This window comes from Gilliamella sp. CG25 (genome assembly GCF_046635705.1).
Classification (GTDB): domain Bacteria; phylum Pseudomonadota; class Gammaproteobacteria; order Enterobacterales; family Orbaceae; genus Gilliamella; species Gilliamella apicola_I.
Window position 1 is genome coordinate 57,809 of sequence record NZ_JBIDFJ010000009.1, and the last position, 57,671, is coordinate 115,479.

At 34.9% G+C, this 57,671-nt stretch carries 49 protein-coding genes and 1 riboswitch (2 of these 50 running past the window's edge); of the genes, 29 read left to right on the plus strand and 20 right to left on the minus strand.

Features of this window, described 5'->3' with window-relative positions:
• Window positions 1–2,286, minus strand: partial view of an autotransporter outer membrane beta-barrel domain-containing protein gene (locus ACGH6P_RS08220; protein ID WP_411597233.1) — the 5' portion only. Its footprint begins 1,173 nt before the window's first position; 2,286 of the gene's 3,459 nt are visible here — the first part of the coding sequence; the start codon lies at window positions 2,284–2,286; its stop codon lies off the left edge, out of view.
• Window positions 2,287–2,808: 522 nt separating this feature from the next.
• Window positions 2,809–4,230, minus strand: coding sequence for a sodium:proton antiporter (locus ACGH6P_RS08225; protein WP_411597234.1), 1,422 nt, complete (start codon window positions 4,228–4,230; stop codon window positions 2,809–2,811).
• 230 nt (window positions 4,231–4,460) lie between these two features.
• On the opposite strand from ACGH6P_RS08225, the gene rlmF reads away from it, so the two are divergent.
• Together rlmF and dld are read left to right on the plus strand one after the other, a co-directional pair.
• Window positions 4,461–5,420: a 23S rRNA (adenine(1618)-N(6))-methyltransferase RlmF gene (rlmF, locus tag ACGH6P_RS08230; protein WP_411597235.1), complete on the plus strand. Its 960-nt coding sequence runs from the start codon at window positions 4,461–4,463 to the stop codon at window positions 5,418–5,420.
• Between the two features lie 362 nt (window positions 5,421–5,782).
• Window positions 5,783–7,480 (plus strand): D-lactate dehydrogenase, encoded by a 1,698-nt coding sequence (gene dld, locus ACGH6P_RS08235; protein WP_267351367.1) that lies wholly within the window; start codon window positions 5,783–5,785, stop codon window positions 7,478–7,480.
• Window positions 7,481–7,598: 118 nt separating this feature from the next.
• Here dld and mutS read toward each other — a convergent pair whose 3' ends face one another.
• From mutS to ACGH6P_RS08255, 4 genes are all read right to left on the minus strand, one after another.
• Window positions 7,599–10,157 (minus strand): DNA mismatch repair protein MutS, encoded by a 2,559-nt coding sequence (gene mutS, locus ACGH6P_RS08240; protein ID WP_411597236.1) that lies wholly within the window; start codon window positions 10,155–10,157, stop codon window positions 7,599–7,601.
• A 501-nt stretch (window positions 10,158–10,658) separates the two neighbouring features.
• Window positions 10,659–12,644 carry a DUF3732 domain-containing protein gene (locus ACGH6P_RS08245; RefSeq protein ID WP_267378200.1) on the minus strand — a complete coding sequence of 662 codons (1,986 nt, stop codon included), beginning with the start codon at window positions 12,642–12,644 and terminating at the stop codon, window positions 10,659–10,661.
• Between the two features lie 2 nt (window positions 12,645–12,646).
• The gene (locus tag ACGH6P_RS08250; protein WP_267378203.1) at window positions 12,647–13,156 is read right to left on the minus strand and encodes a three component ABC system middle component; all 510 of its coding nucleotides are present in this window, start codon (window positions 13,154–13,156) and stop codon (window positions 12,647–12,649) included.
• On the minus strand, window positions 13,143–14,306 hold the full coding sequence (locus ACGH6P_RS08255; protein WP_411597237.1) for an ABC-three component system protein: 1,164 nt from the start codon (window positions 14,304–14,306) through the stop codon (window positions 13,143–13,145). The genes ACGH6P_RS08250 and ACGH6P_RS08255 overlap by 14 nt, the downstream gene beginning before the upstream one ends.
• A 635-nt stretch (window positions 14,307–14,941) precedes the next feature.
• On the opposite strand from ACGH6P_RS08255, the gene ACGH6P_RS08260 reads away from it, so the two are divergent.
• A complete protein-coding gene (locus tag ACGH6P_RS08260; RefSeq protein WP_411597238.1) occupies window positions 14,942–16,327 on the plus strand; it encodes a hypothetical protein in 1,386 nt (461 codons plus the stop codon).
• Window positions 16,328–16,721: 394 nt separating this feature from the next.
• Window positions 16,722–17,720 (plus strand): glyceraldehyde-3-phosphate dehydrogenase, encoded by a 999-nt coding sequence (gapA, locus tag ACGH6P_RS08265; RefSeq protein ID WP_065559241.1) that lies wholly within the window; start codon window positions 16,722–16,724, stop codon window positions 17,718–17,720.
• A 134-nt stretch (window positions 17,721–17,854) separates the two neighbouring features.
• Here the strand turns inward: gapA and ACGH6P_RS08270 are convergent, their stop codons facing one another.
• The 3 genes from ACGH6P_RS08270 to yjgA all read right to left on the minus strand — a co-directional run bounded on the left by ACGH6P_RS08270 (window position 17,855) and on the right by yjgA (window position 19,931).
• Window positions 17,855–18,064 (minus strand): cold shock domain-containing protein, encoded by a 210-nt coding sequence (locus ACGH6P_RS08270; protein WP_065559242.1) that lies wholly within the window; start codon window positions 18,062–18,064, stop codon window positions 17,855–17,857.
• A 733-nt stretch (window positions 18,065–18,797) separates the two neighbouring features.
• Window positions 18,798–19,325 (minus strand): inorganic diphosphatase, encoded by a 528-nt coding sequence (gene ppa, locus ACGH6P_RS08275; RefSeq protein ID WP_065559243.1) that lies wholly within the window; start codon window positions 19,323–19,325, stop codon window positions 18,798–18,800.
• A gap of 72 nt (window positions 19,326–19,397) precedes the next feature.
• The gene (yjgA, locus tag ACGH6P_RS08280; protein WP_411597239.1) at window positions 19,398–19,931 is read right to left on the minus strand and encodes a ribosome biogenesis factor YjgA; all 534 of its coding nucleotides are present in this window, start codon (window positions 19,929–19,931) and stop codon (window positions 19,398–19,400) included.
• A gap of 84 nt (window positions 19,932–20,015) precedes the next feature.
• Between yjgA and pmbA the strand changes: the two genes are divergently transcribed.
• The 6 genes from pmbA (at window position 20,016) to recG (ending at window position 29,057) form a co-directional block, all read left to right on the plus strand.
• Window positions 20,016–21,368, plus strand: coding sequence for a metalloprotease PmbA (gene pmbA, locus ACGH6P_RS08285; protein WP_411597240.1), 1,353 nt, complete (start codon window positions 20,016–20,018; stop codon window positions 21,366–21,368).
• An 8-nt stretch (window positions 21,369–21,376) separates the two neighbouring features.
• Window positions 21,377–23,113, plus strand: a complete 1,737-nt coding sequence (locus ACGH6P_RS08290) for a SulP family inorganic anion transporter (RefSeq protein ID WP_411597241.1) — start codon at window positions 21,377–21,379, stop codon at window positions 23,111–23,113.
• A 49-nt stretch (window positions 23,114–23,162) separates the two neighbouring features.
• The gene (locus ACGH6P_RS08295) at window positions 23,163–24,386 is read left to right on the plus strand and encodes a CinA family nicotinamide mononucleotide deamidase-related protein (RefSeq protein WP_411597242.1); all 1,224 of its coding nucleotides are present in this window, start codon (window positions 23,163–23,165) and stop codon (window positions 24,384–24,386) included.
• A 154-nt stretch (window positions 24,387–24,540) separates the two neighbouring features.
• Window positions 24,541–24,831, plus strand: a complete 291-nt coding sequence (gene rpoZ / locus ACGH6P_RS08300) for a DNA-directed RNA polymerase subunit omega (RefSeq protein WP_220216796.1) — start codon at window positions 24,541–24,543, stop codon at window positions 24,829–24,831.
• A gap of 18 nt (window positions 24,832–24,849) precedes the next feature.
• Window positions 24,850–26,964 (plus strand): bifunctional GTP diphosphokinase/guanosine-3',5'-bis pyrophosphate 3'-pyrophosphohydrolase, encoded by a 2,115-nt coding sequence (gene spoT, locus ACGH6P_RS08305; RefSeq protein WP_267351382.1) that lies wholly within the window; start codon window positions 24,850–24,852, stop codon window positions 26,962–26,964.
• Window positions 26,964–29,057: an ATP-dependent DNA helicase RecG gene (recG, locus tag ACGH6P_RS08310; RefSeq protein WP_411597243.1), complete on the plus strand. Its 2,094-nt coding sequence runs from the start codon at window positions 26,964–26,966 to the stop codon at window positions 29,055–29,057. Before spoT ends, recG begins: the two co-directional genes overlap by 1 nt.
• 152 nt (window positions 29,058–29,209) lie before the next feature.
• Here recG and ulaG read toward each other — a convergent pair whose 3' ends face one another.
• On the minus strand, window positions 29,210–30,277 hold the full coding sequence (gene ulaG, locus ACGH6P_RS08315) for an L-ascorbate 6-phosphate lactonase (protein ID WP_267351386.1): 1,068 nt from the start codon (window positions 30,275–30,277) through the stop codon (window positions 29,210–29,212).
• 26 nt (window positions 30,278–30,303) lie between these two features.
• Complete coding sequence (gene ulaR / locus ACGH6P_RS08320; RefSeq protein ID WP_267378223.1) at window positions 30,304–31,065, minus strand: HTH-type transcriptional regulator UlaR; 762 nt, start codon at window positions 31,063–31,065, stop codon at window positions 30,304–30,306.
• A gap of 426 nt (window positions 31,066–31,491) precedes the next feature.
• Between ulaR and ACGH6P_RS08325 the strand changes: the two genes are divergently transcribed.
• From ACGH6P_RS08325 to ACGH6P_RS08345, 5 genes are all read left to right on the plus strand, one after another.
• Window positions 31,492–33,261, plus strand: a complete 1,770-nt coding sequence (locus ACGH6P_RS08325) for a PTS ascorbate-specific subunit IIBC (protein ID WP_267378225.1) — start codon at window positions 31,492–31,494, stop codon at window positions 33,259–33,261.
• A 25-nt stretch (window positions 33,262–33,286) separates the two neighbouring features.
• Window positions 33,287–33,760 (plus strand): PTS sugar transporter subunit IIA, encoded by a 474-nt coding sequence (locus tag ACGH6P_RS08330; protein WP_411597244.1) that lies wholly within the window; start codon window positions 33,287–33,289, stop codon window positions 33,758–33,760.
• 3 nt (window positions 33,761–33,763) lie between these two features.
• Window positions 33,764–34,456, plus strand: a complete 693-nt coding sequence (locus tag ACGH6P_RS08335; RefSeq protein ID WP_065559253.1) for an L-ribulose-5-phosphate 4-epimerase — start codon at window positions 33,764–33,766, stop codon at window positions 34,454–34,456.
• A gap of 19 nt (window positions 34,457–34,475) precedes the next feature.
• Window positions 34,476–35,120, plus strand: coding sequence for a 3-keto-L-gulonate-6-phosphate decarboxylase UlaD (locus ACGH6P_RS08340; protein ID WP_267361259.1), 645 nt, complete (start codon window positions 34,476–34,478; stop codon window positions 35,118–35,120).
• A gap of 67 nt (window positions 35,121–35,187) precedes the next feature.
• Complete coding sequence (locus ACGH6P_RS08345) at window positions 35,188–36,084, plus strand: L-ribulose-5-phosphate 3-epimerase (RefSeq protein ID WP_411597245.1); 897 nt, start codon at window positions 35,188–35,190, stop codon at window positions 36,082–36,084.
• A gap of 66 nt (window positions 36,085–36,150) precedes the next feature.
• Here the strand turns inward: ACGH6P_RS08345 and ACGH6P_RS08350 are convergent, their stop codons facing one another.
• Window positions 36,151–36,486, minus strand: coding sequence for a zinc ribbon domain-containing protein YjdM (locus tag ACGH6P_RS08350; RefSeq protein ID WP_220216805.1), 336 nt, complete (start codon window positions 36,484–36,486; stop codon window positions 36,151–36,153).
• Between the two features lie 170 nt (window positions 36,487–36,656).
• On the opposite strand from ACGH6P_RS08350, the gene lptM reads away from it, so the two are divergent.
• The 7 genes from lptM (at window position 36,657) to uvrD (ending at window position 43,978) form a co-directional block, all read left to right on the plus strand.
• Window positions 36,657–36,824 (plus strand): LPS translocon maturation chaperone LptM, encoded by a 168-nt coding sequence (gene lptM, locus ACGH6P_RS08355; RefSeq protein ID WP_411597246.1) that lies wholly within the window; start codon window positions 36,657–36,659, stop codon window positions 36,822–36,824.
• A gap of 15 nt (window positions 36,825–36,839) precedes the next feature.
• A complete protein-coding gene (gene lysA / locus ACGH6P_RS08360) occupies window positions 36,840–38,093 on the plus strand; it encodes a diaminopimelate decarboxylase (protein WP_411597247.1) in 1,254 nt (417 codons plus the stop codon).
• Between the two features lie 142 nt (window positions 38,094–38,235).
• The gene (gene dapF, locus ACGH6P_RS08365; protein ID WP_411597249.1) at window positions 38,236–39,060 is read left to right on the plus strand and encodes a diaminopimelate epimerase; all 825 of its coding nucleotides are present in this window, start codon (window positions 38,236–38,238) and stop codon (window positions 39,058–39,060) included.
• A 118-nt stretch (window positions 39,061–39,178) separates the two neighbouring features.
• The gene (locus ACGH6P_RS08370; protein WP_411597250.1) at window positions 39,179–39,913 is read left to right on the plus strand and encodes a DUF484 domain-containing protein; all 735 of its coding nucleotides are present in this window, start codon (window positions 39,179–39,181) and stop codon (window positions 39,911–39,913) included.
• A 9-nt stretch (window positions 39,914–39,922) separates the two neighbouring features.
• A complete protein-coding gene (xerC, locus tag ACGH6P_RS08375) occupies window positions 39,923–40,846 on the plus strand; it encodes a tyrosine recombinase XerC (RefSeq protein WP_065559259.1) in 924 nt (307 codons plus the stop codon).
• Window positions 40,846–41,559 (plus strand): 5-amino-6-(5-phospho-D-ribitylamino)uracil phosphatase YigB, encoded by a 714-nt coding sequence (gene yigB, locus ACGH6P_RS08380; protein ID WP_411597251.1) that lies wholly within the window; start codon window positions 40,846–40,848, stop codon window positions 41,557–41,559. The genes xerC and yigB overlap by 1 nt, the downstream gene beginning before the upstream one ends.
• 190 nt (window positions 41,560–41,749) lie before the next feature.
• The gene (gene uvrD / locus ACGH6P_RS08385) at window positions 41,750–43,978 is read left to right on the plus strand and encodes a DNA helicase II (protein WP_267351407.1); all 2,229 of its coding nucleotides are present in this window, start codon (window positions 41,750–41,752) and stop codon (window positions 43,976–43,978) included.
• Window positions 43,979–44,067: 89 nt separating this feature from the next.
• Here uvrD and cyaY read toward each other — a convergent pair whose 3' ends face one another.
• The 6 genes from cyaY to ACGH6P_RS08415 all read right to left on the minus strand — a co-directional run bounded on the left by cyaY (window position 44,068) and on the right by ACGH6P_RS08415 (window position 47,362).
• Entirely contained in the window at window positions 44,068–44,376 is a 309-nt protein-coding gene (gene cyaY, locus ACGH6P_RS08390; protein ID WP_267378247.1) for an iron donor protein CyaY, read from the minus strand.
• 98 nt (window positions 44,377–44,474) lie between these two features.
• Window positions 44,475–44,990, minus strand: a complete 516-nt coding sequence (locus ACGH6P_RS08395) for a surface-adhesin E family protein (RefSeq protein ID WP_267351411.1) — start codon at window positions 44,988–44,990, stop codon at window positions 44,475–44,477.
• A gap of 19 nt (window positions 44,991–45,009) precedes the next feature.
• A complete protein-coding gene (locus tag ACGH6P_RS08400; protein ID WP_411597252.1) occupies window positions 45,010–45,780 on the minus strand; it encodes a hypothetical protein in 771 nt (256 codons plus the stop codon).
• Between the two features lie 71 nt (window positions 45,781–45,851).
• Window positions 45,852–46,487: a thiamine diphosphokinase gene (locus tag ACGH6P_RS08405; protein ID WP_267378255.1), complete on the minus strand. Its 636-nt coding sequence runs from the start codon at window positions 46,485–46,487 to the stop codon at window positions 45,852–45,854.
• A gap of 25 nt (window positions 46,488–46,512) precedes the next feature.
• The gene (gene rimI / locus ACGH6P_RS08410; protein WP_411597253.1) at window positions 46,513–46,977 is read right to left on the minus strand and encodes a ribosomal protein S18-alanine N-acetyltransferase; all 465 of its coding nucleotides are present in this window, start codon (window positions 46,975–46,977) and stop codon (window positions 46,513–46,515) included.
• On the minus strand, window positions 46,946–47,362 hold the full coding sequence (locus ACGH6P_RS08415; protein WP_267361275.1) for a DNA polymerase III subunit psi: 417 nt from the start codon (window positions 47,360–47,362) through the stop codon (window positions 46,946–46,948). The genes rimI and ACGH6P_RS08415 overlap by 32 nt, the downstream gene beginning before the upstream one ends.
• A 78-nt stretch (window positions 47,363–47,440) precedes the next feature.
• Between ACGH6P_RS08415 and rsmC the strand changes: the two genes are divergently transcribed.
• Window positions 47,441–48,481 (plus strand): 16S rRNA (guanine(1207)-N(2))-methyltransferase RsmC, encoded by a 1,041-nt coding sequence (gene rsmC / locus ACGH6P_RS08420; RefSeq protein ID WP_411597254.1) that lies wholly within the window; start codon window positions 47,441–47,443, stop codon window positions 48,479–48,481.
• 88 nt (window positions 48,482–48,569) lie between these two features.
• On the opposite strand, the gene hemN is transcribed toward rsmC, so the two are convergent.
• The gene (hemN, locus tag ACGH6P_RS08425) at window positions 48,570–49,973 is read right to left on the minus strand and encodes an oxygen-independent coproporphyrinogen III oxidase (RefSeq protein WP_411597255.1); all 1,404 of its coding nucleotides are present in this window, start codon (window positions 49,971–49,973) and stop codon (window positions 48,570–48,572) included.
• Between the two features lie 280 nt (window positions 49,974–50,253).
• Window positions 50,254–50,742, minus strand: a complete 489-nt coding sequence (yihI, locus tag ACGH6P_RS08430; protein ID WP_267378267.1) for a Der GTPase-activating protein YihI — start codon at window positions 50,740–50,742, stop codon at window positions 50,254–50,256.
• A gap of 167 nt (window positions 50,743–50,909) precedes the next feature.
• On the opposite strand from yihI, the gene coaA reads away from it, so the two are divergent.
• The 6 genes from coaA to ACGH6P_RS08460 all read left to right on the plus strand — a co-directional run.
• On the plus strand, window positions 50,910–51,848 hold the full coding sequence (gene coaA / locus ACGH6P_RS08435; RefSeq protein WP_411597256.1) for a type I pantothenate kinase: 939 nt from the start codon (window positions 50,910–50,912) through the stop codon (window positions 51,846–51,848).
• Between the two features lie 17 nt (window positions 51,849–51,865).
• Entirely contained in the window at window positions 51,866–52,303 is a 438-nt protein-coding gene (locus ACGH6P_RS08440) for a DUF1090 domain-containing protein (protein ID WP_411597257.1), read from the plus strand.
• Between the two features lie 241 nt (window positions 52,304–52,544).
• Window positions 52,545–52,589: riboswitch (PreQ1 riboswitch) on the plus strand.
• A gap of 2 nt (window positions 52,590–52,591) precedes the next feature.
• Window positions 52,592–53,065 (plus strand): preQ(1) synthase, encoded by a 474-nt coding sequence (gene queF, locus ACGH6P_RS08445; protein ID WP_220216824.1) that lies wholly within the window; start codon window positions 52,592–52,594, stop codon window positions 53,063–53,065.
• Window positions 53,066–53,092: 27 nt separating this feature from the next.
• Window positions 53,093–53,752, plus strand: a complete 660-nt coding sequence (gene queC / locus ACGH6P_RS08450) for a 7-cyano-7-deazaguanine synthase QueC (RefSeq protein WP_267351430.1) — start codon at window positions 53,093–53,095, stop codon at window positions 53,750–53,752.
• A gap of 196 nt (window positions 53,753–53,948) precedes the next feature.
• On the plus strand, window positions 53,949–54,632 hold the full coding sequence (locus ACGH6P_RS08455) for a 7-cyano-7-deazaguanine/7-aminomethyl-7-deazaguanine transporter (protein WP_411597258.1): 684 nt from the start codon (window positions 53,949–53,951) through the stop codon (window positions 54,630–54,632).
• A gap of 269 nt (window positions 54,633–54,901) precedes the next feature.
• Window positions 54,902–57,671, plus strand: partial view of an MG2 domain-containing protein gene (locus ACGH6P_RS08460; protein WP_411597259.1) — the 5' portion only. 2,330 nt of this gene lie beyond the right edge of the window; the window shows 2,770 of its 5,100 coding nt (coding positions 1–2,770); its start codon is at window positions 54,902–54,904; the stop codon falls past the right edge of the window.

A 57,671-nucleotide genomic window follows, 5' to 3' on the forward strand; every position in this document is an offset into this window, starting at 1 on the left:
ATTACCATCAATAATGCGTTCTGTACCATCAGCAGATAATGGAACGATGGTCGTTGTGCCTTTAGCTGTTCCACTTATATTTAAAACATCTGACTTGATGCTACTATTATTTGGGTCGTCTGAAGCATTCCATATAGTATGCATTTTCACTGTACCTTGATCACCCACATAATCACCGGCAATATCAATTGAATAGAATTCGCTTGCACTACGGTTAAGCGATGTTGGGTGTTTAAAGTGAATAGTTCCGGCATTTTTGACATTGGTGAGAGTAGAATGTTCAGTGATTTCCCAAAGGCCAGAGTTATTTAAATTAATGCTACCATTTCCAGTTTCAATCTTGCCATACAAATTACCAGCATTATTAACGACGATAGTTCCTGTAGATGTGTTGGTAAAAAGATTACCATTGTTAGCATTCAATACACCCGTTTTCGCATTGTTAATTTCTAACGTACCTGTTTTATCATGACTAACAATAGATTGAATATTATTAATTTTACTGGTATCTAATGTTCCAGCATTATTAAATACCGCTTTTTTGCCAGATTCGACAGTACTATGTATCGCTGCCGTATCCGTCACGGATTCAATAGTCAATTTACCTAAATTAGATAGTGAACCACCGTCAAGAATAATGGCTTTATAACCTTGCGGAGATTTAATATTTGTATTTTTTAATATTAAATTTCCACCTGTTTGATAAATAGCGCTTGATTCTGTCGTGGTTATGTCTAACTGTGAATCATCTGCGGCAATGATGTTTCCTCCGCTAAGATGAATACCGTTGCCTAATTGGGTATTGATAGTGGTTTGTTGATTCAAATTAACTGTACCATTTTCAACATGAATACCGTGAGTAGCATGTTTAGCATTAAGCGTGGTATTTTTGGCTAAGTTGACAGTACCGTTTGTAACTTTAATTAAATTACCATTATTCGCATTTGAACTGATATTTAATTGGTCGGCTTTATCACTATTGATTGTGCCACCATTAATGTTGAGACCATCACCCATTTCGGTAAAAATAGTCGTTTCTCGGTTAAGGTTTAATTTACTATTACCACCCATAGTTATACCATTACCGGCGCCTTTTGCAGTAAGGGATGTTTTGCTCGCTAAATTAATTTCTCCCAGATCTTGCAGTTTTATGACATCACCGTTACCGGTATCCGTATTATTGGAATTGACGCTATTGGTGGTTGCGTTAAGTTCGGAACCAAAAGACGCTTTCCCTTGTCCTGAGACATATAATGAAGTGCCTGATGCATAATGTTGATTCCCTGCACCATATGATTCAATTGTGGTTATACCATCAATATTCATTTCACCACCATAAATATCGATGGCGTTATGGCTAGCACCGCTTAATTTATTTGATTCTACACCCAGATTACCTTTCACATGAATCGAACCAGAAGTTTGAACAATTCCTTTTCCTTCTTTCATATTAATATTTAGATCATTATGAAATGTAGTGTCACCTGCGCTGTTTTTTAAACCAACATAATTTGCTTCAATATTGACGTTTTTCTCAAAATTTAAGATTCCCCCTAATTGGGTATCATTTAATTCCGAACCATTACGAATACCGTCACCATTCGATTTTATATTGGTTTCTCCTTTTACCGTGATGCGTGCTGAGTTTGCCTTCGTCAAAGACACATCGATCGGGGCACCCGTTTCAAATTCGGTTTGTGACTGATCATTTTTATCGGGCCAGAAATCGGTGTGATTGATGTTTAAATTACCATTAACCACTAATTCACTATTGTCCCCTAATAAAATACTACTTGGTCGGTATTGTTTTTTTGTAGCATCTGGTGGTAAAGTTTGAGCGTTAAGATTAATCGTTAAATCGCCGTCAACGGTCACCGTTCCGCCTAAATTTGGACGATTATTTACTGGGTCTTGCTTAGGATAAGGTTCTGTCGTCCCAACGACCAAAGCATGATTTTGGTTTTTGCTGGTAATGGTCACTTTACCGTTAGTTGGATTAAAAGTCAGTTTACCGCCGTTATCAACAGTAATGACTTTATTATCTTGCCCTTTAGTTTCAATGCCCGTATAGCTGTCATCAGTAAGTTCACAGTTACTACCATTGACATTTATTTGGTTTTGAACATTGATTGAGCAAGGACCAGCTAATGCATTAGCGGAAAGCGAAGCCAATGCTGTTACTGCTAACAATTTTGAACTTTTCGTTTTCCCTTTTTTTGCCAGCTCTGAAACAACAACCCATTGTCGTTTAGAGGTGTGCCAGACTATTTTGTAAACTTTATTCATATTTTCATCCTTTTAAGGTATTTCTTAGTCAACTTTGTTAGAAATCAAGCCAACAAAGTTTTTTTTATAATTAGATCTTATTACTTGTCTTTAACGGGTTGCGTAAAAATTATCCTAACAATATTTACATTTAAATAATAATTTGATGTGAATTATGTATCTAAATTGAATTTATTGTCAGGAACTCATCAAAGGCGATTAATTCTATTCTTATTCGATTAATAAGTATATATAAAAATCATCTTTTTATGATCATAATTTGATCAGTGAAATTAGTGGTTAAAATCAAAAATTAAATTTTTGTTAAAATGTGTAAGTGTGCATTTCGACCCGTGATTAGGGATTAATATTATTTCGATAGGCATCGGGTTAACATTAAAAAATAATGCTAATCCCGATGAAATAAAATTAAGTGAAGTGTCTTCAACTAGTAAAAAAGAAATATTTAAAGTTCTTTTAGGATTTATTAACAGGCAATATTCATCTCATGTCACTGACTGACCCCATTCTATTTTTACGTTGTCAAATAAAAAATAATAAATTATTAACAATAAAAACAGGGATTAATATGCCAATTGACCATTTCATATACCCAAAAAAACTAGGCATCTCGATTTGATTTTGGGTCGCAATACTTTTAACCATAAAGTTAGGTGCATTACCAATATAGCTTAAAGCCCCCATAAAAACAGACCCCATAGATACGGCTAACAAGGTCTTTTCAAGCGAAGTCATTAATATTGTTGCATCACCCGATGCTAAATTAAAAAAGACAAGGTAAGTTGGTGCATTGTCTAAAAAGCCTGATAGGAGCCCGGAAAGCCAAAAATACATACTATTAATGGGGTGCGCTTGTTGATTATTGACTAACGAAACTAGTGGCGATAACGCTCCGTCACTGCCTGCTTTTAAAATGGCCAGAACTGGTACGATTGTAATAAATATACCAATGAATAGTTTAGCTACTTCAATAATAGGTTCCCAATTAAACTCATTAGCTGCGCGAATGTTTTTCGGAGTTAAGCAAATAGAAATTAGGGTGATAATGATAAAAACGCCATCTCGGACAAGGTTAGGTAAACTTAGATGCGTCCCGAATAGCGTTATCTCTATAGCGGAATGCCACATTCCTGATAATAAAACCATTGCAATAATCAGGATTAACAGCAACATATTATTTAATCCATAAAACTTTATGGAACTGTTATTTTTGGGCATTGTGGCTAAATGTAGCTTTCCGTATTGTAATTGAAAATAGTGGCGATCAATGAAATAAAAAATCGTAAGTAATAATGTTGAAGTTAACAATACTGGTAATAACATATGGCTCATTGTCCAGAAAAAATCGACACCTTTTAAAAAACCGATAAATAGTGGCGGATCACCAAGTGGTGTCAATCCTCCTCCTATATTAGCCACTAAAAAAATGAAGAAGATAATAATGTGAACGGCTTGTTTTCGATTGCGATTGGCTCTGATAAGGGGGCGTATCATTAGCATGGCAGCTCCAGTTGTTCCCATGATTGAAGCTAATAAAGTGCCCACTGCTAATAAGCATACATTTAATTTTGGGGTACTGACTATTTCACTTTTAATTAAAATACCACCTGATACGGTAAACAGCGCCAGCAATAACAGAATAAAAGGAAGATATTCAGCGAATATTGCATGAGTAGTTAGCTCAAGAGTTGATTGCCACCCAAAAAAATAACATGCTGATCCCATCAAGAGCAACGTCCAAAAAATGGTGATCTTGCCATAATGATGATGCCAAATTCGGGGGATCAATAATGGTAACAATGCTATCGACAACAAAATACCAACAAATGGGATACCCCAACAGAGTGATAGATGTTGACCACTAAAATCATCAGCATACAAGTCGAAAGGGATGAAGGTTAATATAATCAGTGGTGCGAGTGATATTTTAATTAATTGTTTCATTAGATCTATTTTATTATTTATTTATCACCTATTATAACAAATATTTTAAAGGTAATAATGATTGCTGATTGTTGTATCCGTTATTGTGCTGAAAAGTTTGAATATTTGCTATGTTAATAGTTGCAATTTGCTAGTAACCTATGTGAATGATGCCTAATTCATCATGTTTGTATTTTTCTCAATGCAAAACGCCATTATAATAAATAATAGTACATATTTCTGGAATAAACATGCCAAACCGATCACCAACTATCAACACATCGCCTTTACATATTCGCAATAAACATCGCCATGGATATGACTTTGCACAATTAATTAAAGCTGTGCCAGAATTTTCAGCTTTTGTTAAACGGAATCAATACGGAAATTTATCGATTGATTTTGCTGATCCTAACGCTGTCAGAATGTTAAATAAAGCACTACTATTGACCTATTACCAACTTTCTTATTGGGATATTCCTAACGATTATTTGTGTCCACCAATACCCGGACGAGCCGATTATATGCATTATTTGGCTGACTTACTGGCAGAAGATAATCAACATATCATACTCATGGGTAAAAAAGTTCAGGTGTTGGATATCGGTATGGGAGCCAATATGATCTATCCTATCATTGGTCGAGCTGAGTATGGTTGGTCATTTGTGGGCAGTGATATCAATCCAACAGCCATCAAAGTTGCATCATTAATCACAAAGGCTAATTTGTTACTCAAGGGATCTGTTCAATGTCGATTGCAAAAAAATTGTTTGGCGATTTTTGATGGGATTATTCAGCCTAAAGAGTTTTATATGCTTACCCTTTGTAATCCTCCTTTTCATGCGTCAGCGCAAGCTGCCTTGGTCAGTACCCAGAAGAAACTTAAAAATCTAGGAAAATTGGGTGATTCAAAACAAAAAACAGTACTGAATTTTGGTGGGCAACATATGGAATTATGGTGTCAAGGTGGCGAAAGTACATTTATCAGTAATATGATAAAAGAGAGTGCCAATTATAAAACACAGTGTTTATGGTTTACGACATTGGTTTCAAAAAAAGAATCATTACCGGTAATTAGAAAACACTTAAAAGCCGTTAAAGCTATTGAGACAAAAATTGTGCCTATGGCACAAGGACAAAAAATTAGCCGTTTTGTCGCATGGACTTACTTTAATAAAGCGGAACGTCAACAGCTTCTAGCAAATTATTAATGTTTAGTAAAATATCTCAAACAGACAGGTATTTAAGTACTACAAAGGCGAGTGATTAATCCCCCAATGTGTCCTGCAAATAGTATTCAATAATTTTTGTGTTGTTAGTTGACCTTTTCTTGTTTTATCTAATCAGATGTTTAATCAACATGCTATTTTTAACATAAATAAAAAAATGATATGTAATCAATGTTTAATATTAAAAATGGGTATTCATTAATTATATAATTCTTTGTTATAACTAAAAATTATTATTTTTCTTATAAAAAATTAACGATAATTAAAATGCTTTGCAATGAACAGTAATGGTTATAATATAATCAATACTGAAGCGATATCCATTTAGGTATAAGGAAGATAATATGAGTAAGAATACGACGGCAGAACTGATTGAAAAGTTAGAAACTATTGTGGGCAAAAAGCACACATTAACTGATCCTTCCCGTACTTTACTTTATCGTAAAGGTATTCGTTTTGGGGAAGGCGATGCTATTGCAGTGGTTTTACCCGGTACGTTAGTTGAACAGTGGCTAGTTTTAAAAGCGTGTGTTGAAGCCGATGTCATTGTGATTACTCAATCGGCAAATACAGGATTAACCGGTGGTTCTACACCTGACGGTAATGATTATGATAGGCCTGTGGTAATTGTCAGTACTCGTCGACTTGAAGGTATTCAAGTGATTGAAAATGGTGAGCAAGTGGTTTGTTTGCCAGGCAGTACACTATTTAAACTTGAAAAAGAGTTAAAAAAATATAATCGTGGGCCGCATTCGGTAATAGGTTCATCTTGTATTGGCGCATCCGTTATGGGTGGGGTGTGTAATAATTCTGGTGGTGCTTTAATCCAGCATGGGCCTGCCTATACACAAATGGCCGTATTTGCTCAATTAGATGATCAAGGACAATTGCATCTAGTTAACCATTTAGGGATTGAATTAGGTGATGATCCAGAGACGATCTTACAAAATCTTCAAAATCATACTTATACTGAAAAAGACATAAATCATGATGCAGGTTTAGGACACGATCATCATTATTGCGATCATGTTCGTGAGATTGATGCCGATACGCCAGCGCGTTTTAATGCCGATCCAACTAGACATTACGAAGCTTCGGGTAGTGCAGGTCGGTTAATGGTATTTGCTGTACGATTAGATACGTTTCCACTCGAAAAAAATAGTGCAGTATTTTATATCGGTACTAATAATACTGATGATCTTGATGAAATCCGACGTCATATTTTAGCTCACTTTAAAAATTTGCCGGTATCGGGCGAATATATTCATCGTGATGCATTTGATATCGCTGCTGTATATGGTAAACATATCTATTTAGCCATACAAAAATTAGGGACAAATGTGATTCCTCGCTTATATGCATTTAAAAATTTTGTTGATCGTGTCAGTACAAAAATTCCATTCTTCCCCAATAATTTTTCAGATCGATTTGCGGTGTCTGTGAGTAAATTACTTCCTAACCACTTACCTAAATCTATTCGTGATTATCGTGATCGTTTTGAACATCATCTTATTTTAAAAATGGCCGATGATGGCATAGCGGAAGCTCAGGCATTTTTGCAAACATTTTTTCAAAACAAACAAAGCGACTATTTTCATTGTAATGAGAAAGAAGCTGAAGCGGCGATGTTGCATCGTTTTGCGACAGCTGGTGCTGCAACTGTTTATCGTAGTGTCCATTCGGATACGGTTGAAGATTTGGTGGCACTGGATATTGCTTTACGACGTAATGATAAAGATTGGTTTGAAACATTACCGGAAAATATAAGTCAGCATTTTATTCATAAATTATATTATGGGCATTTCTTCTGTTCTGTTTTTCACCAAGATTATATTGCCAAAAAAGGAACAGATTGCCACAAAGTGAAAGAAGCGATGTTAGCCATTTTAGATCAGCGTGGGGCACAATATCCTGCTGAACATAATGTTGGTCATTTATATCAAGCTAACGCTGATTTGAAAAAATTCTATCAGCAATTAGATCCGACTAACAGCCTCAATCCAGGTATTGGTAAGACATCGAAAAAGAAATATTGGCAGTAATTTGACCTTAAACGAAAACCGCCAGTATCGATAAACTGGCGGTGTTATGTTGATATGACTAAATAATCATATTGTTCAATAAATCGATTAATATATTGTCTTGAAAATCATTTGTATATCAAAGTAATTTTTTTAATTGATATAACATTTCTAATGCCTGTTTCGGTGTTAATGCATCAGGATCTATACGTTTTAAAGCCTCTTCAACTTCAGACGGTTCTGATTCAGTTTCAAACGAAAGTTGCGAGCTATCAACATGGCTGTTCGCTGTCTGTTTTGAAATCATTTCAAGCTCTTTTAATTTCTGTTTAGCCCTTTTTAAAACCGTTTTAGGCACACCCGCTAAACCCGCAACGGCGATACCGAAACTTTTGCTTGCTGCACCTTCAGAAACTTCATGAATAAATGCAACGGTATTATCATGTTCAATAGCATCAAAATGGATGTTATAGACACCTTGCATATGTTCAGGTAGTTGAGTTAATTCAAAGTAATGAGTAGCAAATAGGGTCATCGCCTTAATGTGATTAGCTAGATTTTCTGCACATGCCCAAGCCAATGAAAGCCCATCATAGGTTGAAGTGCCTCGACCAATTTCATCCATCAGTACCAAACTTTGTTCAGTTGCGTTATGCATAATATTGGCTGTTTCGGTCATTTCAACCATAAAAGTAGAACGCCCAGATGCTAAATCATCTGATGCACCTATCCGCGTAAAGATGCGATCAACAGGTCCAATAATTGCTTTAGATGCAGGAACAAAGCTACCAATATAAGTCAGTAAAACAATCAATGCAGCTTGACGCATATAGGTGCTTTTCCCGCCCATATTTGGACCCGTAATAATAAGCATTCTTCGGTTTGGTGATAGCAAAAGCGAGTTCGCAATAAATGGTGTTTTTAATACTTGCTCTATAACGACATGTCGACCATCTTTAATTTCAATTCCGGCACTATTAGATAATGTCGGGCACTGATAATTAAGTGTTAAAGCACGTTCAGCAAGGTTAGTTAGTACATCAAGTTCAGCTATTGCATCGGCACTCATTTGCATATTCGCTAAATCAGGCAATAGTAACTCAAAAAGTTGATCGTAAAGTTGTTTTTCTAAAGCTAATGCACGACCTTTAGAGGTTAACACTTTATCTTCATATTCTTTTAATTCTGGAATAATATAACGTTCAACATTCTTCAATGTTTGCCGTCTGGTATAGTGAATCGGCGCTAAATGGCTTTGCCCTCGACTGATTTGAATATAGTAACCATGTACCGCATTAAATCCGACTTTTAAGGTATCGATACCTAGCGTTTCACGCTCGCGAATCTCAAGTTGTTCCAGATAATTCGTTGCACCGTCAGCAAGATTACGAAGTTCATCTAATTCGGCATTATAGCCAGTTGCAATCACCCCTCCATCACGAATAATAACGGGTGGGGCTTCAACAATAGCTTGATTTAAAAGATCGGCTATATGATCAAACTGATTGATTTTAGATCGTAAAGCAATTAAATAAGGTGATGAGTGATGACTTAACAATTGTTGTAATTCTGGCAATACATTATAAGCATCACGTAAACGAGCAAAATCACGTGGGCGTGCGGTTCTTAACGCTAATCTGGCTAAAATTCGTTCCAGATCACCAATTTGCTTTAAGATCGGTTGAATATCAACAAGATCTTGTTGTAATTCGCTAATGGCTTCTTGTCTATTTTGCAAAATAACCACATTACGGATAGGCGAATGCAACCAACGTTTTAACATTCGGCTTCCCATAGCGGTTTGCGTTTTGTCTAATATATCGGCAACCGTATTTTCAGTGCCACCACATAAATTTTCGGTGATTTCTAAGTTTCGGCGAGTAGCCGCATCTAAAACAACAAAATCATAGGCTGACTCTTTAATGATAGAGCGAATATGGGGCAGGGCTGTGCGCTGAGTATCTTTCACATATTGCAATAAACAACCAGCGGCAGACAATGCATAACAACAATCCTCAACCCCAAATCCGACTAAATCATTCGTTCCAAATTGTAACTTAAGCTGTTGTTTCGCTGTTTCAAGATCGAAGTCCCACAATGGGCGCCGTCTTAAGCCATTACGATTGTCAATTAATGACATCGATTCGAAATCTTCAGGATAAAGAAGTTCAACCGGATTTGTCCGCTGTAGTTCTGCTTGCATTGCTTCAATGTTATCGCATTCGAATACAAAAAAACGACCAGAACTGATATCAAGAGTTGCATAACCAAAATGATTTTTGTGCTGCCAAATGGAGGCCAGCAAATTATCTTTTCGATCTTCTAAAAGTAATTCATCACTTACTGTGCCAGGAGTGACTATACGAACAACCTTACGCTCAACAGGTCCTTTACTGGTAGCAGGATCGCCAATCTGCTCACAAATTGCGACCGACTCACCCAACGCAATGAGTTTTGCTAAATAACTTTCAACTGCATGATAAGGCACGCCTGCCATTGGAATAGGTTCACCATTTGAAGAGCCTCTTTTAGTTAACGAGATATCAAGAAGTTGCGAAGCCCGTTTGGCATCATCATAAAACATCTCATAAAAATCACCCATACGATAAAACAGTAAAATATCCGGATTTTCTGCTTTCAATTTTAGGTATTGTCGCATCATTGGTGTGTGGTCGGTGAAGTTGTCGTATTCGGTCATATTATCAATTCTTTTTTATCTAAAACTCAGGCGATTACTATTTCTAATCTTACTCACTTTATCGCAAAATCTTTGATTTTGCTCTTAAGTAACTCGGTAACTGTCTTAAAAACCCTAAAAATCGGTGAAACTTATTATATTAGGCATCATTTAATATTAAATGATTGTATCACTTTATAGGCTGTATTGAAAATGAGGGGATTTGATGTGAATAAGAAAAAAAGTTAGTAACATAATCATGAAAATAATAGCAATTATTGCAGATTGTATAATAATCTGTTTAAGATAACATAATAATTATACTATTTTTTTTAGAAAATTAGAAAATTAGAAAATTAGAAAATTAGAAAATTAGAAAATTAGAAAATTAGAAAATTAGAAAATACCAAAGTATTGTAAAAATAATTGATATAAAAATATTCCAATGATGACCTTTAATTAATACTACCAAAGTATAAGATTTAGAGATTATTTATTTTAATATAGTAAATATTGAATTCATTATTCATTATCTAACCAATCTAAAGGAATAAGTTTAATATTATTACGCCATTCCTCAACAAGATGTCCATTATTAACTTCTTCTAGCATTGTTAAAGGAGCATGATCAAGTACAATAATCTGCAAATTATGGTTTGTTTTATCAATCGCATCACTAAACACCTTAAATATTTTTTGAACTTGTACTATATCTTCATCATTCTTTAGTAAATCTAACTCTTGATCGTTATTGATCTGAATATCTTCACTTCTATGGTGATGCAATTTACTAGGGAAATACACTTGACTTGGTTGATCATAAATCATGTAATTTGGTACAGGACAGTGAGTTAATGTTGAAAAATGTTGATGTAATGCCAAAGTTATTGCTATGTGATAAGAAACCCAATTTGCTCCACTACCGATTTCCCATAAATAGTCTCTTCTTCCATTATTATTGACTGTCACGGTTAACTCTTTTGCAGATAAAGAAACTGGTGCATTAGGATTTTCTGTATCTAGATGAGGCAACCAAGCTGTTGCTAGTTTATTTACTTTTTGTAATTGCAATTCTGTTTTTTTCTGGAAGTTACTAGGTATAACTTTTTTTCTAAGCTGAGAAAGTTCAAGATTAAGTTTATTGTATTCTTTAGTTAATTCAGATTTTTCATCGATATCACTCATAATTTTTAATGCCGATTTAACTTGACCAACAAATACGCCAATAGCAAACGAATCATAACATGATTTTTTTTTCTTACTGCTAAGTATATTTATTTGTTCTTTCACATCATTTAACTCTGATATGAAACGGTTAAGTTCATTTTCTAGGAAAAGTTTTTCCCTGCTGAAAACCCCTTGTATTTTTTCAGGAACTTCTAATTCAGACTCTAAGCTATCAAATGCCCGTGCTAAAGGTTCCAGGACTAATGTTTTTATTTTATTAGGTTCAATAAATAGAGATGTTTCTATTTCTTTCTGTTGGATAAGCCATTTACTAAAATATAAACGATTTCTTTTAATAAAGGTAATTTCGGTATGATTGTTAGTAACTTCATGTATTGCGGATAAGTTTATTAATCTGCTCTTTATTTTACCGATTTGTTCAGAAATTTCTTTTGATTTTCTTATCAATAAAATTTCTTGTTCATTAGCAAATTTTATGTTCGCTGTACCTATAGAGTTGTCCATTTCTTTTTTCGAAACAATATTCAGTAAATTTAAAATTTGTTCTAGAGTAAGTTCTTTTATATCTTTTTTAACTACTAGAAGACCAAGTTCGATGGCTTTAATTACATAAGCTTGAGCAGTTGCTATCCAATGTTCGTTTTCTTTTTTTAATTTCAGGTATTTTTTTTCTACTTTATTAAATCGCTCTTCTAACGATCTTAATTCATGAATTTTCTCAAGATCTTCATTACTTAAAGCACCTAACACATAGGGTAAGATTGTTATCAATTTCGACTTATGTTCAAGTGAATCAGTCTTATAAAATAGAGCATTTGGGTTTGCTAATATATTTTGAGGTTGATAATTAAAAGCAGCTAGATCTCTTAAGCTCGTTTTAAATTTATCTAACCGCCCAGTTTTATAAAAATCAAAATTAATATTCGAAACACCAATTATTTCATTTAATCTAATTTTGATATCATCGATATTAATTGTATGAGTTGAAATGAATTGAGGAATTTCTATTTCCGAAGATTCAATAAAAAAAGCATTAGATGTTGAATTTTGATTATTAGGATCTTTACGGGCAATTAATAATCTAGATTGAGATGTTTTTATTTGTACCCCATACCAAGAAGTAGTATCGCGTATGGTATTAACGGGAATAGAACATTTGGAAGATCCTAAACAATAATCAATAATAGGGATAATTGATGATTTTCCTGTTTTAGAAGAACCAGTTATCAAATTTACTTTGTTTAATTCGAAACTAATAATTCGAGGTTTTTTTTGTTTATCCTTTGACCAAAGAATAACCTTTTCAATTTGGAAAAACATAATTAATAAACCACCTTAATAATTCTGGTTAAATCACTTTCCGTTATATCAGATAACCACTTTCCTAACTTTTCTGAACAATTAATAAGATCTTTTGTAGTAATGTCCAAGTTTTTAATGGAAACTGGTTTAAGCTTAATATTAGGTGTAATCATACCTGTAATATCATCTAAATAAAGTAATCCAGCATCAACTGATATCAGAAGAGAATCTAAAGTTCTTTCTTTTTGAGAATCGACTCTAAAATGTATTGAGAAAGGAATATCTGTTTTACTCTCTTTGGCAGAATAAAATTTTGAAATATAACTTTGCAAATTATTTCTTGTCTTTACTAATACACTTCTTGTATCTTCATAAAATATAAAAGCAAACAAACAAAATAGTTTGCATGGGTGAATTGGTTTTTTATTTTGTTCAAACGAGGATTTTGCAAAAATCCATAATAAATAACCACCTAGAGCAGGATTGTTAATTTCCCATGCTTCTTTTTCTAAACCATTAGGTATTATCATCTATAATACCTAATTTTTGTTTGTATTCAGGGTGCCAACCAATACTTAGATCATCTGCTAAAGTTTGAAGAGTTCCATGAGAAAAAAAAGACTCAATTGTTTTATTTTCTAATTTAATGTTATCAAAGGTCTCCAAACATTTATAATAAATAAGCGCACCTAAAGACTCATTAGTTACATTATGTCCATGTGCTATTATTATCTGTTTTTGATGAATTTGCCATTTATGTTTTAGTAAAATTTGATAATCCTGATAGCTTGATTCTTGAATAAATCCATTAATCGTCCATTTTGAAATGGCATCTTTAGTTTCAAGTTTGGCTATTGCTGCTTCTTCAATTTCAGTATCATTAGATTCAATTAATTTTAGCTGTTTTATATATATTGGCTCTAAAGTAAGATCATTCTTTACATCTATACTATTATTAGTTCGACTACAAACAAATTTGAGAATATCTCGCCTTCTATATTTACTTTCGATATCTCCCAATCGCATACCAAATGCTTTTGCTGAAATAATTGTAGGAATTCTGAGTTCTGCTGCACGGGTTAAATTATTTCCAACCCATCCAACTATTTCATCTAAAATATCTTCAATATTTTCCTCAAGAGCCCCTAATCTTTTTTGAAAGTATGTATTTTTAAGATCTTGTATCACAGAACCAGAACCATGAATATAATCAAAATTTTTAATCAAAATAAATTTTCTTTCATCCATGGTTATAAAGTTATCGATATAGGCTTTAATATTATTCGATCGAATTCTGACTAAGGTTAAAATAGATTCAAATGCTTTTCTAGCCTGTTTTTCTGTTTTTGCATTTACTAATAACTTTAATAATTTACTCGAATGTGATTTATTTGTATAGAGTAAAAAAGTAGTGATATAAGGATCTATTTTATTGTCACGTATTAGGTCTAACCAATTAGAAAGTGTTTTCCAAAAATCTTTACTTTTATTTGATACAATATTACGAGTTGTAGTAGTTACCTTGTTTTGTTCAAGAACGGTAGAAGACTCTAATTGCTCTTCGAGGTCGTCAAGCATTTCAAATCCTATATTAATTGTATTATCAGCTTCAAGTAAACGCTGTACGAGGCGATATTCCTGATATTTGTATCCTAGCCATGACTCAACCGCACTTGACATTAAATCTCCAACACTTTTATCATAAAATATAATATATTACGCCATAAACGTATTTATAAATATGGTAGAGTATAGCACAAAAAAAAATTAATTTAACAATTATAATATAATAATTTTACACTATATTTACTTTTTGTATTATGATTAAATATATCTTAACATTTAAATACTAACCAACAGTAGAGTAAAAATAAAAAATTATATATAACTAATTTACTCTACAGTAAAAAGACATTATCAAAATGTAATAAAAACTATGACAATTATTTTTAAAAATTTAATAAAATAGCACTAAATCATTACCTGCCTGTAGTCAGTGAAGTTGTTATATTCGGTCATATTATCCCCCCTTTTTTATCTACATTTCAGGTGATTACTCTCTCTATTTATACTGACTATTTAGCATAATTTTCGATTCTTTCGGCTTATTAAGATATGACCAATCAGAAATATTACTGATGATAAAGAGTTTGCTTTAAAAGTCCTATTATTTCTAAAATTAATCATTTTTATTGTTTAAAAATTTAGCATTAAATGAAAAAAATAAGATTAATTTTTTTCATAAGATCACTAAATCAAACTGTTTTTATTCTAACTGTCTGATAATTAATTAATAAATAGAGAAAGGAAATAATATGCGGATAGTTTTAGCGATTTTGTTGGTGTTTTGTTTAACTGCATGTCATGTTCGTACGGCTGATCAGGCTTATAACGAAGGGCAATATGTGGAAAGTATCAGTTTATTAACCGCTAACATAGGTGAAAAAGGAGCGGCAAAATTTAATGAGGAAAGTGCCGAAAAGTTACGAGTTTTGGTTAGTAATGTGATGAAACATTACGAGACAATCATTAATAGTAGTGCTAGTACTGATTATCAAGCACGTATTGATAGTTATGAATCGCTTCGAAAAATCAATTTAATGTTAATTAATCGTTTTTATAGTCAAACTGTCGCATTTTTTAACGATAAATATCCAGTGAATAAATTAGATCAACTTATTGCAAAAGAGTATTACGATTATGGTAATTCGATAAAAGGTACGGATAGTGAAAGTTACAAAATAAAAGCTGACTTATATTTAAAAGGTTCAGAACGGTATAAATATAAAGATATTTTTACTTTATATAAAAATGCTAAAAAGCAACATTTGGATATTGAAGCAAAACAACACTATGATTTAGGTAAAACGTTTTCGCAACAGGGTAGTTATCATGAAGCATCCCTAGAATATCTTAAAGCTTGGGAAGTTTATAAGCCAATAGGCGAATATAAAGATAGTTTTAAACTCTATGAGGATAATAAAAGAAAACATGTTACTGCGCTAGCAAAAGAGTATTATGAAAAAGCCTCGTCACTTGAAAAAATAGCTTATAAACGCGAAACTTATCGTGAAGCGGCTAAATTTTATGAGGCAGCCAATTCAGCCTATGAACAGTTCGGTTCATACCGTGATGCCAGCGCTAGAGCGAGTCGTTGTAAATTAAAGGGACGCGTTAATGTGTATGTTAAAGATTCCGACTATCTTAGCTGGGTAAAACAAGTTTTTAACGCTAATTATATATACTTTGTTGATCATAGTTCACAAGCTAATATCATTATAGATATTAATGCCAAATCTGACTATATTCATATGAAACCGTATGAAAAAAATGAAGTAAAAACAGAAAAATATGTAGAAAGAATGAGCGAAAAAACCGATGATAAGGGTAATAAAATTAAAGTTCCAATTTATAAAGAGCAAAAATTCAACTTAAAGACTATCACTCATTCAAAAAAATACATTTTTACTACTGATATCGAAATAACCGGAGAAATCAGTAATTCTAAACGTTTGATAAGCGAAGCCATCTCTTCTAAAACGGATTATATCTATTCGGGCGATGTTCCAAGTAAATTTCATAACTCACAAGCAGGCGAGTGGAAGTCCAAATCAACGTTAAAATCTGAAGCACATTATACGCAAGGTGAGGATATCAGAAACCATTTAAAACAATTTATTGATAAGATGAGTTCTTTATAATAATTGTTAATTATCGCTCAAAAATAGAATCCCACAAAATTGATAATGTGGGTTTTTTTATTTTAATCGTCTTTTAGTATAACTTAACGTCTGATATGGATTAATTGATACCTTTTAATTTATTAAATGTAATCGTGCGATTATCTAAAATTTAGCACCTTAATTATGATCAATTTAACTCTGACAATTTAGTTAAAAATTATCATTGTCATTGCTCAATCCAATCACAGTCTTATATAAAATATAACTAACCTATATCCTATGATTATTAAGATAATTTTCATTTTAATTTATTCTTGCCAATTATTCTGAATCAGCTTGAATAAACCTTAAAAATTTGGTAGTTTACTGTTAGTTATTTTATCATTTAACACAAATAAAGAAGGTAATTTTTATGACAATCAAAGTAGGTATTAATGGATTTGGCCGTATTGGTCGTATTGTTTTCCGTGCTGCACAAAAACGCTCTGATATTGAAATCGTTGCTATCAATGATTTATTAGACGTTGAGTATATGGCGTACATGCTTAAATATGATTCAACTCACGGTCGTTTTGACGGTACTGTTGAAGTTAAAGATGGCAAATTAATCGTTAACGGTAAAACAATCCGCGTTACAGCTGAAAGAGATCCTGCAAACTTAAAATGGAACGAAGTGGGTGTTGATGTTGTTGCTGAAGCAACAGGTTTATTCTTAGATGATGCAACTGCTCGTAAACACATCCAAGCGGGTGCTAAAAAAGTTGTTTTAACTGGTCCTTCTAAAGATAGCACGCCTATGTTTGTTATGGGTGTTAATGATAAAGATTATGCTGGTCAAGATATCGTATCTAATGCGTCATGTACCACTAACTGTTTAGCGCCTTTAGCTAAAGTAATCAATGATAACTTTGGTATCGTTGAAGGCTTAATGACAACTGTTCATGCAACTACAGCTACTCAAAAAACGGTAGATGGTCCATCTCACAAAGATTGGCGTGGTGGTCGTGGTGCAGCACAAAACATCATCCCTTCATCAACTGGTGCAGCTAAAGCAGTAGGTAAAGTTATTCCTGAATTAAACGGTAAATTAACTGGTATGGCTTTCCGTGTTCCAACTCCAGATGTTTCTGTTGTTGACTTAACTGCTCGTTTAGCAAAACCTGCTAAATATGAAGATATCTGTAAAGTGATCAAAGCGGCTTCAGAAGGTCCAATGAAAGGCGTTCTTGGTTACACTGAAGATGATGTTGTTTCAACTGATTTCTTAGGTGAAGTTTGTACTTCTGTATTTGATGCAAAAGCGGGTATCCAAATCAGCGATACTTTCGTTAAATTAGTTTCTTGGTACGATAACGAAGTTGGCTATTCAAATAAAGTTTTAGATTTAATTGCGGTTGTATCTAAAAAATAATGACTAATTTTTAGTTTTTTAAAAAGTGACCAAATGGTCACTTTTTTTTCGCTTAAATCTTATAGCTTTACAAAATAAAAACGCTCATTTTTTAAAAATGAGCGTTTTCACTAATATATATACTACGATATTAATTAGATTACGACAACTTCTGATGCCGCTGGTCCGCGAGGGCTATCTTGAATAGCAAATTCGACTTGTTGACCTTCAGCTAGAGTTTTAAAACCTTCCCCCGAGATTGCTGAAAAGTGAACAAATACGTCTTTGCTCCCATCGGTTGGTGTGATAAATCCAAAACCTTTACTCTCGTTAAACCATTTTACTTGGCCTGTTTTCTTATTCATTTACTAGATATCCTAACAATAATTAATATTTTGCCTTTAAGGCACGTATAGACTTTTATGCAATATAAATTAATCAACTTACAAACTAGATGATGCGTTAAAAACACCCCCTAATTGTTAAACGTTTTCATAAAAAAATATTGCTTCATAAGTCTGTTACTATTACCGCATAATTTATAATCGAAAGCAAGATATTAATGACAATTTTTTCATCTTAGGATGAAGTTTTTTATAAAATTTTTAGATATAATGGTTAAATTTGATAAATAGCAAATTATTGAAGGGTTTTTGATTTAAATTTATTTCGAAAGTAAAGATTATTTAAGCAGATTAAGGCATGTAAGATGTAAATTTAAAAATTAGTATTAACGATTACTTTTAGGTTTCTTTTGAATACATTGTTTTATCGTTTCTTTATATCAAACGTTTACATACGTTTTAACTATAGGTTTACAACTTACTGTTAAAGATGTGAATCACAATGTGGTTAATTATGTCATTTATGTCATATAAGGCTTGCAACTTGCCTTATTGAGATAAGATTGCCAGCGCAAATTATCTAAGCTAAATAGCACTAAATTGGATATTCACTTATTTTTCATCTCATCTGTTAAAAAGGCATTGTTATTGATTTAATTACTTTCTGCTATTCTTTATTTAAAAATAAAAGCTATAAGTAAAGACTTATAGCTTTTAATTAACCATTATTATGAAAATTGATAGCAAATATTAATTATTTTTTAGCTCTCTCAAAAGATTCAATAATTTCTTTGCGAGCAGCATCGGCATTTTCCCAACCGTCAACTTTTACCCATTTTCCTTTTTCTAATGCTTTGTATTGTTCGAAAAAGTGTTTAATTTGAGATTTTAGTAATTCAGGTAAATCATCCACATCTTTGATGTGATCATACTCTTTAGATAATTTAGTATGTGGTACGGCAACTAATTTAGCATCTTGACCGGCTTCATCAGTCATTTTTAATACACCAACAGGACGGCAACGAATCACTGAACCAGGTTGTAATGGATACGGCGTTGGAACTAAAACGTCAACAGGATCGCCATCAAGCGATAATGTGTTATTAATATAACCATAGTTACATGGATAAAACATTGCTGTTGCCATAAAACGGTCAACAAAAACTGCACCTGTATCTTTGTCTACTTCATATTTAATTGGATCCGAATTTGCTGGAATTTCAATTACTACATAAATATCATCCGGTAATTCTTTACCTGCTGGTACATTTAAAAGTCCCATTTTTGTATCCTCTATCTTGGTTAATAATTTACAATATTGTTTCTGATATGAAATGAGCGAACATTATAAAGATTATTCGGCGTTGCTCAATTCTTTTAAGTATTGAAAAATCTGTTTGGCTGTTTTTGGTGGTTTATTGGATTCTCGTTCTTTTTTAGCCTGACGGGCAAGCGTACGCAGTTGTTGTCTGTCTGCTATAGGAAAGAGTTCGATAATTTTTTCTGCATCACCTGTTTCAATCAATTCGTCACGTAACTTTTCAAGTTTATGAAATAAGGCAACTTGTTGGTTATGACGGTTTTTGAGCTTGTCTAAAGCTTGCGTGATAGGATCGATATTGCGGCTACGAAGCAATTTGCCAATATATTGTATTTGTCTTCGATATCCCTCTTTTTTGATTTTTTGAGCAAGTTCGATAGCATAAAGTAAATCTTCATCAAGGGGGATTTTAGTCAGTTCATTTTTGCTTAAATTAACCAATTCGACACCCATTTTTTTCAAAATTTCGGCATCTCGTTTGATTTCACTTTTACTGACATAAATAATTTCATCATCCATATCAGTATCAAATTCTTGGTTAATGATTAAATCTTTAGGGTTATTCATAGGATTTCTTTTGTTAATAGTTAACTAAAATTGAATTCTGGCTTATTATAACGTATCACTAGCAGAATTGTAGAAAATAATAAAATGAGTATTGAACAGATTAAAAAAGATGCCCAAAGACAACAAGATAAGTTATCAAATATTGTTGCTCAAGCTATTGAACTGGCTAAACCTCGTGTTGATTCAGTTGAAGTTTCAATTAACCAAGCAACTGGTATTGGTGTAAGTACTCGACAAGGGGAAACTGAAAATGTTGAATTTAATAGTGATGGTGCATTATCTATAACCGTTTATAAAGAACAACGCAAAGGAAATGCATCAACTAATGATTTATCGCCACATGCAATAAATCAAGCTATCGATATGGCAATTAATATTATGCAATATACTTCTGCTGATCCTTGTTCTGGTTTAGGAAACTTAGATCAGATGGCATTGAATCCTCCTGATTTAGACCTTTTTTATCCCAGTGATTTAGACGTGGATAAGGCTATTGAGCAGGCAAAACAAGCTGAGCTAGCGGCCCTTGCCAATGCTGACATTATGAGTAGTGACGGCGGTTATTTTAGTAGTAAATATGGTGTGTATGTATATGGTAATAGTCTTGGTATGTTACAAGGCTACTGTGCAAGTTCTCATTCGTTGTCTTGTACAGCGATTGCTGAACAGGCGGGAAAAATGGAACGAAACTATGCTTACACTTCATCGCGTGATATTAAGGCACTCAAATCTCCTAGTTGGGTTGGGCAGCAAGCAGCAGAAAGAACAATTGCGCATTTAGGGGCTAAACAAATTTCTACCATGCAAGTACCCGTACTGTTTAGTGCAGAAGTTGCAGTTGGATTAATAAGGCACTTAGTGGGTGCAATTAGTGGCGGTACAATCTATCGCAAATCATCATTTTTACTTGATAGCGTGGGTAAACTGATTTTTCCTTCATGGCTAACTATTTTTGAAGATCCACATATTTTAAAAGGTGTTGGTTCATCGCCTTTTGATAGTGAAGGAACCAAAACAATTAAACGAAATATCATTGAAAACGGTGTATTGCAAACCTACTTGCTTAGTCATTATTCAGCCAGAAAGCTTGGTTTAACATCAACAGGTCATGCGGGAGGAATTCATAACTGGCTTGTATCGCCAAGTGAGCATGATGCTGATTTTAAAACCATGTTGAAAAAATTGGATAAAGGGGTTGTGATTACTTCGCTTATGGGGCAAGGTGTGAATAATGTAACGGGCGACTATTCACGTGGTGCGACAGGTTTTTGGGTTGAAAATGGTGAAATTCAATATCCAATAAATGAAATAACCGTTGCTAATAACCTAAAAGATATGTATAAAAATATTGTGGCAATAGGGAATGATCTTGAAACACGCAGTAATATTCAATGTGGTTCAATATTAATAGATAAAATGAGTATAGCAGGGAAATAGGATGAAAAATGGGAAAGTTAGTCAGTAGTACGTTTTTCCAAAAAATCACATTATGGATGCCAGGACTAATCAGTTTCTTACATTATAAACGTGAATATTTAAACGCAGATATAAAAGCAGGATTATCCGTAGCCGCGGTATCCTTACCGGTATCGATTGCTTATGCTGAGCTAACAGGTGTTGGTGCTATTGCGGGGCTATACTCAACTATTTTACCGCTTATTGTCTATGCCCTTTTTGGATCGTCTAAACAGTTGATTGTAGGGCCCGATACCGCAACGTGTGCGGTGGTTGCTGCGGTTGTTTTTCCTTTAGCTGCAGATGATCCCATGTTACGTTGGCAGCTGGTGGTGCTGCTGACAATTATGATTGGTATTTGGTGTATCATTGCCGGCAAATTTCATCTTGGCGCCTTAGCAGATTTACTCAGTCAACCTATCTTAATTGGGTTGTTAAATGGTATTTCTATTACAATCATTGTCGATCAATTAGCGAAAACATTTGGTTTTCATTATGACTATTCTTACCTTATTGAACGTGTGGTTTATTTACCGGTTAAGCTTTATCAATCACATTTAGGCACGACATTTATATCTTTCATAACATTATTGATTCTCATTGCTTTTAAGAAATATAAACCACGTTACCCGGCACCACTTTTTGCCGTTGTGATAATGACTTTATTTTCATGGCTGTTTAATTTTGAACATTTTGATATCCACATTATTGGTAATGTAATTGGTGATTTTATACCATTGGAAGCTTGGATTGATTTTGATAAAGGGTTAATGCGTGATTTAGTTGTTCCCTCATTGAACATTGCTGTTATCTGTTTTGTGAGTATGATGATTACCGTACGAAGTTTTGCAACAAAAAATAATTATGAAACAAATGCCGATGTTGAATTTAAGGCATTAGGCATGGCAAATATTGCAGCAGGTCTATCACAAGGATTTGTTGTAAGTGGGACTTCGTCACGAACGGCGGTGAACGATGCGAATGGTGGAAAAACTCAGCTTGTATCGATAATCGCTGCGGCATTAATAGGATTTGTGGTACTCTTTTTGTTGTCACCGTTACAATATATTCCAACAAGTGTCCTTGGCGTGATTTTGATATATTCCTCGATCTCGCTAATTAATGTACAAACAATTTTGCGTTTTTTTAAATATGACCGTGACGCATTTTATTTAAGCTTAGCAACATTTATTGCGGTATTACTTATCGGTATTATACCGGGTATGGCTTTAGCGGTATTATTAGGCATCTTTTTGTTTCTACGTCGCGTTTTTCGACCTAAAGATCAGTTATTAGGGGTTGATGATGACGGACGAATTCATTCATTAGGCAAAGATGTTAAACCTGTTAGTAATACGATAATTTATCGATTCAATTCACCTTTAACGTATTTCAATATTGCTTATTTTAAACGAAGAATCATTAGTTATATTGACGAATCAGAGCAACCTGTTAATTATGTTATCGTCGATGCGATTCCTTGCTTTACTTATAAAGATGTCAGTGTATTATCGGGTATTAACGAATTAGTTAATGCATTAAAAGTACGTAATGTGGTTTTAATCTTATCAGGTAGACGCAAAACCCTTAAAAATTGGTTTAAACAAATGAATATTACCCCTGATCATGATTACATTGAATTTACTTACGATCTCTATTTTGCTGTTAAGTTAGTTCAAAGTAGGGAACATATGGACAATAAAAATGAAGACGAGGATACGGATTAATTAACGCCCCCTTTTTTGTTCAATTAATGATGTCAAAAGGTGCAGAACCATGATGAATAGGAACAATAATCACGTTAAGATCGAAATGATAAGTACCGGCGATGAAATTTTATATGGTCAAATAACCGATACGAATGCAGCTTGGCTTTCTGAACTATTTTTTCAAGAAGGTATTTTAATCACGACTCGCCACACAGTTGGTGATAATCTTAACCAGCTTACCCAAACATTACAAGAACGTAGTCTGATCAATGATATCATTATTGTTAATGGGGGGCTTGGGCCAACCAGTGACGATTTAACAGCACAAGCGGCAGCTTTAGCCAATCATGAAGCACTGGTACTCAATCAGCAGTGGTTGACACAAATTGAACGTTATTTTGCCAGTTGCGGTAACGTGATGCCGTCAAGCAACCTTAAACAAGCTTTATTGCCGCAAAGTGCTGTATTAATTGATAATCCAATAGGAACAGCCTGCGGATTTAAAATGCACATCAACGGCTGTATTGTGTTTTTTACGCCTGGTGTGCCTGCTGAATTTAAAGAGATGATCAAAACTCTTGTATTACCAGAAATTAAATTATCCTTTCCAAAATTAGAAAAAACGCTCTGCTATCGATTAACTATTATCGGGCGCACTGAAAGTGATTTAGCCACCGAGCTAACATCTAAATTAGATATTCCAAAAGATATCGTGATTGGTTATCGTGCTGCGATGCCTATTATTGAATTAAAATTTAGTGGTCCTCAACACAAAAAAGACACGTTGGATAGTTTATGGCGAAAAACTAAATCTATTGTTGATGACAATTTGCTTTACGAAGGCATGATTAGCAAAGACAGTGAACTCGGTTTAGCCAAAGTTGTTTCAGGGCTATTACATGAAAAAGATTTAACTATCGCAGTGGTCGAACAACAATCAGCAGGGATAATTAGTTATCAATTATTTGAAACCGATGCACCCATCGCAAAATCAGAAGTGATTCCATTATTATTTGAAGATCCCAAAGATTATCTTTGGCATATTATGACCCAATATAGAGCTGATATTGTATTAGGTATGGTTAATTTTAAAGAAAAGAACAGTCAATTTACGTTAATCATTACCACAGCAAAGCAAACTATCCAAGTTAATTTAAAATATATTGGTCGAAAACTTTCACGGCATGAAGAGTTACAAACTTTTTCAGCAATAGCGTTAGATGCTTTACGTCGTTATTTGTTAAATAAACCAATAATTGCTTCTAATGCTTGGCTCGATATTTTGGATTAAGTTAAACGATAATGTGATGTTTTTTAGACTGGGAATGGTTAATTTTAACTATCTTAACAATAGTATGATATTAATATAGACAATTCCCCACAAAATTAAGTAAAATAACGGATCTTCCAAATTACATAAACTAGTAAATACATTAGAGGTAAAAATGGCTCGAGTAACTGTTCAAGATGCTGTAGAAAAAATTGGTAATCGCTTTGATCTAGTTTTAGTTGCAGCAAGACGCGCACGTCAATTGCAAGTTGAAAACAAATCACCATTAATTCCAGAAGAAAACGATAAAGAAACCGTTGTTGCTTTACGTGAAATTGAAGATGGTCTTGTTAATAAACAAATTCTTGATACAGCTGATTTTCAAGCTCGTCAGGAAGAAGAAGCAGAAGTGCGTTCTACACTGCATGAATCGATCCTTCTTGAAAATACGCCATCATACGAATAAGCGCTATAGGAATTGCCTATGCAATATTTTGATAGCTTAAAAGAGGTTGTAGCATCTTATCTTCCACCCAAACAAGTTGAACTTATTAAAGATGCTTATCTTTTTGCTCAGAAAGCACATGAAGGGCAATTTCGATCTAGTGGTGAACCTTATGTCACGCATCCTGTTGCTGTGGCATCAATTTTAGCCGATATGCGGCTTGATTATGAAACCATCATTGCTGCACTATTACATGATACGATTGAAGATACACCAGTTACTTTCCAAGATATCACAAATCATTTTGGTAAACATGTTGCAGTGTTAGTTGAAGGTGTATCCAAACTTGATAAATTAAAATTTCGTAATCGACAAGAGGCTCAAGCTGAAAATTTTCGGAAAATGGTGCTCGCCATGACCGAAGATGTGCGAGTGATTTTAATTAAACTGGCTGATCGTACGCATAATATGCGAACACTTGCTGCATTAAGACCAGACAAACGCCGTCGTATTGCAAAAGAAACGCTTGAAATTTATGCTCCATTAGCTCACCGTTTAGGTATTCACCATATTAAAACTGAACTCGAAATTTTAGGATTCACGGCGATGCATCCTAATCGAGCCAAAGTAATTGAAAATGTGATAAAAGCAGCTCGAGGTACACGTAAAGAATTAATTCAACAGATTTTATCGGAAATACGTGGTCGTTTAGCTGAAGCAAATATCGAGGCGGAAGTTGAAGGATTAGAAAAAAATATCTACGTGATTTATCAAAAAATGCAAATGCGTGAACAGCATTTTCATTCTATCATGGATATTTATATTTTTCGGATCGTTGTGAAAGATGTTGATGCCTGTTATCGTGCACTTGGTCTTGTTCACAATCTGTATAAACCTCGCCTTAATCGCTTCAAAGACTATATTGCAATTCCTAAAGCTAACGGTTATCAGTCATTGCATTCTTCATTAATTGGACCACATGGTACGCCAGTTGAAGTGCAAATACGTACTGAAGATATGGATCAAATGGCTGAAATGGGTGTTGCCGCACATTGGGTTTATAATGCCAATGATGAGCTGAATAATACAACGGCGCAAATCAAAGCACAGCGTTGGATGCAAAGTCTATTAGAGTTGCAACAAAGTGTGGGTAACTCTTTTGAATTTATTGAAAATGTGAAATCTGACCTGTTTCCGAAAGAAATTTATGTTTTTACCCCTAAAGGAAGAATAGTACAGTTACCGGAAGGTTCAACCGCCGTAGATCTTGCTTACGCTGTCCATTCTGATATTGGCTATCAATGTATCGGCGCAATTGTTGACCGAAAACCTTATCCACTTTCACAGCCATTAAGTAATGGTCAAACCGTTGAAATTATCACGTCGCCTGAAGGTCGTCCGAATGCAAATTGGCTTAATTTTGTTGTGAGTGCTAAAGCCAGATCACGTATTAGACAAGCGTTAAAAATGTTAAAACGTGATGATGCAATTGAATTAGGTAGAAGACTATTGAATCTGTCATTATTAAAAACAGGTGGCATCAATTCACTTAAAGCTAAACAAATTGCGAAAATTGTTGAGATAACGCAGTTACAATCTTTTGATGATGTCTTAGCCGAGATTGGTCTTGGTAATATAATGAGCCATTTTATTGTCAAAGGGTTAGAACACAAAGAATTGTTTCAAAATAACAACGACACAAATAAAACCTTAGTCATTACTGGTAGTGAAGGGGTTTTAGTCACATTTTCGAAATGTTGTCATCCAATTCCCGATGATCCGATTGTCGGTCAAGTGAGTCCTGAAAAAGGATTAATTGTCCATCATGAATCATGTCGAAATGTCACGGGATACCAAAATAATCCTGAAAAATACATCTCTTTAAAATGGGCGACTGATATCACTCAACAATTTGTTGCTGAAATATGGGTAGATATTTCCAACAACCAAGGAGCACTTGGGCATATTCTTTCAATTATTAATGATGAAAAAGCGCATTTGCAATGGCTTAATACCGAACAGAAAGATCGACAAATTTATACAGTCATTTTGCAAGTTGAAGTTAAAAATCGTCAGCAGCTCAATGAGTTAATGCGTAAAATTTCATTGCAGCAAGATGTTGTAAGTGTCTCACGTAATATTAATAAGCGATGATGGCAAATCGATTTTTAAGTCAGGTTCCGATAATAAAATTGAGCGGAATTGGCTCTAACCTTGAAAAAAAATTCAATGCATTAGGTATCTATACTGTTCAAGATCTTTTATTACACTTTCCGTTACGTTACGAAGATCGCACCTCATCTTGTCCTATAAGTGAGGTTGCTATTGGTGAGCACACTACCATAGAAGGTCGAATCATCAAGTGTGAAGTGGTGCTTAGACGTCGACAAATGTTAATTTGTCATATTCAAGATGATTCGGGCATAGCAATATTAAGATTCATGCATTTCAATGCAGGCATAAAAGCAAGTTTAGCATTTGGCAATTGGGTTAGTGCTTATGGTGAGATAAAAAAAGGAAAATTAGGCGCTGAAATTATTCATCCTCAATATAAAATTATTGCTAATCCAGCAGACAAATCTAAAAAATTATTGGATGATCAAGAAAAATATACCCCAGTCTATCCAACCACCTATGGATTAACTCAAAATGTCATTCGTAAATTAATTGCTTCTGCGTTATTACTGTTAAAACGTAATCCACCCAAAGAAATTCTGCCTAAGTCAATAGCAAATCATTTTTTACCAGCATTGGAATCATTAAATATCATTCACAATCCTCCAATTGGTACCGATATCACTCAATTATCTGCAGGGGAACATCCTGCTATCAAACGTTTTATTTTTGAAGAGTTACTTGCTTATCATCTGAGTATGTTAATGCTAAAAGTCGATAACCAAAAACAGCAAGCCCGTATTTATCGCCCAACGCAACAATTTATTGAGCCTTTTTTAGCCTCGTTACCCTTTAAACCCACTAACGCACAACAACGTGTTGTACACGATATCTATCACGATATGGCAAAACCTGTCCCAATGATGCGATTAATTCAAGGGGATGTGGGATCTGGCAAAACATTAGTCGCGGCTTTAGCGGCATTAAATGCGATTGAAAATGGTGCGCAGGTTGTCTTAATGGCACCGACCGAGATATTAGCTGAGCAACATTATAATAACTTTAAACAATGGTTTGATCCTTTGGGTATTACCGTTGATTGGTTATCAGGGCGTTTGACTGCTAAAAATAAAAGATTGCGTTACGAACAAGTAAAAAGTGGAAATATTAGATTGTTAATTGGCACACATGCCGTATTTGTTGATAAAGTTGAATTTGCTTCGTTAGGTCTGGTGATTATCGATGAACAGCATCGTTTTGGTGTGAATCAAAGACTGAGTTTGTGGGAAAAGGGAATCAAAGATAATGACTATCCTCATCAGCTAATTATGACAGCTACTCCGATTCCCAGAACATTAGCCATGACGGTATATGCTGACTTAGATGTCTCTATCATTGATGAGTTACCCCCGGGGCGCACACCTGTCACAACTGTTGTGATTCCAAATTCTCGGCGTGATGAAATTATTGAACGCGTTAATCAAGCTTGCCTGGAAAATCGTCAAGTCTATTGGGTTTGTACATTAGTCGAAGAGTCGGAAACATTAGATGCTCAAGCCGCTGAAATACTGGTTGAAGAGCTCAAAGAAAAAATGCCACATTTAACGATTGGGCTGGTTCATGGCAAAATGAAGTCGGACGAAAAACAATCGGTAATGCAGAATTTTAAACAAGGTGTCATCCAATTGCTCGTCGCCACAACGGTCATTGAAGTGGGTGTCGATGTGCCAAATGCAAGCTTGATGATTATTGAAAATGCGGAAAGATTAGGTCTGGCGCAATTGCATCAATTACGTGGTCGTGTAGGTAGAGGAACGGCGGTATCTCATTGTGTATTAATGTATCAAGCCCCATTAAGCAAAGTTGCACAAGCAAGAATGAAAGTCATGCGTGACAGTAATGATGGTTTTGTGATTGCGCAAAAAGATTTAGAAATACGTGGTAGTGGGGAGATTTTGGGCACGCGTCAAATGGGGATAGCTAGCTTCAAAGTTGTGGATTTAATCCGTGATCAACATTTGATAAGTCAAGTTCAAAAAGCCTCTTATTTTTTACAACAACAACACCCCGAAAGTGTGAAAGAGCTGATTGACTGTTGGCTTCCGGATAGACAAAAATATATTAATGCCTAGTATTTTCATTTTCTTATTAGTTTATTCATAAAAACAGATAGATAATTTCAGTGAATTGATTCCACATTTATTCATGGCAGAGAATATAAAAAGTGGACATTGAATTTTATTCACTGTCCACAAAAAATTATTGATCTTAATTTCGAAACAAATTACAAGAAAGATCGATAAGGTAATTCAGGCTCATCGGTAAAGATGTCTCTAAATCCACGATAATGCTGATAGTGCATTTTGTTTTTATCTGTTGGATAAGTATATTTACCGCCAACTTGCCAGAAGAAAGGCGTAAATTGATATTCCAAACGATCTTTCTTCATTTGCCAAAGCACTTCAATTTCACGAGGATCACTTTGGAAATTTGCCCAAATATCATGATGAAAAGGAATCACAACTTGGGTTTTTAGTGATTCCGCAGCACGCAAAATATCTGAAGAGGTCATTTTATCGGTGACCCCACGTGGATTTTCACCATAAGAAAGTAACGCAACATCGATTTTGTAATCATTACCATGTTTGGCATAATAGTTAGAGTAATGAGAATCACCCGAGTGATAGAGCGAACCACCTGAGGTTTCAAACAGATAGTTAACGGCTCTGTCATCCATGCCATCTAAAATTGCTTTATCAGTTGAGGATACCCCTTTTGGTAGTGTCACTAACGATGTTCTGTCAAAAGAATCTAGCACTCGAATGGTAATATCGCCGACTTTAATGGTTTCGCCTACTTTGGCAACAATGCAACGATCTTCAGGTACACCCCAACTTTTCCATAATTCGACACAAGCTTTAGGGCCAATAAATTTCACTTTTGGTGAACAGTTTTGAATGACCGCAGCCGCCACATTGACATCAATATGATCGGCATGATCGTGGGTTGCCATTACCGCATCAATCTCTTTAATAGCAAAAGGATCTAATACAAATGGACTGGTTCTTAAATTAGGTTGTAATTCGCGTACTCCCCCCATACGCATCATTTGATGTTGTTTGTTCATCAAGGGATTAGCGTGTGTTTTTTTACCGGTCCCACACCAAAAATCGACGGAGATATTGGTATTACCGGCAGATTTTAACCAAATGCCAGTACAAGCAAGCCACCACATGGTAAACGTATTGGGTTTAACCTCTGTTGCTTCAATCTCTTCATTTAGCCAAGTACCCCATTCAGGAAAGGTATTTAATATCCACGATTCTCGGGTAATTTCGTTCACTTTACTCATACTTTGTTCCTTTTACATTTTAATAATTAAACTAAAATAACATCTACACCTTGCTCCTTAATGCTTTCAATGACTTCCTTGTTTGCTTGTTTACCGGTAATTAAAATATCGATTTTATTCACAGGACAAAAAAGCATGCCAGAATTGGCTTTGGTTTCAATTTTTGAACTATCCACAACAACAACTAATTTTTCAATTTTTTCAAGTATCTGTTGTTCAGCCACTGCACCTAATATTTCATTCTTATAAAGTCCATTGGGTGTTAACGTCTTGCCACTGGTAAACATCCATTTGCCAGCATAAGAATCAGTAATGTTCGCAATGGGGTTAAGAATAATATTTTGTGTTTTGTTATATAATCCTCCCATAATGATGACATTTTCATGATCATGTTCAATCAAGTAACACGCTAACGGAAAATAGTTAGTAATGATTGAAACATTTTTACCACAGAGTTCTCGACCCAATAAAAACGCCGTTGAACCGCAGTTAATGACAATATTTTCATCAGCACCACATAACTTAGCTGCACGAATAGCGATGCGAGCCTTTTCATGATAATGATCGGTATTATTATTGCCGATTGGTGCCCATATTGGCTTTTTCTCTTCGATGCGCATAATACCGTTACGTACTTTTTTTACTCTTCCTTCCTGATCGAGCTTAGTGATATCACGACGAGCTGTAGCCGGTGAGATAGAAAAATATGAAACTAACTCAGTCACTCTTAACATCCCTTTGTCGTTAACCATTGCCACTATTTCATTATGTCGTGATATTTCGTTCATTATTACCTCTTTGTTGAATTAAAGTGATTAATTTTGATCAAAAATGATAATAATTTTCATTCATAATATTGTCAAATATTTATAACCAATATTTAACTCATTGTTGATTCAATATGTTGATAATAATAATTATATTTCTAATTTTTACCGCTGTTTTTTCCTAAAAATGTGATGATAATCACAGATGTGGGTGTGATAGATTTAGAAAAGTGATCTTTATCAAAATAATCATAAATAATCATTGAATGGTTAATTGTGATTGTAGAATATAACAAGTGTTATTTAATCATGAATAACGAAGTGTAATCAGAAATTTTATCTATTCATATAACAATAAATATTATAGAAAAATTTAAAAACGAAGTTAGTTCTCCACAGTAAAGCGTTAGATATTTAAAGATGTCGATAAACCAATGAGAGGAACATATGGAAGTAATCTACAACATATTTTATATTTTTTATAGCCAAGTTATGACAAAAGCGCCTTTGTTGCTTGGCTTAGTGACAATGTTAGGTTATTGCCTTTTACGTAAAGACATAACAACCGTTTTAAAAGGCACCATTAAAACCATTGTTGGTTTTATGTTATTACAAGTCGGTTCAGGAGTGTTAGTTTCAACTTTTAAACCCGTCATTGCAAAACTATCAGAATATCATGGTATTAAAGGATCGATTATTGATACGTATGCCTCGATGGTGGCCGTCGAAAAGGGTATGGGCGATCAATATTCTTGGGTTGGCTATGCAGTATTATTGGCACTTGCTATCAACATTGCACTTGTACTGTTTCGCCGTTTAACCGGTATCAGAACGATCATGCTGACAGGTCATATTATGTTTCAGCAAGTCGGTCTTATTGCACTATTTTACTTTTTATTTGGTTATGGCATGTGGGAAACCATTATCTATTCCGCCATTATTACTGCACTCTATTGGGGGATATTCTCAAATATGATGTTTAAACCAACCCAAGCGGTAACAGGTGGGGCTGGTTTTTCCATTGGTCATCAACAGCAACTCGGTTCATGGATAGCGGTAAAATTAGCGCCAAAACTGGGTGATAAAAATGATTCGGTTGATAATCTTAAATTACCTAAATGGTTACATATTTTCCATGATAGTATCGCTGCCACAACCATTGTCATGACATTCTTCTTTGGCATCATTCTTCTTTCATTTGGTTTAGATAATCTTCAAACAATGGCTGGTTCAACCCATTGGACAATCTATATTTTCGAAACAGGGCTTAAATTTGCCGTTGCAATACAAGTTATTGTGGGCGGTGTACGAATGTTTGTTGCTGAATTATCCGAAGCATTTAAAGGTATTTCTGAAAAATTAATTCCCAATGCTGTGCTTGCTATTGATTGTGCAGCCATTTATGCATTTTCGCCTAATGCCATGGTTTTTGGTTTTATTTGGGGCGCATTAGGGCAATTCTTAGCGATCGCATTATTGCTTATCTTTAAATCCCCAATAATGATTATTCCGGGATTTATTCCAATGTTTTTCTCAAATGCGACAATTGGCGTATTTGCCAACCATTTTGGTGGTTGGAAAGCAGTTATGAAAATCTGTTTTGCAATGGGAATAATTGAAGTTCTGGGCTCTGCTTGGGTGATAAATATTTTTGCGCAAAACGGCACGCCTATTGACTCATGGATGGGGATGGCGGATTGGTCAATTCTATTCCCACCAATCTTACAAGGGTTATCATTTTCTCATTTGTTTATCTATTTAATCATTGCGTTAGCATTGGTGTATATGTTCTTTGCCGCTAAAACACTACGCGCTGAAGAAGCACAACAAAAAAATCAACCTATCGAAAACGATATACATCAGGATGTAAACGAAGCAGTAGTTGAAAAAATGGATGAAGTTGCAATAAGTGAAGGACAACCAATTCGTATTCTGGCGGTATGCGGTAGTGGTCAAGGGTCATCAATGATGATGAAAATGAAAATTGCGAATTTTCTGGATAAGAAAGGGATCCCTAACATTATGGATTCTTGTGCAGTTACCGACTACAAATCCCGATTACCGAATGTTGATATCATCGTAGCATCGAAGCATCTGATACATGAAATTGAAGTGAATGAAGGTCAACATGCACTCGGTGTACAAAATATGCTTAATCCACATACGTTTGGCGATGAGCTTATCGAACTAATTAACCAAGTTAATACGAATAAATAGATAGAATATGAAAAAGGAGCGCAATATGGCTTTCAAAGAATCTTTAATTGAAAATAACTCAATATTACTCAGCGCAGAAGCGGCGAATTGGGAAGATGCGGTCAAGCTTGGAACCGATATGTTAGTAGCATCAAAAGCCATTGAACCATCTTATCACGATGCCATTATCCGTTGTGTAAAATCCATGGGACCTTACATTATCATTGCGCCTAATCTGGCTATGCCGCATGCCAGACCTGAAGATGGTGTCAATCGTACCGCTTTTGCCTTAGTAACCTTAAAAAAACCGGTTTATTTTGACGGAGAAGATGAACCGGTTGATGTGCTTGTCACCTTAGCCGGAAGTACGTCTGATCAACATATGGAAGGGTTAATGGAAGTGACACAAATTTTAGATGATGAAAATAGCGCAACAGGTGTTGATCTCGATAAATTAAGACGTTGTCACAGTAAAGAAGATGTCTATGCAGTCATTGATCAGGCTTTAAATGGAGGCTAGTTTATGTATCAAGCTTTAAAAGAAAGAGTTTTACACGCTAATTTACTGTTACCTAAATATAATTTGGTCACTTTTACTTGGGGCAACGTATCAGAAATTGACCGCACAAAAGGCGTTATAGCTATAAAGCCTTCAGGCGTGGAGTACGGTGCGATGACCGTTGATGATATTGTTGTGGTTGCATTAACAGGGGAAATTGTAGAAGGTAAACTCAATCCTTCCAGTGATACAGCCACACATCTTGAACTCTATAAAGCATTTGAAAATATTGGTGGCATTGTCCATACCCATTCGCGCTATGCCACCATTTGGGCTCAAGCAGAGTTAGACATCCCAGCCTTAGGCACAACGCATGCCGATTACTTTTATGGTGATGTACCTTGTACTCGTCGGCTAACCGATAGTGAAATTGCAACCGATTATGAAAAAAATACAGGACTGGTCATCATTGAGGAGTTCAAGCGTCGAGGCGTCGATCCAAAAGCCATGCCTGGCGCTGTGATTTCTGGACATGCCCCATTTTGTTGGGGAAAAAATGCTATCGACGCCGTACATAATGCTGTGGTACTGGAAGAAGTCGCTATGATGGCAATTGCAACTCGTCAGCTCAATCAAACCATTAAAATTCAACAAACCTTATCTGATAAGCACTATTTTCGCAAACATGGCGCAAACGCTTATTACGGTCAAAAATAAAATGAACAAGGAAATGAAAATGACAGCACCTAAATTACAAATCGCCTTAGATCAAACTGAATTAAAACCGGCATTAGATGTTGCTAAAAATGTGTCAGGATTTGTCGACATTATTGAAGTCGGCACTATTCTTGCGTTTGGGGCAGGCATGGAAAGTGTAAAAACATTACGACAACTTTATCCCGATCATATTTTAGTCTGTGATTTAAAAACCACTGATGGCGGAGCAATTTTGGCAAAAATGGCTTTTTCTGCTGGCGCTAATTGGTTAACCGTATCAGCAGCTGCGCACATAGCCACCGTTGAAGCATGTAAGAAAGTCGCCGATGAGTTTAAAGGCGAAATCCAAATTGAATTGTATGGGCATTGGACATTAGAAGATGCGAAAGCTTGGCGAAAACTGGGGATAAAACAGGCAATTTATCATCGTTCTCGAGATGCGGAATTAGCTGGCGTAGGTTGGGGGGAGGAGGATTTGGTTAAAATGCGTCAGCTTTCAGATTTAGGACTGGAGCTTTCAATCACAGGGGGAATTGTACCGGAAGATATCCACTTGTTTGCCGGCATTAAAACCAAAGCCTTTATTGCGGGTCGAGCTCTTGCCAATGAAAATGGTAAAAAAACGGCTCAAGCATTAAGAGAGCAAATAGCAAAATATTGGTAAGTGATAGATTGCAGTCGTTACGGCGACTGCATTTTTAAAATAATAAAGATATGAGCAGGTTTTAACTATGTCAACATTTGCATTCGATCCCACTCTACAGACCAATCATATTGGTATTTATGAAAAGGCATTGCCTAATGAATTTTCATGGCAACAAAAATTGCAGGAAGCAAAATCATTAGGATTTAATTTTATTGAGATATCAATAGATGAATCAGATGAGCGTCGAGCAAGGCTCGATTGGTCTGATGACGAAATCTATGCACTAAAACGATTATGTGAGCAAAATCAAATACCACTACATTCAATGTGTTTAAGTGCACATCGTAAATATCCGTTTGGCTCAGCAGATGAAACAGTCCGCAATCAAGCTAAAGACATCATGAATAAAGCGCTTCGTTTGGCTTATAAGCTTGGAATACGAGTGATTCAGTTAGCAGGGTATGATGTCTATTATGAACCAGCCAATAACAAGACTCACCAACGTTTTATTGAAGGTATGCAATGGTCAGTTAAACAAGCGGAAAAAGTTGGGATAATGTTGGCAGTTGAAATTATGGATACTAATTACCTAAATTCACTCAGTAAATTTGAAATTTTAAAACGGGAAGTGAGTTCCCCTTACTTCATGGCTTATCCTGATGTTGGAAATATTACGGGTTGGAACTACGATACATGTACTGAGCTATTGTTAAGTCGTGATCATATCGTCCAAATTCATCTGAAAGACACCTTAAAAGTGAAAAATAATTATTCTGGACAATTTAGAGATCTTGTCATTGGTGAAGGTGAGGTTGATTTTCTGGCCATATTTAAAACACTTAAAATGATGAACTATTCCGCACCGTTAGTCATTGAGATGTGGGCAAAAGATGACAAATGGAAAGAAAATATTATCACAGCTCAAAAAAGATTAAAGGCAATCGGCGAACAGGCAGGATTTCCTATATTTAATTCAATATAAAATCAAACATGATTTGATTGTGAATCAACGCTTCATCTTATGAAAAAAGATGAAGCATTCAATGCATTAAGCTTTTTTGACAAAACAGGCTTTAAGCATAATTTTCATGCCATCGATTTTACAATCAATTTCATGATCACCGTCGACTAAACGAATCCCTTTCGCTTTTGCCCCTTTTTTTAGCACAGTCGATGAACCTTTTAATTTAAGGTCTTTAATCAATAATACATCATCACCATCCGCTAATAAATTACCGTTGCTGTCTTTCACTTCACGTTGAGATGATTCAGTCGTTGCTTGATTAGGATCCCACTCATGAGCACACATTGAGCAGACAATTAAATTACCGTCGGGATAAGTATATTCTGATCCACAGGTAGGGCAGTGATTTGTTGATTCCATCTTGTTTCCTGTCGTATTAAAAAGTTTAATTATAGCATATTTATTGTCAAATTTCCTGACATTAGATTTTGCTTTGTTATTTACCAAACTCATTATTTGCGCTTTGCACGATAAGGGCTATCGTGTAATATAGTCGTTATCATAAAAATTTAGAATATTGTGAATATTATATGAAATCATTAATAAAATTACTTTCGATGTTTTTGTTCATTCTATCTATTGTGGGTTGTGGGCTAAAAGGGCCTTTATATCATCCTACAGAAGCATCCAATAATCAAACTGATCAATCAACTATGAAGAGTTTGAATCAAGAACAAATAATAAATAAAGTTGCTTAAATTAGGAAAGAAACAATGAATTTTTTGCATTATCAAAATGGTCATTTATTGGCTGATCAAATTGCTATTGATGATTTAGCCAAACAATATGGTACCCCTTTATATGTCTATTCTGCTGACTATATCACTCAGCAGTTTTTAGCTTACAAGCATGCACTTACTCATCGTAAACACTTAATTTGTTATGCGGTCAAAGCGAATAGTAACTTAGCGGTATTACAGTTGTTAGTTAAGTTAGGCTCAGGGTTTGATATTGTTTCACAAGGTGAGCTAGAACGAGTACTCAAAGCGGGCGCAGACCCCAAAAAAGTTGTCTTTTCGGGCGTGGCGAAATCCATTACCGAAATTGAACGAGCTTTACAAGTAGGTATAAAATGCTTCAATGTAGAATCAGAAGCAGAATTGTATCGAATCAATGATGTTGCAAAACGTCTTGGTAAAGTCGCTGCTATATCTTTAAGAATTAATCCCGATGTTGATGCAAAAACGCATCCGTATATTTCAACAGGTTTACGAGAAAACAAATTTGGTATTAGTTATCAATTAGCGATTGAGGTGTACCGTCAAGCAAAAGCATTATCCAATATTAACATTGTTGGTATTGATTGTCATATCGGCTCGCAACTCACCGAGTTATCGCCGTTTTTGGATGCCGCTGAACGTATACTTTTATTAGTCGATAAATTAAAATCAGAAAATATTCAGATACAACATATTGATCTAGGTGGCGGGTTAGGCGTTTGTTATGATGATGAGCAACCACCAACGGCATCGCTACTGGTGACTGAATTATTGAAAAAATTAGCGCATTATCCAGATCTCGAAGTGATATTTGAACCGGGGCGTTCAATTGTGGCTAATGCGGGTTTACTCATTACGAAAGTGGAATACACTAAACATCAAGATGATAACCATTTTGCAATAGTTGATGCGGGAATGAATGATTTAATTCGTCCAGCGCTTTATGAAGCTTGGATGCGTATATTACCCGAAAAAGAGCAACAAGCGGAAGATAAAACCTTTATATACAACGTTGTTGGGCCGATTTGTGAATCAAGTGATGTACTTGCTTATCAACGTGAGCTATCTGTCAAACAAAATGATTTAGTCGTGATATGTAGCGCAGGTGCTTATGGGTTTAGCATGGCTTCAAATTACAACAGCCATCCTCGCCCAGCAGAAGTGATGCTGATTGATCAACAACAGCATAAGTTGATTCGTCAACGCGAAACGTTTGACGACTTATGGCGTGGAGAACACGTCTTCTAGCTATCCATTGATGTATAGGTTATAACTGGTTAAACAAGAATGATGAATCTTAATAAGTTGTTTATGACGTTCTTTAGTTCAAACGAATCAATAAACAATTATTCAAGATATAGTAATCTTTGATGATAAAAGGTAGATGATGATGAACTTTTCAAAAATGCATGGACTGGGAAATGACTTTATGGTTATTGATGCGGTAACGCAAAATGTTCATCTGTCTCCGGATTTAATTAAGCGTCTGGCTAATAGATATACCGGTATTGGGTTTGATCAGCTATTGATTGTTGAACCCCCTTATTCACCTGATAGCGATTTTCACTATCGTATTTTTAATTCGGACGGGACAGAAGTTCAACAATGTGGTAATGGCGCACGCTGTTTTGCGCGTTTTGTTCGTTTGAAAGGTTTGACCAAAAAGCGCGTGTTAAAAGTCAGTACCATGAAAGGGAACATTGCCTTAACCGTTAACGATGATGAAACCGTTCGAGTGAACATGGGGGTACCTGTTTTTGAGCCAAATAAAGTACCTTTTAAAGCGATTAAAGAAGAAAAGACCTATATTATCAGAGCACAAGAACAAACCATTTTATGTGGAGTTGCCTCAATGGGCAATCCACACTGTGTAATACAAGTCGATAATATCTTAACTGCTCAAGTAAGCACGCTAGGGCCATTATTAGAGCAACATGAACGTTTTCCTGAACGGGCTAATATTGGATTTATGCATATTATTGATCGTAATAACATCAATTTGCGCGTATTCGAACGTGGAGTGGGTGAAACCCAAGCCTGTGGGACTGGTGCGTGTGCAGCGGTCGCGGTAGGAATTAATCAAGGCTTGTTAAATTCGACTGTGAATGTCAATTTACCCGGTGGCAAGTTGCTGATTGAGTGGAAAGGCGAAAATCAACCACTTTTTATGACGGGGCCGGCAACACATGTTTATGACGGTTTTATCTCTTTTTAAAATAGTGCTTATTTGGCGATTAATTTGTAGCGTGGGTCAATAAAAATCCGAGTTCGCATATTTGAATATTAAATGAGTCTATCTTTAAAATGTTAACAAATGAATAAAGAATTTAACTATGGTTGTAAAAAACACGCGGAATTTAAAAACTAAAAACAGTCAAACTCAAACTAAACCACTCAAATTAAATGATGAAGTGGTCAGTCAGTATATTATCAATAACCCTGATTTTTTTATTCGCAATGCCAACCAGATTGAAAGTTTGCAAATTCCTCATCCCGTGCGTGGCGTCATCTCATTACCCGAATGGCACATGGCAAGGCAACGAAATAAAATAAAGCAACTTGAGTCTGAAATAACGTTATTAATGGAACATGCCACAGCGAATGAGCAGCTGTTTAGCCAATTGATGGATCTTCAACTGAAATTGATTCAAACCTCAGACCTCAATGAATTAATTCAGTCACTTAATTCATGGGCAAAATCATTGGGACTGAACGGCGCTTATCTCTACCTTTTTGACGATAAATGGCTACTTAGTGCGCCATCAAATTATCACTATTTGGCGCTGAATTCTTCACAATTTGATTTTATTCGTGTTCGTCATTTGCAGTATAGCCATCAGTATTTAGGTACATTAAATTCGACGGAATTAGATTTTTTATTACCAGAACATAACTATGTTGGATCAGTTGCTTTATCGCTATTAGGAAAATTTGGTGATTTGGGCATCTTGATTTTTACCAGTGCAAATCCACATCATTATCAAGCAGGTCAAGGGACACTCTTGTTGGAAAAAATAAGTGAGTTATTACCGATCTTGATTGAAAAGTGGATTATGCGAATAAAATAAGGACTAATGATGATTCAGTCTAATCAAGAACAACTATCATTATTAACCCAACCCGTTGAGCAATTTTTAAACTACTTAAAATCCGAAAGACAACTCAGTTTAAACACGCAAATTAATTATCGTCGACAACTCTATGCCATTATTGAATTAGCAAAAACAGTCGAAATAGCTAACTGGCAAGATCTCGATTCATCGGCGGTGCGCTTATTAATTGGTAGAAGTAAACAAGCAGGGTTACAAGCAAGAAGCTTGTCATTAAGGTTATCGGCATTGCGGAGCTTTTGTGATTGGATGGTCAAGAATCAATTGATTAGCGCAAATCCTGCTCGTGGCGTTTTAAATCCTAAGATCGGTCAACATCTGCCTAAAAATATTGATATTGACGAGATAAATCAATTACTGGACATTGAATATAACGATCCTTTATCTGTACGTGATCGGGCAATGCTTGAAGTTATGTATGGATCCGGATTACGTTTGTCAGAATTAGTGAATCTAAATTGCCGTGAATTAAACCTAAAAGAGGGGGAAATTCGGGTAATGGGGAAAGGAAATAAGGAACGGAAATTACCATTAGGTAGAGAATCGATTAAATGGATCCAACACTGGTTATCCATGCGTAACTTATTAGAACCTCAAGATGATGCCTTATTTATATCAAAATTAGGTCGTCGAATCTCCCCACGAAATGTTGAAAAAAGATTTGCTGAGTGGGGGATCAAACAGGGATTAAGTTCACATGTTCATCCGCATAAATTGCGTCACTCTTTTGCAACGCATATGTTAGAATCCAGTCGAGATCTGCGTGCAGTACAAGAGTTACTCGGGCATGCTGATTTGTCTACAACTCAAGTTTATACCCACCTTGATTTTTCACACTTATCTGATGTTTATGATTCGACGCATCCAAGAGCAAAAAGAGGAAGAAAGTAATGCGTTTTTACCGATCAATTAACCGCATTCAAGCAATGACATTTGATCTTGATGATACGTTATATGACAACAGCATGATTGTTGAAAAAGCTGAAGATGAAATCATCAAGTCTTTAAGACAACATGAACAGCTAAAAAATATCACCTTGTCAGATCTTCATAATGAAAAACAACAGGTATTAGCCCTAAATCCCGAAATCTATCACGATGTGGTTATTTGGCGAATCGAAACGATTAAATCTCTACTCCTTAAAATGGGTGTATCCACATTTAACATTGATGATATCGTTCAGGAATCTATGGCGTGCTTTAACTTTTGGCGTCATAAAATGCAAATCACTGAATCGACGCATCAATTATTGGCAACACTTGCCAGTAAAATACCCTTAGCGGTGATCACAAATGGCAATGTGGATATTCATAAAATAGGATTAGGAGATTACTTTCAATTTTCGCTGCGAGGTGGGGCGGATGGTCGTTCTAAACCTTTTCCTGAGATATTCGATTTGGCAGTTAACAAGTTAGCCGTACCAGCAAAGCACGTTTTACATATCGGTGATAATCTATTAACAGATGTTAACGGCGCAGTAAATAATGGTTTATTAGCTTGTTGGATTAATATTTATGGTCAAGATATTTATCATCTTGCTGATGCCAAATGTTTACCACATATTGAAATCAATCATTTATCAGAACTGGATAATCTGCTATAATTTATTTTAAATATGTATAAATAGACAGTAAGCTACACGATCATCATCAATTGCTTTAAAAAACGCCTATCTTTACATCCTTTTTGATGACAACCTAAACACGACAGATTAACTGAAAAGAATTGATTGATACTAGGTTTAAATTCAAAACCTATCAATAATTGCTATGATGACAACAGGTTTTAACATAATGGAAAACAGACAATCATTATTAAACGACCTTAATACCGAGCAGAAAGATGCGGTGACCACTGATAATCAATACACTATTGTTCTTGCAGGGGCTGGCAGTGGTAAAACACGGGTATTAGTTCACCGTATTGCATGGCTCTGTATGGAAAAACATTATTCGCCTCATTCCATATTTGCCGTCACTTTCACCAATAAAGCTGCGGCTGAAATGCAAGAGCGTATACAGCATCTGATTGGTGAAGGTTATTTTAATGGTATGTGGGTTGGAACATTTCATGGGTTAACGCATCGTTTATTACGCATGTTCTCTCAGCAAGCTAAACTCCCATCCAATTTTCAATTGATCGATACGGAAGATCAGATCCGTCTGATTAAACGGATTTTTCGTGAATTAAAAATTGACGAAAAACAGTGGTCGGCAAAAGAGTGTGCAAGTTTTATCTCTAATCAAAAAGAGAAAGGCTTACGCGCTAAAGATTTGATACCTGAAGATCCTAAACAGATAATGTGGCAGACTATCTACAATGACTATCAAGCGATTTGTGACAGAGTAGGCTATGTTGATTTTTCGGAGCTTATTTTACGTGCTTATGAATTATTGTGCAGTGACAAAGATGTATTAAGTTACTGCCAACATCGTTTTTCAAATATTTTAATTGATGAATTCCAAGATACGAATCATATACAATATTCTTTAGTAAAAAAATTAGCGGGCACGACGGCGAATGTCATGATTGTTGGCGATGATGACCAATCAATCTATAGTTGGCGTGGTGCAAATGCCGATAATTTACAACTCTTTATTCATGATTTTCCCGAAACTGAAATTATTCGATTAGAGCAAAATTATCGTTCAACCAGTACGATTTTAGATGCCGCTAATCAACTTATTGCTAAAAATCAGAATCGATTAGGTAAGAATTTGTGGACAGATCGCAATGAAGGCGAAAAGATTTCTCTTTATGTTGGTTTCAATGATATTGATGAAGCCAGATTTGTTATTGGGCAGATAAAAAAATATCATGATGCTGGTGAAAAATATTCCAGTTGTGCCATTTTATATCGCAATAATGTGCAGTCCCGACTGTTTGAAGACACGTTATTACAAGCTGGGTTACCTTACCAGATCTATGGTTCGATCCGGTTTTATGAGCGGCAAGAAGTCAAATTAGCACTTGCGTATTTACGGCTTTTGCATGATCACGATAACGATATGGCATTTGAAGCAACGGTGAATACGCCAACGCGGGGTATTGGTAATGTGACCCTTGATAAAATCAGATTAACAGCCAAACAAAATAATATTTCATTATGGAATGCGTGTTTAATGTTAATTCAAATGAATGGATTAACCGAACGGCAGCGATCTGGAGTAAGTCGTTTTCTTGAACTCATGGGATCAATTTATGATGAAGTTGCGCAAATGCCATTTTATCAACAACTCGATATCCTGATAAAATCGTCCGGAATTCAACAAATGTATGAGCAAGAGCCAGGCATTAAAGGACAATCTCGACTTGAAAATCTTGAAGAGTTAGTGTCGGCGGCTGAACAGTTTTATCGTAATAATGAAAATACCGTGATTGAAGATAGTGAAACCGGTCAGACCTTAACCGTGCTTGAATCATTTTTAGCTTATACTTCGTTAGAAAGCCGAGACGTGCTAAAAGAACAAGATTCAGTCCAATTGATGACATTACATGCTGCAAAAGGACTTGAATTTGATAATGTTTTCATTGTCGGTCTTGAAGAAGGACTGTTTCCGGCGCAACGTTCAGCACTAGAAATCGACAGAATGGAAGAAGAAAGACGCCTTGCTTATGTTGGTATAACACGAGCACGCAAGCATTTAACCTTATCGCTATGCGAGTTAAGACGCCTTTATGGTCGTGAAGAGCGTAATTTACCTTCTCGCTTTTTAGCTGAATTGCCAGTCGACAGGTTAAACGAAATTAGCTATCGGGGATTCTTTGCGCCTCCTGAAGGCAAATTAGATAATCTAAGTCAAGAAAAGCAATTTCAGCAAAATCGTAGACAATCTTATCTGGATAAAAGTCGTGAAAGTGATGGTTATACATTAGGCAGAAAAGTTAAACATCATCGTTTTGGTGAAGGCACAATAATCAATCTTGATGGTGAAGGGGATCATCGACGCGTTCAAATCGCATTTGTTAACGAAGGAATCAAATGGTTAGTGATTAAATTAGCCAATTTAACCCTACTTTGATTATACCTGCAAAAAAATGAATATTGTTTGAAGCTGAAAAGGGATCTTAATAAAGTATTGTAAGATCCCTTTTTTAACTGCTTATTTAATTAGCTTGCTTGTTCTTTTACTGCTTCAGAAAAAATCGTGTCAAAGGTTTGATCACTTCGGTTACATATCCACTGCTGATCATGATAATCAAAATGATAACCCTGTTTTGAGGTTGCTAACCAAACTTGATAAAGCGGCTCTTGAGTATTGACAATGATTTTGCTGCCATTTGGAAAGCTGATTGTAATCACATTACCATTAGTTTCATAATCAATATCGACATCATGTTCTTGAGCGTAGTTATCTAAAAAAAGTTCAACACTATTAAATAATTGTTCTGTTAGAATGTGAAATTGCGTAATATTCATTTCATTGTCATCAATTCGTTAAAAATAATGCCAGAATATTAGCATAAACGTCTATTTTTCGCTACCGTACGCCTAAATGCAATGCACAAAGTTTGTGACTAATTCACAAGGGGTAACGAGCAGGCAATAACCAGTAACACCCGCATATCAGTTCCTGGATTGGTTGCAACCCAACGGTTTACTAACTGATTTTCAGAAATCAATTTACCGTCACCAAAATAGTTTGCATAAATTTGTATCTTGCCTTCGGCAATTTCCATTTTATCGCAATTCGCAAATTCTTGGATAACCATTGAATGATAAGGTACTTTATTCCCATTAATCTGTTCATAGTTAAGAGAAGGTATATAATTAGTTACTTTATTAAATTGACGAATGTTTTTATTATACGGATGCAATCTGACCGAATTTTTATCTATAAAAGTGTAACCGACCGAATCTCTTTCATAACTTTTATTGATTGAAATAAATTGCTCTCCAATACTGGCGTCTTTTAATTTTTGATACTCTTTATTAAAGTCAACTTTATTCACCTCCGTTTTATTTTTTGTTACTCCCTGAAGGCTTAATACAGAAAAAGAAAAAAGAAATAACAGTATTCCTAATTTTTTCATTAAATTTCATCTCCATTTTTTAATTATTTTTTAAGCTTTGGTTAGGCTTAACTTGAGGTTGAAATTGTCTTTTTTGTTCTATTTCTTTCTGTTTATTATCTAGTTTTAACTTCTGTTTACGTTCAAGTTCCATTTTTTTCAAAATTGGTTTTATATCTGGTCTTGTAACATAAAGAATCTGTTTGTCTACATCACCTTGAATTGAGCACGACACCAAGCTTTGTTTGTCAGAAATCGGTTCTAAATAAAGTGATTTTTCAATAGTGCCAATTTTAGGAAGCACACCGTCTATAGAATAAGGATTATCCTGCCAATTAGGAGAATGAGATTGGGTATCAAAAATTTTAGTATTTGCAGTATAAATTTGTGCATTGAATTTAGACCAATGGAGAGTATCTAATGCGTTTTTTACATCGTCAATGGCATTATCAACAATAAATCCCCAGTAATAAAATTGGCCTGATGCGGTGGTGGTAAGGTAGACATTTTGATAACCCGAAATGGTTAACCCACGATATTGAAACGGTTTTTTAAACATCACTTTGTTTTTATCATGACTTTCGATAGATTCGACAGGAATATAGGTCACATTATCGGCAGTGGCTAAGTCAACATATTGATTAAAATCATCTTTGTATAAAGCGAGTTGCTTAAAAAATTGATTATCACATGCTAAAAAAGCTTTCATTATTTTGTCAGTTTTATTGATATCTTGTTGATTTTGAGCAGAATAAGCCATGCAAGATATCAATAATGTACTCACAAGCACAGAAAGTTTTTTTAAAAGCATGGTGATGTCCTTTTGGTAATCTTTTTATTAAAAAAGTATAATGATATTGTAAATTATTGTAAATCACGCCGTCAATGTTTACTACTAAAATCTTCAATGAAAATGATTAAATTACCTTGTTGAAAAGTAATTTTAACTAAATCTGATATGGCTTTATTGCGTACGCTAATAAATTTCCCAAAAGTGAGCGTTTGATTGACTAAAGGATACTGCACGCCTGTAATGGTCAAGTCCGTCACTTCACAAAATGGCATAAAAGAGACTATATGATTGTTGATATTAACGATTTCTTGATACTTTTTGGCAAAAAAGAAGTGGCCGTAATTATCATAAAAAGTGATTTGATATTGTGAATGATACTGCAACGCTACCGATAAATTACCTAAAAAATGGTCGCTAGCATGTCCAGTTGCCCCATAAATATCAAAGTGTTGAATCCCTTTATCTGCTAAAAAAATGATAGCTTTCTCAAAGTCAGTTTTATTTTGATCGGGAGTTTGTATTATTTGGATTTTGTCTGGCACAGCCATAGTGTGATGGTAACTGTCTAAATCGCCAATAATAAAATCCGGTATGATAGCGGTTGAGGCTAAGTAATTATGATAAGCGCCGTCAGTACAAGCAACATAATGATAGCCGGTTAAATCACTTGGAAAGTGATGTGGCGGTTCACCATTGACAAAAAGTAGAGCCCGATTAGCTATCATTGATTATTCCTTCTGTAATTTATCGTTATGATAAGGTTAATGTGTAAGCCATAATAATTGCATCTTCGTGTTTGCCATTGGTTGTTGGATAATAGCTTTTCCTAACGGTAATTTGGTTAAAACCAAGAGAATGATAAAGTTCGATTGCGGGTGTATTTGATCTTCTTACTTCTAACCACAATGTGGAAATCGCAATCGGGTGATCGATGCTAGTCAGGTGATCAATTAAATGATTCAGTAACGCCTTAGCAAGCCCTTGTTGTCGGTATTTTGGATGAATAGCGATATTGAACAAATTAGCTTCGTCAGCAACCATTTGACAAATACAAAAACCAACTATACGGTTATCGATAGTCAATTTAAGATTGTAATAATGATCGCCTTGATTTGAATAGAACGTCTGCTTTGACCAAGGAATCAAGTGGCATTGTTGTTCTAACTCAAAAGCATCGGGTAAATCATTGTCGGTCAGGGTGGAAATAGTTTTCATATTCGCATAATTGTTGCCAAAGTTGGCGTTTTTGTTGTGGAGCTTTAGCTAAAGAAATTAAATCCGTTGTTTGAATCGTTAATGCACGTTTCCAAGATTCATCAGGATTTATGTCAATAAACCATATAACCTTATCAATATCATCGGAGGGGATGATTAATTGTGAAGGCGTTAAAAAAAGTACCTGCTCTTGATTAAGGCGAATGGCATTTAAAATATCAAAATAAATTTTTTGCGTGGGTTTTTGCTCAGCGACAACAATTAAACGAATTTCATCGTCAATATGGTTTACCACTTCACCTTTAAAAACATTTGCTTTACGCAACACATATTGCGTAATATTGCATTGTTGTAAGTACCAATCACGTTGTGACATTATCGACATTCGGTTTTTATTAGAGATTAAAGATGGTTAATTGTATAATCATCGCATCAATTTATAAAGGTTTTTCATTGAGGCATTATGGCAACATCCGCTTTTACTCCTGCAAGTCAAGTACTTGAACGTCATCAAACATTTTTTAGCGATAAAAAAGTTATTATTGCTGGTGATATTCAAGATAGTTATCCTATTGTTATTGCGGCTAATCAAGTTAAAATTCATTGTTCACAATTTCATACCTATTTGCGTCTAAAAAATAGTCGCAAGGGCACTGAAATCGATTTTTCTCTTCTGCCTGATAAAGATTTTTATAACGGCATGAATACGTTAATCTATTATTGGCCAAAAACAAAAAGCGAAGCCCAATTTCAGCTCTCTTATCTATTAAATAATATGCCAAAAGATAGTGATATCTTTATTGTTGGTGAAAATCGAACGGGGGTGAAAAGTGTTGAGTCGCTTCTCGCTGATTTTGGTGTCATCCAAAAAATTGACAGCGCAAGGCGTTGTGGTTTGTATCATTTTCAAGCTGAAAGTCGTTTGGCATTTGATCTTAGTGAATGGTGGTTAAATTATCATTTATCCATTGAAGATCAAGATATTGAAATTAAGAGTTTACCGGGCGTATTTAGTCAAAAAGGATTAGATGCCGGAAGTGAACTGCTATTAAATGCGTTAGTTGATCATGCTGATATTATTAAAGGTAATGTGTTAGATGTAGGATGCGGAGCAGGAGTGTTATCAACCGTGTTGGGTAAATTGTATCCTGAAATCAATCTTACTTTGTCTGATGTTAGCGTTGCTGCCATTGAATCAAGTAAAGCAACGATAAATGCCAATCATATTGATGCAACGGTTGTTGCCAGCGATGTATTTTCAAATATTAATGATAAATATCATCTTATTGTGTCTAATCCCCCTTTTCATGACGGTAAAGAAACCAGTTATACGGCAGTAAACACACTGATTAAAGAAGCGAAAAAACACTTGAAACTAAATGGTTACCTTTGTATTGTGGCAAACTCATTTTTACCTTATCAAGCTATTTTAGACGAAACCTTCAAAAGTGTTGAAGTCATTGCACAAACAACAAAATTTAGAGTTTATTTAGCTTGTCATTAACTGATAATTCCACACAAGAAAAAAAGTTACGGTTTTTACCGTAACTTTGCCTTTAATACATCATCAAAAGAGTGGGGGGAACTAGTGACTAAATCACCCTTGAAAACTGCTGTTGCCGTGCTTGTTGTCTCATATAGCTATCAAAACACATGCAAATATTACGGATAAGCAAATGGCCTTTAGGATTAACGATAATGGCATCGTCTGTTACTGTGACTAATCCATCTTTGACTAATGGGTCAAGCAAGGTTAAATCTTCGGCAAAATAGTGATCAAATCGGATTTGATACTGCTGTTCAATCGCTTGTTTATCTAAATAGAAATGACAAATAAGCTGTTTTATCACATCACGGCGAATTTTATCATCTTCCTTTAAGGAAAACCCTTTCCATAAACCATTACCACTTAATTCAACTTGTTGTTGATAAAGTTTAAGATCTTTCTGATTTTGTGCATAACTATCACCCAGCATACTAATTGCTGATACGCCAAGCCCTAATAAATCTGCCTCTCCTTGGGTGGTATAACCTTGGAAATTTCGATGTAATTTATTTTGCTGCTGGGCAATTGCCAGTTCGTCAGTCGGTTTTGCAAAATGATCCATACCAATAAAGCGATACCCTGCTTGGGTTAACTTTTGAATACTGGTCTGTAAAATCTGTAATTTTGCATGAGCATTAGGTAAATCGTGGTCTTTAATTTTGCGTTGTGCTGCAAATCGGCTAGGTAAATGGGCATAATTAAAGACACTTAAACGATCGGGTGAGATATCAATCACTTTATCCAATGTTTCGGTAAAACTGTCAACCGTTTGTTTCGGTAATCCATAAATAAGATCTAAACTAATTGAATGAAAACGGTTTTTTCTTGCTTGAAGGATCAAGGATCGAATGAGTTGTTCATCTTGTTCACGATTGATTAAATTCTGTATTTCATGATTAAAATCCTGAATCCCCATACTTAATCGATTAAAGCCCAAATTGGCTAGATGATCGATAGTTTGTGGGGTAATTTCCCTTGGATCGATTTCGATTGAAAGTTCAGCGTGGGTATCAAAATTGAAGTGCTTTTTTAACGAGGTAATAAGTCGAGTAATCTCGTCATGCGTTAAAAAAGTCGGTGTACCGCCTCCCCAATGCATTTGAGTGACGGTGCGATCTTTAAATAACTGAGAACGTGAAGCTATTTCCTGTTCCAGTATATCTAAGTATTGGGTGACTTTTTGGGTTTGTCGGGTAACCAGTTTATTACACCCACAAAAATAACAAAGTTTATGGCAAAATGGGATATGAACATAAAGCGATAAAGGTCTATCCGCAAAGCGGGTGGCGGACAAGATAAAGTCTTGTTGGCTAAAATTTTCATTAAACTCTAACGCAGTAGGATAAGAAGTATAGCGTGGGCCTGAATAATTGTATTTTTCAATTAAACTTTGATCCCACAATTGTGCTTCTGCTAAGCTATTATTTTCGTCTAATTTTGTCTTTGACATGACTTTTTCCATGACCTTTTAAAATCGTTTTCTGTTTTGCCTTAACACGAAATTTAATCCGATTCGTTTTTCGAAGATAGAGTAAAGTACAAATAAATAGTCCAATATATAAACTAAGCATGATTAACATAGGCATAATGATTGGCTCTCATTATTAAATATTTGATTGTACATTCAGTCGACGGAACAGATTGATGTTGATATTTTAACAGCCAAACTATCACAAATTCATCGCATTATATATCACAATAAATTAATGTAAATTTGTTCAGGTATGACGTTAATTACGTTTCAATAAACTCACAATATCTTCTTGTTTCTCTTCTTCATCTTCAAAATCATCAACACTATAACCGAGTTGCTGCATCAATTCATCGATACGATTTAATTTAGTATCGAGATATGTTTGTTGCTCTTTTGTTAATTGGCTTCCACTTTCGACTAAATCAAGTAATTGCTCTAATTTAGGATCGTTTTCCAGTTGTTCCAATTCTTGCTCGGGTGATAAAACTAATTTTTGCGTTTTCGGTTGTTTGATTTTATTGGTCGATTTCACTGATTCATCAGCAATTAACGAAATCGGTTTTTTACTACCAATACGCGGATCTTTAACGGTTTTAGCTGTTGGTTTATTTTTTTTGGTTTCATTATTGAAACGAGAACCACTTGGTAAGCCTTTATGTTTGCGTTTTCGCTTGAGTGCCCAAGATTCTTCATTAATCTCTTGACGGGTTTTTTTCGGTTTTTGTTTCGATTTGGTTTTTAACATATAATCTCTGTTTAATAATAGGACAAATATTTATTTAGGCTATTTTATCAGTAAGTCTTCAATATAGCTACGATCATGCATTAATGCTAATTTATGATTGTAAAAAGTAAGATTTATGTATAATCTTAACCCAATCAATTTAAATAGATGGAATTTGAGAACACGACATGATGAAAAATCATCTTAGTCCTTATATGCAGTTTAGCCGCCAAGAATGGGCTAGTTTGCGTAATGCTGAACCCATGACATTAACCCCTCAGGAACTCACCTCATTGCAAGGGATTAATGAAGATTTGTCCATAGATGAAGTCAGCGAAATTTACTTACCCTTATCCCGATTGCTCAACTATTATATTAATAATAGTTTTAGCCGTCAGGCTGTTCTTGCTAAATTTTTAGGTAAAACCCAAAAAATCCCTTACGTTATCGGTATAGCAGGGAGTGTAGCAGTAGGTAAAAGTACGACTGCACGTGTTTTACAAGCACTATTAAGTCGTTGGCCTGAACATCGAAAAGTTGCATTAGTCACAACGGATGGTTTTTTATATCCTAATAAATATCTTGAAGAGCGTGGCATAATGAACAAAAAAGGCTTTCCACAATCTTATGATATTAAAAGGTTGATCAATTTTGTTGCTGATGTAAAATCAGGTCAATCTCAAGTTAAAGCACCCGTCTATTCACATCTGGTTTATGATATTGTTGATAATGAAGAAATCGTTATAGATAGTTCTGATATTCTCATTTTAGAAGGATTAAACGTATTACAAGGAACCTTAAATTTTACACAAAATACCAACCGAGTCTTTGTTTCAGATTATGTTGATTTTTCGATCTATGTTGATGCAGATTTGTCGCTTCTACATGATTGGTATGTGAATCGTTTTTTAAAATTTCGAGCTGGCGCCTTTAGTGATCCTAACTCATATTTTAATCACTATTCACAGCTTCCAGAGCAAGAAGCGATAAATATCGCTAATCGTCTTTGGCGAGAAATCAATGAATTAAATTTGATCGAAAACATTTTACCGACAAGAGAGCGAGCAAGTTTAATATTAACGAAAGGCAAAAACCATAAAGTCGATTGTGTTCAATTAAGAAAATAAACTTAAGAGGAATTATTATGAAATCAACAATTAAGTCGTCTGTAAGTAAATTAACACTGCTTTCTTTTTTAACAACCCTTACATTAGGTGTTTGTGCCGCAAACGTTGATGATCATGAAGGGCAAACCTGTGCCGGCAAAAAAGAGGCAATTGAAGCACAAATTACACAAGCCCAAAAAACCGATAATGTTGAACGTGTTCAAGGATTAGAAAAAGCATTGTTAAATGTCAAAATGCATTGTAAAGATGATAATTTAGAAGCCGAATACAAAAAGAATATTACTGATAAGACTGAAAAAGTGGCAGAAAGACAAAAAGATTTAGCAGAGGCAAAACTCAAAGGTGATAACCAAAAAATTGCCGAAAAAACCGCAAAATTAAATGATGCTGAAAAAGAACTTGCGGAAGCTAAAGATAAATTGGACAACTTCTACAAAGCAGTGAAATCGAAGTAAATCTTAGTTTTTAGCTTTTATTAAGATTATCCTCCAAATTTGTCATCATCAAAATAGTGATAACGTTGTGAGTTATCCCGTTGATGATGACAACTTTCTTATTCAACACGCATTGCTATTGTTTAACCAAAATGACCCAATTTTCAAGCAAATTAAGTTAACTTAGCGTTTAACGCCGTTATGCTAAGTGATTAAGCAATAGGCTAGACTTTTATCACAAAAAAAGGTAAGGTGTGCGCATTATCACGTGGTTCGTAAACCTCCCACGCAAAAAAACTAAGGAAAATTATGAGTAACGTTACACTGCTAGGCGATCAGTCTGTTCGCTATCCTACAACTTATTGTCCAGAAATTCTGGAAACCTTTGATAATAAACATCCTGGTAATGACTATTTTGTAAAATTCAATTGCCCAGAATTTACCAGTCTTTGTCCTATCACCGGTCAACCTGATTTTGCAACGATCTACATTTCGTATGTACCGAATATCAAAATGGTCGAAAGTAAATCACTTAAGCTTTATATGTTCAGCTTCCGTAATCATGGTGATTATCATGAAGATTGCATTAATATCATCATGAAAGATCTGATTAAATTAATGGATCCCAAATATATCGAAGTCTGGGGTAAGTTTACGCCTCGAGGTGGTATTTCTATTGATCCTTATGCTAATTACGGTAAACCCGGTACTCACTGGGAACAAATTGCGCTTAATCGTTTAGCTAATCACGATCTTTATCCTGAAAAAGTCGATAATCGCTAATCTCATCAGCCTAACAGGAATTTTTTAATGCAACATCGTAAAGCACTTGTGATATTTTCGGGTGGGCAAGATTCGACCACTTGCCTGCTGCAAGCCATTGCTGATTATGGACGTGAAAACGTTGAAACAATCAGCTTTCAATACGGTCAACGACATGCCATTGAGCTTGAAAAAGCCAAATGGATTGCTGACGATCTTGGTGTAAAGCAAACCCTCATTGATACTTCAGTGATCAAACAAACGACCAATAATGCCTTGATTGATGATTCACAAGAAATCAAAGCCGCTCAAGAAGGGAATTATCCGAATACCTTTGTTGACGGGCGTAATATGCTATTTTTATTGTTAGCGGGGTGTTATGCCAAACAACATGCTATTCAAGATATTATTATTGGCGTATGTGAAACTGATTTTAGTGGTTATCCGGATTGTCGAGATATCTTTATTAAATCCATGAATGTTTCGATGAATTTAGCCTTGGATTACACGTTTAACATCATCACCCCTTTAATGTATCTGACTAAAGCGCAAACATGGGAAATGGCTGATAAACTCGGTTATCTTGATTATATCCGACAACACACTCACACTTGTTATTACGGGGTTGACGGAGGATGTGGTCAGTGCCCAAGTTGTGAGCTGCGTGAAAAAGGGTTAAATCAATATTTAACCGATGTCACAACATAGTCGTGTCTGACGGTTAAATGAATGCAGGCAAATCATCAACGATTATTTTGTATAACAAGTATTTTTGTATAACAAGTTAACAATATTAAATATCGATGTAATTAAATTCAGGTAATCCGACATTTTTACCTTAATTACATCATTTTTATGTTAAACATCATGGGTTCTCTCACCCCATTCAAAAAAGGAAACGAATATGTATTTGAATATTCACTCAGACTCATTACAGAAAAAATTTACTCCAGCTCAGCAGCGTAAAGCACTTTGTTGGCTCTCTTTTTTTCATATCTTAGTTATTGCATCAAGCAATTATTTGGTACAAATCCCGTTTGATATCTTCGGTTTTCATACCACATGGGGAGCATTTACCTTTCCATTTATCTTTTTAACCACCGATTTAACCATTCGGGTATTTGGTGCCAGCCTTGCCAGAAAAATTATCTTTGTTGTCATGATACCGGCTTTACTGTTTTCTTATTCCATTTCGGTTGTATTTTTCGAAGGGCATTGGATGGGATTTTCAGCGTTGTGTGATTTTAACAGTTTTGTCTTTCGTATTGCATTAGCCAGTTTTGCTGCTTATTTGGTTGGGCAACTGATGGATATTACCGTGTTTAATTATTTACGAAAAAATAAAGCGTGGTGGGTTGCGCCTTCGGCGTCAGCGGTATTAGGTAATGGTATTGATACTATTGTCTTTTTTGCGATTGCCTTTTATCAAAGTAACGACGAATTTATGGCGAATCATTGGATCGAAATAGCCTCGATTGACTATAGCTTTAAAATTTTAATTTGTGGATTATTCTTCTTACCCCTTTATGGTGTTATTTTAAATTTTTTAATGAAAAGATTAATGACGTTAGATAGCGCCAATTCATAATTTTGTTCGCTTTTGTAACGAAGCGCCTTCCACTATTTACAAAACTCATTTATTTTCATGAATAAATGAGTTTTGTCTCTTCATCTAATGGCAATGGTTTCTATTAACAATATGTTTTAATAAAAGATAATTTTTTTATCAGACATACTTGAAGAAGTGGCATTGTCTTTAAAAACAACTTTTGCCAAACGTTTTTAGGCAGTGCATAATATAGATAATCAAAAAATGTTGATAATGTAATATTTGGAATAGAAAATAGGTGAAAAATAATGAGCTTTATTAAAGGGTTAAGCGTGTTGAGCTTAATTTTGGTTTTAATCGGTTGTGATAATAATAATAAATCTTCATCGATAGCTAATGAAAAAAAAGATAGTCAGACAACAACTCAATCTGTCAATGACAATACTTCAAAGATTAATTCGAATCAAAATAATCAAACTCAAAGTATATTTACTGTTACTCCTGAGTTAAAAGAAAAATATAAAAATAACCCTTTTACTGTCCTTGATACCTCAGAAATGATACTTGATGGTTCGAGTACTTTAGTTGTTACGTTTTCTGTTCCGGTTAACCCTAAACTCAATTTTTCTAATCTTCTAAGACTTGTCGATAAGGAAAAAGGAACGGTTGATGGCGCATGGGAGCTTTCAAATAACGGTTTGGAATTAAGGCATCGATTCCTTGAACCGAATCGTAAGTTAACCTTGACCATTGATAAAATGCTATCTGCTATCAATGATAAGAGTTTATCCTCAGTATATCAAATTGAAATTAATACCCAAAATCGTGAGCCTTTTATTGCTTTTTCAAGTAGTGGAGTATTATTACCCAGCAAATCCATGAATGGTTTACCGGTTACGACACTGAATATTGATAAAGTCGATATTAATTTTTATCGAATCAAACCAGAAAAGTTAGCTAAATTTATTACGAATTACGGATTTATAAACCGTTATTATACTTGGCGTTCACAAAATTTTGAAGAATATATGGATTTATCTTTTTCTTCAAGGTTTGATCTCAATCCTACACCAAATACTCAAGAAACACTATTACTGGATTTATCTAAGTTTTCAGAAATAAATAAAGAAGGCATTTATCTTGCAATAATGGATAAAGCTGGATCTTATAATGATGAATTGCCTGCCACATTATTTTCAATCAGTAATATTGGGATAGCTATTCATGCTTACAACAATGGTAAATTATTGGTGATGACTCATGGATTAGATAATGGCAAACCGTTACCAAACATAAATTTATCGCTACTTTGTGTTAACTCTTCAAATGACAACAATAATAATTGTAATACCCTTTCATTCCAAACGAATAATGAAGGTTTTGCTGAGATCACATTACCAGAAGGATCTAATTATTCATTATTAACAGCCGATGATGGAAGCCAGACTTCATTTGTCACCATTAATCGTAATGCCCTAAATTTAACGGACTTTAATCTATCTGGTTCAACTTTTTATTCAAAACAATTATTTATTTTTGGGCCTCGCGATTTATATCGTCCAGGTGAAACGGTTTATTTTAACGCATTATTACGTGATGCTGACGGACAACAATTACCTGATCAACCAATCATGGTTGAGGTGCTCTCTTCTGACGATAATGTTATAGCAAGTGGTTACGTAAAAAAAGAACCAGACACGCATGGTTTATATCAAGTTGAGTTCACGATACCAAATGATGCGCCAACAGGTAAATGGTCACTTCGTATTAATGTCGGTGATGACAACTATCGTTTTTCTTATTTTAAAGTAGAAGAGTTCCTGCCAGAAAGAATGGCAATGGAAATCAAAGCGCCTTCTAATGAACCTATATCATTTGATCAAGACGTGGAATTTAGTATAAAAGGTTGGTATCTCTATGGTGCACCAGCTTCTGGGAATAAATTGAATGGTAGGAACTATTATAAAAATTTAAGAACTGTTCAGGGATTAAATGATTTTAAAATCGGAAATGTTCAAGGTGAGACAGATTATACTGAGTTGTCTGAAATTGATGAAACTTTGGATAATAATGGTAAAACAGAAATCAAGCTTAGTGCAGATCAGTGGGCTCGTGTAAAAAAACCTATTAGAATCGTGACAAATATAAGTTTATTGGATTCGGGTGGAAGACCAGTTACTCGTTATGCAACTCAAGATATTTGGCCAGCAAATCAACTTCCCGCTTTACGTACTTTATTTAGTGACGAACCTTATTACAATTGGCAGATGGATACTTATAGTCAGCGTCCAACTGTTGACATTGGCGCTTTAGCGGAGTTTGAAGTCGCTTACGTGAATAAGCAAGGTGAAAAACTTGCTACAAATAATTTAATAGCCCGTGTAGTGCGTGAGCGTCGAAATTATTATTGGTCTTGGTCTGATGGTAGTGGTTGGGAGCAACATTCAACTTTAAAAGAGTTTGTTGTTTCAGAAAATAGGATTTCCATTGATGAAAACGCTACAGCTAAAGTCAGCTATCAACCTGATGATTATGGGGCATATCGAATGGAAATTGTGGATCCAAATACCAATGTAGTAAGTAACATTCGTTTTTGGGCTGGCTATGACTGGGAAGATAATACTCAAGGTACAAATAATTTGCGTCCAGATCAGGTAAAATTGAGTATAGACAAAGCATTTTATTCGGTTGGTGATACAGCAAAAGTACACGTACAAGCGCCGGCTGCCGGTTCAGGTTACATATCACTTGAAACCAACGATGGAACATTATGGAAAAAAGAAATTACCGTTGACGATGAAGGTCTTGAAGTTGAAATCCCAATTAATGATTGGAAACGTCACGATATTTATATAAATGCAATGATTATCCGACCATCGACGAATGCTGAAGTACAAACGGTTAAACGGGCGGTAGGTCTACTTTATTTACCGTTAGACACGTCAAATCGTCAATTAAATATCAAGATTGACGCACCGAATAAAACCGAGCCAGAAAAAACCATTCCAATTAAAATAAGAATGGATAAACAAGCAATTAATAAAGATCAGACCGTAACAGTTTTAGTTTCTGCGGTAG

Bases quoted from the DNA above. Each gene is read 5' to 3' on its own strand.
- ACGH6P_RS08225 (WP_411597234.1), bottom strand. From the start codon at position 4,230: ATGAAACAATTAATTAAAATATCACTCGCACCACTGATTATATTAACC.
- rlmF (WP_411597235.1), top strand. From the start codon at position 4,461: ATGCCAAACCGATCACCAACTATCAACACATCGCCTTTACATATTCGC.
- dld (WP_267351367.1), top strand. From the start codon at position 5,783: ATGAGTAAGAATACGACGGCAGAACTGATTGAAAAGTTAGAAACTATT.
- mutS (WP_411597236.1), bottom strand. From the start codon at position 10,157: ATGACCGAATACGACAACTTCACCGACCACACACCAATGATGCGACAA.
- ACGH6P_RS08245 (WP_267378200.1), bottom strand. From the start codon at position 12,644: ATGTTTTTCCAAATTGAAAAGGTTATTCTTTGGTCAAAGGATAAACAA.
- ACGH6P_RS08250 (WP_267378203.1), bottom strand. From the start codon at position 13,156: ATGATAATACCTAATGGTTTAGAAAAAGAAGCATGGGAAATTAACAAT.
- ACGH6P_RS08255 (WP_411597237.1), bottom strand. From the start codon at position 14,306: ATGTCAAGTGCGGTTGAGTCATGGCTAGGATACAAATATCAGGAATAT.
- ACGH6P_RS08260 (WP_411597238.1), top strand. From the start codon at position 14,942: ATGCGGATAGTTTTAGCGATTTTGTTGGTGTTTTGTTTAACTGCATGT.
- gapA (WP_065559241.1), top strand. From the start codon at position 16,722: ATGACAATCAAAGTAGGTATTAATGGATTTGGCCGTATTGGTCGTATT.
- ACGH6P_RS08270 (WP_065559242.1), bottom strand. From the start codon at position 18,064: ATGAATAAGAAAACAGGCCAAGTAAAATGGTTTAACGAGAGTAAAGGT.
- ppa (WP_065559243.1), bottom strand. From the start codon at position 19,325: ATGGGACTTTTAAATGTACCAGCAGGTAAAGAATTACCGGATGATATT.
- yjgA (WP_411597239.1), bottom strand. From the start codon at position 19,931: ATGAATAACCCTAAAGATTTAATCATTAACCAAGAATTTGATACTGAT.
- pmbA (WP_411597240.1), top strand. From the start codon at position 20,016: ATGAGTATTGAACAGATTAAAAAAGATGCCCAAAGACAACAAGATAAG.
- ACGH6P_RS08290 (WP_411597241.1), top strand. From the start codon at position 21,377: ATGGGAAAGTTAGTCAGTAGTACGTTTTTCCAAAAAATCACATTATGG.
- ACGH6P_RS08295 (WP_411597242.1), top strand. From the start codon at position 23,163: ATGATGAATAGGAACAATAATCACGTTAAGATCGAAATGATAAGTACC.
- rpoZ (WP_220216796.1), top strand. From the start codon at position 24,541: ATGGCTCGAGTAACTGTTCAAGATGCTGTAGAAAAAATTGGTAATCGC.
- spoT (WP_267351382.1), top strand. From the start codon at position 24,850: ATGCAATATTTTGATAGCTTAAAAGAGGTTGTAGCATCTTATCTTCCA.
- recG (WP_411597243.1), top strand. From the start codon at position 26,964: ATGGCAAATCGATTTTTAAGTCAGGTTCCGATAATAAAATTGAGCGGA.
- ulaG (WP_267351386.1), bottom strand. From the start codon at position 30,277: ATGAGTAAAGTGAACGAAATTACCCGAGAATCGTGGATATTAAATACC.
- ulaR (WP_267378223.1), bottom strand. From the start codon at position 31,065: ATGAACGAAATATCACGACATAATGAAATAGTGGCAATGGTTAACGAC.
- ACGH6P_RS08325 (WP_267378225.1), top strand. From the start codon at position 31,492: ATGGAAGTAATCTACAACATATTTTATATTTTTTATAGCCAAGTTATG.
- ACGH6P_RS08330 (WP_411597244.1), top strand. From the start codon at position 33,287: ATGGCTTTCAAAGAATCTTTAATTGAAAATAACTCAATATTACTCAGC.
- ACGH6P_RS08335 (WP_065559253.1), top strand. From the start codon at position 33,764: ATGTATCAAGCTTTAAAAGAAAGAGTTTTACACGCTAATTTACTGTTA.
- ACGH6P_RS08340 (WP_267361259.1), top strand. From the start codon at position 34,476: ATGACAGCACCTAAATTACAAATCGCCTTAGATCAAACTGAATTAAAA.
- ACGH6P_RS08345 (WP_411597245.1), top strand. From the start codon at position 35,188: ATGTCAACATTTGCATTCGATCCCACTCTACAGACCAATCATATTGGT.
- ACGH6P_RS08350 (WP_220216805.1), bottom strand. From the start codon at position 36,486: ATGGAATCAACAAATCACTGCCCTACCTGTGGATCAGAATATACTTAT.
- lptM (WP_411597246.1), top strand. From the start codon at position 36,657: ATGAAATCATTAATAAAATTACTTTCGATGTTTTTGTTCATTCTATCT.
- lysA (WP_411597247.1), top strand. From the start codon at position 36,840: ATGAATTTTTTGCATTATCAAAATGGTCATTTATTGGCTGATCAAATT.
- dapF (WP_411597249.1), top strand. From the start codon at position 38,236: ATGAACTTTTCAAAAATGCATGGACTGGGAAATGACTTTATGGTTATT.
- ACGH6P_RS08370 (WP_411597250.1), top strand. From the start codon at position 39,179: ATGGTTGTAAAAAACACGCGGAATTTAAAAACTAAAAACAGTCAAACT.
- xerC (WP_065559259.1), top strand. From the start codon at position 39,923: ATGATTCAGTCTAATCAAGAACAACTATCATTATTAACCCAACCCGTT.
- yigB (WP_411597251.1), top strand. From the start codon at position 40,846: ATGCGTTTTTACCGATCAATTAACCGCATTCAAGCAATGACATTTGAT.
- uvrD (WP_267351407.1), top strand. From the start codon at position 41,750: ATGGAAAACAGACAATCATTATTAAACGACCTTAATACCGAGCAGAAA.
- cyaY (WP_267378247.1), bottom strand. From the start codon at position 44,376: ATGAATATTACGCAATTTCACATTCTAACAGAACAATTATTTAATAGT.
- ACGH6P_RS08395 (WP_267351411.1), bottom strand. From the start codon at position 44,990: ATGAAAAAATTAGGAATACTGTTATTTCTTTTTTCTTTTTCTGTATTA.
- ACGH6P_RS08400 (WP_411597252.1), bottom strand. From the start codon at position 45,780: ATGCTTTTAAAAAAACTTTCTGTGCTTGTGAGTACATTATTGATATCT.
- ACGH6P_RS08405 (WP_267378255.1), bottom strand. From the start codon at position 46,487: ATGATAGCTAATCGGGCTCTACTTTTTGTCAATGGTGAACCGCCACAT.
- rimI (WP_411597253.1), bottom strand. From the start codon at position 46,977: ATGAAAACTATTTCCACCCTGACCGACAATGATTTACCCGATGCTTTT.
- ACGH6P_RS08415 (WP_267361275.1), bottom strand. From the start codon at position 47,362: ATGTCGATAATGTCACAACGTGATTGGTACTTACAACAATGCAATATT.
- rsmC (WP_411597254.1), top strand. From the start codon at position 47,441: ATGGCAACATCCGCTTTTACTCCTGCAAGTCAAGTACTTGAACGTCAT.
- hemN (WP_411597255.1), bottom strand. From the start codon at position 49,973: ATGTCAAAGACAAAATTAGACGAAAATAATAGCTTAGCAGAAGCACAA.
- yihI (WP_267378267.1), bottom strand. From the start codon at position 50,742: ATGTTAAAAACCAAATCGAAACAAAAACCGAAAAAAACCCGTCAAGAG.
- coaA (WP_411597256.1), top strand. From the start codon at position 50,910: ATGATGAAAAATCATCTTAGTCCTTATATGCAGTTTAGCCGCCAAGAA.
- ACGH6P_RS08440 (WP_411597257.1), top strand. From the start codon at position 51,866: ATGAAATCAACAATTAAGTCGTCTGTAAGTAAATTAACACTGCTTTCT.
- queF (WP_220216824.1), top strand. From the start codon at position 52,592: ATGAGTAACGTTACACTGCTAGGCGATCAGTCTGTTCGCTATCCTACA.
- queC (WP_267351430.1), top strand. From the start codon at position 53,093: ATGCAACATCGTAAAGCACTTGTGATATTTTCGGGTGGGCAAGATTCG.
- ACGH6P_RS08455 (WP_411597258.1), top strand. From the start codon at position 53,949: ATGTATTTGAATATTCACTCAGACTCATTACAGAAAAAATTTACTCCA.